At 73.2% G+C, this 54,237-nt stretch carries 57 protein-coding genes and 1 pseudogene (2 of these 58 running past the window's edge); 42 read left to right on the top strand and 16 right to left on the bottom strand.

The genetic code is table 11. The features are described from left to right. The 15 genes and pseudogenes from AC3RJ9_RS10380 to AC3RJ9_RS10310 all read left to right on the top strand — a co-directional run. Positions 1–899: the 3' portion of an acyl-CoA thioesterase gene (locus tag AC3RJ9_RS10380; RefSeq protein WP_036316197.1), read on the top strand. 76 nt of this gene lie to the left of the window's left edge; 899 of the gene's 975 nt are visible here — the last part of the coding sequence; the start codon falls outside the window, past its left edge; its stop codon occupies positions 897–899. Positions 900–923: 24 nt separating this feature from the next. Further along, complete coding sequence (locus AC3RJ9_RS10375; protein ID WP_036316196.1) at positions 924–2,192, top strand: phospholipase D-like domain-containing protein; 1,269 nt, start codon at positions 924–926, stop codon at positions 2,190–2,192. 301 nt (positions 2,193–2,493) lie between these two features. Continuing rightward, positions 2,494–3,897, top strand: coding sequence for an MBL fold metallo-hydrolase (locus tag AC3RJ9_RS10370; RefSeq protein WP_036384546.1), 1,404 nt, complete (start codon positions 2,494–2,496; stop codon positions 3,895–3,897). Between the two features lie 34 nt (positions 3,898–3,931). Beyond that, positions 3,932–4,525, top strand: coding sequence for a rhodanese-like domain-containing protein (locus tag AC3RJ9_RS10365; RefSeq protein ID WP_052007121.1), 594 nt, complete (start codon positions 3,932–3,934; stop codon positions 4,523–4,525). 6 nt (positions 4,526–4,531) lie between these two features. Beyond that, positions 4,532–5,314, top strand: a complete 783-nt coding sequence (locus AC3RJ9_RS10360) for a sulfite exporter TauE/SafE family protein (RefSeq protein ID WP_080696032.1) — start codon at positions 4,532–4,534, stop codon at positions 5,312–5,314. Between the two features lie 72 nt (positions 5,315–5,386). Continuing rightward, positions 5,387–5,662, top strand: a complete 276-nt coding sequence (locus AC3RJ9_RS10355) for a metal-sensitive transcriptional regulator (RefSeq protein ID WP_044659303.1) — start codon at positions 5,387–5,389, stop codon at positions 5,660–5,662. A gap of 74 nt (positions 5,663–5,736) precedes the next feature. Beyond that, positions 5,737–5,895 (top strand): annotated as a pseudogene (locus tag AC3RJ9_RS10350) (hypothetical protein); the annotation flags it as partial. Between the two features lie 283 nt (positions 5,896–6,178). After that, positions 6,179–7,936 carry an ABC transporter ATP-binding protein gene (locus tag AC3RJ9_RS10345; RefSeq protein WP_129866969.1) on the top strand — a complete coding sequence of 586 codons (1,758 nt, stop codon included), beginning with the start codon at positions 6,179–6,181 and terminating at the stop codon, positions 7,934–7,936. Further along, positions 7,933–10,038, top strand: coding sequence for an ABC transporter ATP-binding protein (locus AC3RJ9_RS10340; protein WP_489727659.1), 2,106 nt, complete (start codon positions 7,933–7,935; stop codon positions 10,036–10,038). The genes AC3RJ9_RS10345 and AC3RJ9_RS10340 overlap by 4 nt, the downstream gene beginning before the upstream one ends. Before the next feature lie 372 nt (positions 10,039–10,410). After that, a complete protein-coding gene (locus AC3RJ9_RS10335) occupies positions 10,411–10,581 on the top strand; it encodes a hypothetical protein (protein ID WP_020621742.1) in 171 nt (56 codons plus the stop codon). A 13-nt stretch (positions 10,582–10,594) separates the two neighbouring features. Then, a complete protein-coding gene (locus AC3RJ9_RS10330) occupies positions 10,595–11,341 on the top strand; it encodes a hypothetical protein (RefSeq protein WP_227717954.1) in 747 nt (248 codons plus the stop codon). Further along, complete coding sequence (locus tag AC3RJ9_RS10325; RefSeq protein WP_020621740.1) at positions 11,338–12,393, top strand: hypothetical protein; 1,056 nt, start codon at positions 11,338–11,340, stop codon at positions 12,391–12,393. Before AC3RJ9_RS10330 ends, AC3RJ9_RS10325 begins: the two co-directional genes overlap by 4 nt. Further along, a complete protein-coding gene (locus AC3RJ9_RS10320; RefSeq protein ID WP_020621739.1) occupies positions 12,390–13,076 on the top strand; it encodes an ABC transporter ATP-binding protein in 687 nt (228 codons plus the stop codon). The genes AC3RJ9_RS10325 and AC3RJ9_RS10320 overlap by 4 nt, the downstream gene beginning before the upstream one ends. Positions 13,077–13,092: 16 nt before the next feature. After that, a complete protein-coding gene (locus AC3RJ9_RS10315) occupies positions 13,093–14,187 on the top strand; it encodes a hypothetical protein (protein ID WP_049147055.1) in 1,095 nt (364 codons plus the stop codon). Between the two features lie 63 nt (positions 14,188–14,250). Beyond that, positions 14,251–15,762: a SulP family inorganic anion transporter gene (locus AC3RJ9_RS10310; RefSeq protein ID WP_020621737.1), complete on the top strand. Its 1,512-nt coding sequence runs from the start codon at positions 14,251–14,253 to the stop codon at positions 15,760–15,762. Positions 15,763–15,772: 10 nt separating this feature from the next. On the opposite strand, the gene AC3RJ9_RS10305 is transcribed toward AC3RJ9_RS10310, so the two are convergent. After that, positions 15,773–16,186, bottom strand: coding sequence for a VOC family protein (locus tag AC3RJ9_RS10305; RefSeq protein ID WP_020621736.1), 414 nt, complete (start codon positions 16,184–16,186; stop codon positions 15,773–15,775). A gap of 143 nt (positions 16,187–16,329) precedes the next feature. On the opposite strand from AC3RJ9_RS10305, the gene AC3RJ9_RS10300 reads away from it, so the two are divergent. The 4 genes from AC3RJ9_RS10300 to AC3RJ9_RS10285 all read left to right on the top strand — a co-directional run bounded on the left by AC3RJ9_RS10300 (position 16,330) and on the right by AC3RJ9_RS10285 (position 19,931). Then, positions 16,330–17,283, top strand: a complete 954-nt coding sequence (locus tag AC3RJ9_RS10300) for a CPBP family intramembrane glutamic endopeptidase (RefSeq protein WP_036317511.1) — start codon at positions 16,330–16,332, stop codon at positions 17,281–17,283. A 1-nt stretch (position 17,284) separates the two neighbouring features. Beyond that, positions 17,285–18,697, top strand: a complete 1,413-nt coding sequence (locus tag AC3RJ9_RS10295; RefSeq protein WP_036341608.1) for an MATE family efflux transporter — start codon at positions 17,285–17,287, stop codon at positions 18,695–18,697. Positions 18,698–18,757: 60 nt separating this feature from the next. Further along, positions 18,758–19,339, top strand: a complete 582-nt coding sequence (locus AC3RJ9_RS10290; RefSeq protein WP_095347681.1) for a hypothetical protein — start codon at positions 18,758–18,760, stop codon at positions 19,337–19,339. 190 nt (positions 19,340–19,529) lie between these two features. Next, complete coding sequence (locus tag AC3RJ9_RS10285) at positions 19,530–19,931, top strand: hypothetical protein (RefSeq protein ID WP_002856779.1); 402 nt, start codon at positions 19,530–19,532, stop codon at positions 19,929–19,931. A 10-nt stretch (positions 19,932–19,941) separates the two neighbouring features. On the opposite strand, the gene AC3RJ9_RS10280 is transcribed toward AC3RJ9_RS10285, so the two are convergent. Together AC3RJ9_RS10280 and AC3RJ9_RS10275 are read right to left on the bottom strand one after the other, a co-directional pair. Beyond that, a complete protein-coding gene (locus tag AC3RJ9_RS10280; protein WP_145950800.1) occupies positions 19,942–20,925 on the bottom strand; it encodes an L-lactate dehydrogenase in 984 nt (327 codons plus the stop codon). A 97-nt stretch (positions 20,926–21,022) separates the two neighbouring features. Next, positions 21,023–21,814 (bottom strand): CGNR zinc finger domain-containing protein, encoded by a 792-nt coding sequence (locus AC3RJ9_RS10275; protein WP_036341617.1) that lies wholly within the window; start codon positions 21,812–21,814, stop codon positions 21,023–21,025. 167 nt (positions 21,815–21,981) lie between these two features. Here AC3RJ9_RS10275 and AC3RJ9_RS10270 point away from each other — a divergent pair, with 167 nt between their 5' ends. Then, positions 21,982–23,637 (top strand): thiamine pyrophosphate-dependent enzyme, encoded by a 1,656-nt coding sequence (locus tag AC3RJ9_RS10270; protein ID WP_036341620.1) that lies wholly within the window; start codon positions 21,982–21,984, stop codon positions 23,635–23,637. 32 nt (positions 23,638–23,669) lie between these two features. Here AC3RJ9_RS10270 and AC3RJ9_RS10265 read toward each other — a convergent pair whose 3' ends face one another. Continuing rightward, positions 23,670–24,230: a GNAT family N-acetyltransferase gene (locus AC3RJ9_RS10265; RefSeq protein WP_036341622.1), complete on the bottom strand. Its 561-nt coding sequence runs from the start codon at positions 24,228–24,230 to the stop codon at positions 23,670–23,672. A gap of 340 nt (positions 24,231–24,570) precedes the next feature. Here AC3RJ9_RS10265 and AC3RJ9_RS10260 point away from each other — a divergent pair, with 340 nt between their 5' ends. From AC3RJ9_RS10260 to adhP, 5 genes are all read left to right on the top strand, one after another. Continuing rightward, positions 24,571–25,578 (top strand): IS481 family transposase, encoded by a 1,008-nt coding sequence (locus AC3RJ9_RS10260; protein ID WP_206495873.1) that lies wholly within the window; start codon positions 24,571–24,573, stop codon positions 25,576–25,578. Positions 25,579–25,618: 40 nt separating this feature from the next. Then, positions 25,619–26,056 carry a DUF779 domain-containing protein gene (locus AC3RJ9_RS10255; RefSeq protein WP_063189308.1) on the top strand — a complete coding sequence of 146 codons (438 nt, stop codon included), beginning with the start codon at positions 25,619–25,621 and terminating at the stop codon, positions 26,054–26,056. Further along, the gene (locus AC3RJ9_RS10250; protein WP_145950799.1) at positions 26,053–27,480 is read left to right on the top strand and encodes a helix-turn-helix domain-containing protein; all 1,428 of its coding nucleotides are present in this window, start codon (positions 26,053–26,055) and stop codon (positions 27,478–27,480) included. The genes AC3RJ9_RS10255 and AC3RJ9_RS10250 overlap by 4 nt, the downstream gene beginning before the upstream one ends. A 122-nt stretch (positions 27,481–27,602) precedes the next feature. Further along, entirely contained in the window at positions 27,603–29,126 is a 1,524-nt protein-coding gene (gene exaC / locus AC3RJ9_RS10245; RefSeq protein WP_041103406.1) for an acetaldehyde dehydrogenase ExaC, read from the top strand. A 53-nt stretch (positions 29,127–29,179) separates the two neighbouring features. After that, entirely contained in the window at positions 29,180–30,211 is a 1,032-nt protein-coding gene (gene adhP / locus AC3RJ9_RS10240; protein ID WP_073117416.1) for an alcohol dehydrogenase AdhP, read from the top strand. Between the two features lie 154 nt (positions 30,212–30,365). Here the strand turns inward: adhP and AC3RJ9_RS10235 are convergent, their stop codons facing one another. Next, positions 30,366–31,268 carry an alpha/beta hydrolase family protein gene (locus tag AC3RJ9_RS10235; RefSeq protein ID WP_145950798.1) on the bottom strand — a complete coding sequence of 301 codons (903 nt, stop codon included), beginning with the start codon at positions 31,266–31,268 and terminating at the stop codon, positions 30,366–30,368. A gap of 48 nt (positions 31,269–31,316) precedes the next feature. Between AC3RJ9_RS10235 and AC3RJ9_RS10230 the strand changes: the two genes are divergently transcribed. Together AC3RJ9_RS10230 and AC3RJ9_RS10225 are read left to right on the top strand one after the other, a co-directional pair. After that, a complete protein-coding gene (locus tag AC3RJ9_RS10230; protein ID WP_036316750.1) occupies positions 31,317–31,757 on the top strand; it encodes a hotdog fold thioesterase in 441 nt (146 codons plus the stop codon). Further along, positions 31,754–32,071 (top strand): putative quinol monooxygenase, encoded by a 318-nt coding sequence (locus tag AC3RJ9_RS10225; protein ID WP_036316747.1) that lies wholly within the window; start codon positions 31,754–31,756, stop codon positions 32,069–32,071. The genes AC3RJ9_RS10230 and AC3RJ9_RS10225 overlap by 4 nt, the downstream gene beginning before the upstream one ends. A 147-nt stretch (positions 32,072–32,218) precedes the next feature. Here AC3RJ9_RS10225 and AC3RJ9_RS10220 read toward each other — a convergent pair whose 3' ends face one another. Beyond that, positions 32,219–32,773 (bottom strand): SRPBCC family protein, encoded by a 555-nt coding sequence (locus tag AC3RJ9_RS10220; RefSeq protein WP_036339559.1) that lies wholly within the window; start codon positions 32,771–32,773, stop codon positions 32,219–32,221. Positions 32,774–32,988: 215 nt separating this feature from the next. On the opposite strand from AC3RJ9_RS10220, the gene AC3RJ9_RS10215 reads away from it, so the two are divergent. Together AC3RJ9_RS10215 and AC3RJ9_RS10210 are read left to right on the top strand one after the other, a co-directional pair. Continuing rightward, complete coding sequence (locus AC3RJ9_RS10215; RefSeq protein WP_136939979.1) at positions 32,989–33,996, top strand: IS481 family transposase; 1,008 nt, start codon at positions 32,989–32,991, stop codon at positions 33,994–33,996. 9 nt (positions 33,997–34,005) lie between these two features. Further along, on the top strand, positions 34,006–34,419 hold the full coding sequence (locus AC3RJ9_RS10210; RefSeq protein WP_036339561.1) for a DUF4259 domain-containing protein: 414 nt from the start codon (positions 34,006–34,008) through the stop codon (positions 34,417–34,419). Between the two features lie 52 nt (positions 34,420–34,471). On the opposite strand, the gene AC3RJ9_RS10205 is transcribed toward AC3RJ9_RS10210, so the two are convergent. Genes AC3RJ9_RS10205 through AC3RJ9_RS10190 form a run of 4 tightly spaced genes read right to left on the bottom strand, consistent with a single transcriptional unit; the run spans position 34,472 to position 38,398 of the window. Continuing rightward, positions 34,472–36,949, bottom strand: coding sequence for a heavy metal translocating P-type ATPase (locus tag AC3RJ9_RS10205; protein WP_206495874.1), 2,478 nt, complete (start codon positions 36,947–36,949; stop codon positions 34,472–34,474). Between the two features lie 3 nt (positions 36,950–36,952). Continuing rightward, the gene (locus AC3RJ9_RS10200; RefSeq protein ID WP_098094125.1) at positions 36,953–37,171 is read right to left on the bottom strand and encodes a heavy-metal-associated domain-containing protein; all 219 of its coding nucleotides are present in this window, start codon (positions 37,169–37,171) and stop codon (positions 36,953–36,955) included. A 41-nt stretch (positions 37,172–37,212) separates the two neighbouring features. Beyond that, positions 37,213–37,593 (bottom strand): metal-sensitive transcriptional regulator, encoded by a 381-nt coding sequence (locus tag AC3RJ9_RS10195; protein ID WP_002856860.1) that lies wholly within the window; start codon positions 37,591–37,593, stop codon positions 37,213–37,215. 10 nt (positions 37,594–37,603) lie between these two features. Next, positions 37,604–38,398, bottom strand: coding sequence for an arsenate-mycothiol transferase ArsC (locus AC3RJ9_RS10190; protein ID WP_127435491.1), 795 nt, complete (start codon positions 38,396–38,398; stop codon positions 37,604–37,606). Positions 38,399–38,596: 198 nt separating this feature from the next. Here AC3RJ9_RS10190 and AC3RJ9_RS10185 point away from each other — a divergent pair, with 198 nt between their 5' ends. Beyond that, the gene (locus AC3RJ9_RS10185) at positions 38,597–39,841 is read left to right on the top strand and encodes an isochorismate synthase (RefSeq protein ID WP_095347741.1); all 1,245 of its coding nucleotides are present in this window, start codon (positions 38,597–38,599) and stop codon (positions 39,839–39,841) included. A 274-nt stretch (positions 39,842–40,115) separates the two neighbouring features. On the opposite strand, the gene AC3RJ9_RS10180 is transcribed toward AC3RJ9_RS10185, so the two are convergent. After that, entirely contained in the window at positions 40,116–40,388 is a 273-nt protein-coding gene (locus tag AC3RJ9_RS10180) for a three-helix bundle dimerization domain-containing protein (RefSeq protein ID WP_227448856.1), read from the bottom strand. 345 nt (positions 40,389–40,733) lie between these two features. Between AC3RJ9_RS10180 and AC3RJ9_RS10175 the strand changes: the two genes are divergently transcribed. Then, complete coding sequence (locus AC3RJ9_RS10175; RefSeq protein ID WP_036339575.1) at positions 40,734–41,606, top strand: oxygenase MpaB family protein; 873 nt, start codon at positions 40,734–40,736, stop codon at positions 41,604–41,606. Between the two features lie 217 nt (positions 41,607–41,823). Continuing rightward, on the top strand, positions 41,824–42,996 hold the full coding sequence (rlmN, locus tag AC3RJ9_RS10170; protein WP_459536903.1) for a dual-specificity RNA methyltransferase RlmN: 1,173 nt from the start codon (positions 41,824–41,826) through the stop codon (positions 42,994–42,996). 75 nt (positions 42,997–43,071) lie between these two features. Here the strand turns inward: rlmN and AC3RJ9_RS10165 are convergent, their stop codons facing one another. The 3 genes from AC3RJ9_RS10165 to aroQ all read right to left on the bottom strand — a co-directional run bounded on the left by AC3RJ9_RS10165 (position 43,072) and on the right by aroQ (position 45,225). Further along, positions 43,072–43,554 (bottom strand): pyridoxamine 5'-phosphate oxidase family protein, encoded by a 483-nt coding sequence (locus AC3RJ9_RS10165; protein WP_044659290.1) that lies wholly within the window; start codon positions 43,552–43,554, stop codon positions 43,072–43,074. Positions 43,555–43,618: 64 nt separating this feature from the next. Beyond that, positions 43,619–44,626 carry an IS481 family transposase gene (locus AC3RJ9_RS10160; RefSeq protein ID WP_119217714.1) on the bottom strand — a complete coding sequence of 336 codons (1,008 nt, stop codon included), beginning with the start codon at positions 44,624–44,626 and terminating at the stop codon, positions 43,619–43,621. Between the two features lie 146 nt (positions 44,627–44,772). Further along, entirely contained in the window at positions 44,773–45,225 is a 453-nt protein-coding gene (gene aroQ, locus AC3RJ9_RS10155; RefSeq protein ID WP_206495876.1) for a type II 3-dehydroquinate dehydratase, read from the bottom strand. A 212-nt stretch (positions 45,226–45,437) separates the two neighbouring features. Here aroQ and trxA point away from each other — a divergent pair, with 212 nt between their 5' ends. Continuing rightward, positions 45,438–45,878, top strand: a complete 441-nt coding sequence (gene trxA, locus AC3RJ9_RS10150) for a thioredoxin (RefSeq protein WP_051995255.1) — start codon at positions 45,438–45,440, stop codon at positions 45,876–45,878. Positions 45,879–45,908: 30 nt separating this feature from the next. On the opposite strand, the gene idi is transcribed toward trxA, so the two are convergent. Beyond that, positions 45,909–46,538 carry an isopentenyl-diphosphate Delta-isomerase gene (gene idi, locus AC3RJ9_RS10145; protein ID WP_020626536.1) on the bottom strand — a complete coding sequence of 210 codons (630 nt, stop codon included), beginning with the start codon at positions 46,536–46,538 and terminating at the stop codon, positions 45,909–45,911. Between the two features lie 146 nt (positions 46,539–46,684). Here idi and AC3RJ9_RS10140 point away from each other — a divergent pair, with 146 nt between their 5' ends. From AC3RJ9_RS10140 to crtX, 9 genes are all read left to right on the top strand, one after another. After that, complete coding sequence (locus AC3RJ9_RS10140; RefSeq protein WP_020626537.1) at positions 46,685–47,233, top strand: hypothetical protein; 549 nt, start codon at positions 46,685–46,687, stop codon at positions 47,231–47,233. Positions 47,234–47,394: 161 nt separating this feature from the next. Then, positions 47,395–48,471, top strand: a complete 1,077-nt coding sequence (locus AC3RJ9_RS10135) for a polyprenyl synthetase family protein (protein WP_010079993.1) — start codon at positions 47,395–47,397, stop codon at positions 48,469–48,471. A 1-nt stretch (position 48,472) separates the two neighbouring features. Continuing rightward, on the top strand, positions 48,473–49,369 hold the full coding sequence (locus AC3RJ9_RS10130) for a phytoene/squalene synthase family protein (RefSeq protein WP_152744017.1): 897 nt from the start codon (positions 48,473–48,475) through the stop codon (positions 49,367–49,369). Beyond that, a complete protein-coding gene (gene crtI / locus AC3RJ9_RS10125; protein ID WP_101966188.1) occupies positions 49,366–51,066 on the top strand; it encodes a phytoene desaturase family protein in 1,701 nt (566 codons plus the stop codon). The genes AC3RJ9_RS10130 and crtI overlap by 4 nt, the downstream gene beginning before the upstream one ends. Beyond that, complete coding sequence (locus tag AC3RJ9_RS10120; protein ID WP_123243940.1) at positions 51,063–51,947, top strand: prenyltransferase; 885 nt, start codon at positions 51,063–51,065, stop codon at positions 51,945–51,947. Before crtI ends, AC3RJ9_RS10120 begins: the two co-directional genes overlap by 4 nt. Continuing rightward, entirely contained in the window at positions 51,917–52,306 is a 390-nt protein-coding gene (crtYg, locus tag AC3RJ9_RS10115; RefSeq protein ID WP_020626541.1) for a C50 carotenoid gamma-cyclase subunit alpha CrtYg, read from the top strand. Before AC3RJ9_RS10120 ends, crtYg begins: the two co-directional genes overlap by 31 nt. Continuing rightward, a complete protein-coding gene (crtYh, locus tag AC3RJ9_RS10110; protein WP_123243939.1) occupies positions 52,303–52,659 on the top strand; it encodes a C50 carotenoid gamma-cyclase subunit beta CrtYh in 357 nt (118 codons plus the stop codon). The genes crtYg and crtYh overlap by 4 nt, the downstream gene beginning before the upstream one ends. Position 52,660: 1 nt before the next feature. Then, positions 52,661–53,212: a DUF2238 domain-containing protein gene (locus AC3RJ9_RS10105; RefSeq protein ID WP_199727618.1), complete on the top strand. Its 552-nt coding sequence runs from the start codon at positions 52,661–52,663 to the stop codon at positions 53,210–53,212. Then, positions 53,191–54,000: a C50 carotenoid glucosyltransferase CrtX gene (crtX, locus tag AC3RJ9_RS10100; RefSeq protein WP_123243937.1), complete on the top strand. Its 810-nt coding sequence runs from the start codon at positions 53,191–53,193 to the stop codon at positions 53,998–54,000. The genes AC3RJ9_RS10105 and crtX overlap by 22 nt, the downstream gene beginning before the upstream one ends. Here crtX and AC3RJ9_RS10095 read toward each other — a convergent pair. Then, a protein-coding gene (locus AC3RJ9_RS10095; RefSeq protein ID WP_123243936.1) for an SDR family oxidoreductase crosses the window boundary here: on the bottom strand, positions 53,985–54,237 show its 3' portion. The gene runs 1,433 nt beyond the window's last position; only the last 253 of its 1,686 coding nucleotides appear in the window; its start codon lies off the right edge, out of view — the gene reads right to left on this strand; the stop codon is at positions 53,985–53,987. The two genes, crtX and AC3RJ9_RS10095, sit on opposite strands and share 16 nt — an antisense overlap.

Below are 54,237 nucleotides of genomic sequence, written 5' to 3'. Positions count from 1 at the left end.
GCACCGTCATCTCCTGGATCGAGAAGGCCGGCTACGCCGTCGCGGCGAGTTGGGCCGGGACGTTCGTGCGTGCCCGCTACATGGGGCACACCCAGTTCCGGCACCCCGTGCCGGTGGACCGCCGCGCTGTGGTGCAGGCGCGCGTGGTCCACACGGACGGCGCCGAGGTGCACGTCCAGACCCGCCTGCTGCTGCCGGAGATCCGCGACGACGACGGCGACCCCGTGGTCGCCACCTCGTCCCTCGTGGTCTACGCCGCGGAGGAGGGCGGGGTGCCCGTGACCGTGCCGGTCTGGGAGCCCTCGACCCCCGGCCAGATCGAGCGCGACGAACAGGCCCGCCGCTCCACCGTGGCCCGCCGCGCCGTCGAGCGCGGCATGGCCCGACTGCCGTTCCCCGCGCCCGGGGAGGCCCCCGAGGAGATGAGCACCCTCGCGTTCCTGGCCCCCAACGCGGAGGCCACCGTGGGCGGCACCATCAACGCGGGCGCGATCCTGCGCTGGGTGGACGAGGCGGCCGCCGTCTGCGCCGCCCGCTGGACCGGACATGAATCCGTGGTCGCGGTGTTCGGCGGCGGTGTGCGCTTCGTGCGGAACATCCACGTGGGCGACCTCGTGCGCGTGGAGGCCCTCCTGGTGAACACCACGGAGCGGTCCATGCATGTGGCGCTGCGCGTCTACGCGAGCCGACGCACCGGGGCGGAGTCCCGCCTGGTGGCGCACTCGATCGCCGTCATGGTGGACGTCTCCGCGGAGGACCAGGCCCAGCGGGTGCGGCAGTACATCCCCGAGAGCGAGAGCGCCCGGAGGCTGCAGGAGACGGCGATCGAACTCGTGCGCATGCGCTCCGAGGTGAGCGCGGCCTGGACCGAGATGCGCCGCTCGACCGATCCGCGCTGACGGGGCCCTGAGTAGACTGAGCGAATGCGTCGACCGTCCCTGCCGTCCCTGTCCCGCCTGCCGGTCCGTCGTCTCCTCCGGGGAGCGGCCGTGGCCGCGGGCGTCGGTCTCGTGGGACTGCCGCTGACGGTCGCCGCCGGGCTCACCGGCGTGGACATGGTCAAGCGCGGCGGCCGAGTGCGCCGACCCGCGCCGAACCCCGGCGTGTTTGACGCCCACGTGGAGGGCTCCGAGCTGCGCATCTTCACCTCGGGTGAGGACCTCTACAAGGAGATGATCGCCGCGATCGACGGAGCGCAGCGGATCATCAAGTTCGAGACCTTCATCTGGAAGGGCGACCCCACGGGCCAGCGGTTCATGGACGCCTTCAACCGGGCGGCCGCGCGCGGCGTGGAGGTCTACGTCTCCTACGACGGGTTCGGGAACCTCGTGGTCCCGCCCCGCTTCTACCGTCAGCTGGACCCGCGCATCCACGTGTTCCGGCTGCCGGCCTTCGCCCGCCCGATCTGGCGAGGCGTGGTCCGGCACAGCGGGTTCAACCACTCGAAGATCATGGTGGTGGACGACGAGGTCGGCTTCGCCGGCGGCTTCAACATCGGCGACGACTACGCCCGCCTGTGGCGGGACACCCACGTGCGTGAGCGCGGCCCGGCGGTGTGGGCGCTGGGCCAGTCGATCTCCATCAAGTGGAACGCCCACCACCGCGCGGGCGAGCAGATGTCCTGGCGCCCCCCGGACACGTGGGACCCGCGCGTCACCGTGGCCGCGAACCAGCCGCCGCTCCTGGTCTACCCGATCCGGCTGAGCTACCTCGACGCCATCCAGCGGGCGCAGCACCGCATCCTCATCAACACGCCGTACTTCATCCCGGACCAGCAGGTCCTCGAGGCGCTGCTGCACGCGGCCCGGCGCGGGGTGGACGTGCAGGTGATGGTGCCGGAGGACTCCAACCACATCGTGGCGGACTGGGCCTCGCGCGGCTTCTTCGGGAAGATGCTCGAGGCCGGCATCACGATCCTGCTGTACAGGGCCAGCATGATCCACGCGAAGACCGCCACCGTGGACGGCATCTGGTCCACCGTGGGCTCGGCCAACGTCGACCGCCTCTCCCTGGGCTTCAACTACGAGTCCAACGTGGTGGTCGTGGACCGCGACTTCGCCGCCCGGATGGAGGAGATCTTCGCTCTCGACGCCCAGCGGGCCGTCCGGATCGACACCCCGCGCTGGGAGGACCGTCACGGCCTCGCCCGCGTGGTCGAGGCCCTGCTGGTACCACTGCGTCCCCTGCTCTGAGGACCCCGGGCGCTGAGCCAGACGTTTCTGCAGTTCTGACGCCCGATCCGCAGCGGAATCATCTGGCTCACGCCCCCCGCCGCGTGAGCCAGACGTTTCTGCCGTTCTGACGCCCGATCCGCAGCGGAATCATCTGGCTCACGCCCCCTGGCGACGTCTCCCGACCGTGCCGTCCCTTCCCGTCGCCGCCCGGGCTCACCCTCTCTCTTGCATACCCCTGGGGGTATACCCTACGCTCGTTCTCGACATACCCCAGGGGGTATCGGATGGACATCGAGACCCCCCGACCCGGAGGAGAACCATGCTGCTCGAGCGCATCTACGACGAGGACCTCGCCCAGGCCAGCTACGTGATCGGCTGCCAGGCGAAGAACGAGGCGATGGTGGTGGACCCCCGCCGCGACATCCAGGTGTACCTGGACCTGGCCGCCAAGAACGGCATGACCATCACCCACGTGACCGAGACCCACATCCACGCGGACTACCTCTCCGGCACCCGCGAGCTGGCCCACGCCACCGGCGCCCAGATCCACCTGTCCGGCGAGGGCGGCGAGGACTGGGCCTACGGCTTCGAGGGCAACCTCCTCAAGGACGGCGACACGGTGACGCTCGGCAACATCACCGTCGAGGCCGTGCACACCCCGGGCCACACCCCCGAGCACCTGTCCTTCCTCGTCACCGACGGCGCCTTCGCGGACGCCCCGGGCTACATGCTCACCGGCGACTTCGTGTTCTCCGGCGACCTCGGCCGCCCGGACCTGCTGGACGAGGCCGCCGGCGGCGTCGACACCCGCTTCGAGGGCGCCCAGCAGCTCTTCGCCTCCCTCAAGGCGAAGTTCCTGACCCTCCCGGACCACGTGCAGGTGTTCCCGGCCCACGGCGCCGGCTCCGCCTGCGGCAAGGCACTCGGCGCGCTGCCCTCCACCACGGTCGGCTACGAGCGCAAGTACGCGTGGTGGTCCGACTACCTGAAGAACGACGACGAGCAGGGCTTCATCGACGAGCTGCTCGACGGCCAGCCCGACGCCCACGCCTACTTCGCCCGCATGAAGCGCCAGAACAAGCAGGGGCCAGCCATCCTGGGCGAGCTGCCCGAGCTCGAGGAGCTGGACGCCGGGGGCGTGCAGGCGACGCTCGCCGAGGGCGCCGTGTTCGCGGACACCCGCGGTGTGGACGAGATCCTCGCCGGCACCGTGCCGGGCGCGCTGGCCTTTCCGTCCCGCGGCAAGGTCGCCACGCACGCCGGCTGGGCCTACGACCCGGAGAGCGACGACGCCGCCCTCGTCCTGCTCGCCGAGGACCGCGAGGACGCGCACACGATGCGCGACCACATGATCCGCGTGGGCGTCGACGCCGCCGCCGCGTTCACCACCTCCGTGGACGGCCTCACGTTGGAGCCGGTGCCCACCGTGCAGGCCGACGAGCTGCGGTCCCGCATCGAGGCCGGCGAGGTCGGCGCGGAGCAGGACACCGTGCTGGTGGACGTGCGCAACAAGACCGAGTTCTCCCACGGCACCGTGGCGGACGCCCGGCAGCTGAACGCCGGCAAGGTGCTCTTCCACCAGGAGGAGCTGCCGAAGGACAAGACCCTGGTGACCTTCTGCCAGTCCGGCCTGCGCAACATCGTGGCCGCCCAGGCGCTGCGCCGCGCCGGGTTCGACGTGATCGAGCTCGAGGGCAGCTACGCCGCCTGGCAGCAGTCCTGACACACCCCCAGACCAACCCCGAGGAGCCCCTCCCATGAGCGTCACCCTGTCCCCCGTCGCCCCGCGCGACCTGAAGGCCGAGCTGGCCGCCCGCCCCGACGCCGTCGTGCTGGACGTGCGCACCCCCGGCGAGTTCGAGACCGAGCACATCGCCGGCTCCTACAACGTGCCGCTGGACCTGCTCCAGGAGCACGCGGACGAGGTCGCCGCCCGCCTGGACGGCACCGCGGTGCTCGTCTGCCAGTCCGGCAGCCGGGCCGGCACCGCCCAGGACCGTCTGGCCCAGGCCGGCTTCACCTCCGCGCGCGTCCTGCAGGGCGGCATCTCCGCCTACGCCGAGGCCGGCGGCGAGGTCGTCCGCAGCGGCAACCGCTGGTCCATGGACCGTCAGGTCCGCATGACCGCCGGGTCCATCGCGCTGGTCGGGGCCGTGGCCTCCCAGGTCGGCTCGAAGCGGTTCGGCCTCATCCCCGCCGCGATCGGCGCGGGCCTGTCCTTCTCCGCCGTGTCCAACACGTGCGCCATGGCGTCCGTGCTGGCCAAGATGCCGTGGAACCGCCCCGCGCAGGAGCGCTCCGCGGGCGACGTGATCGGCCGCATCCCCACCGGCGCGGGGAAGCGGAGCTGACCCGTGATGTGGATCGTCCTCGCCCTGGCCCTCGTGGTCGGCCTGCTGCTCGGCCTCATGGGTGGCGGCGGGTCGATCCTGATGGTGCCCCTGCTGACGTACGTGGCCGGCCTCGAGCCGAAGCAGGCCATCGCGGGCTCCCTGTTCGTGGTGGGTGTGACCTCGCTGGTCTCAGTGCTGCTGCACTCGCGGCACGGCACCGTCCGGTGGCGCACCGGCCTGATCTTCGGCGCGGCCTCGATGGTGGGTGCCCTCCTGGGCGGCGTCGTCGGCGGCTTCCTGCCGGGGACCCTGCTGCTGATCGCCTTCGCGGTGATGATGCTCTTCACGGCGTGGGCCATGATCCGGCCCAAGAAGACGCAGCCGGCGGCCGCCCCCTCAGTGGAGGCCTCGGCTGACGTCGAGCCCCGCCGCCACCCGCTCGGGAAGATCCTGCTGGAGGGCGTCGTCGTCGGCTTCGTCACGGGCATCGTCGGCGCCGGCGGCGGGTTCCTCGTGGTCCCTGCGCTGGTCCTGCTCGGCGGCCTGCCGATGTCCGCTGCGGTGGGCACGTCCCTGCTGGTGATCGCCATGAAGTCCTTCGCGGGCCTCGGCGGCTACCTGACCAGCGTGACGCTGCCGTGGGACCTGCTGCTGTGGGTCACCGGTGTGGCCGTGGTCGGTGCGCTGATCGGCGTTCCGCTCATGAAGCGGGTCCCGGAGAAGGCGCTGAAGAAGGGCTTCGGCTGGTTCGTGCTGGCCATGGGCCTGGTGATCCTCGTCCGGGAGCTCATCGGTCTCCTCGTGTGACATCCGGCGACGTCGCCGGATACCCCTGGGGATATGATTCCCCTCCCCGCCACCGTGACAAAGGAGGTCGCCGTGCGCACCGCCGACGCCGAGACCCAGCGCAAGATCCTCAACCGCCTCAAGCGGGCCCGCGGCCAGCTGGACGCCGTCATCCGCGAGGTCGAGGGCGAGGGTCGCTGCAAGGACGTGGTCACGCAGCTCTCCGCCGTCTCCACCGCGCTGGATCGCGCCGGCTTCGCGGTCGTCTCATCCGCCATGCAGTATTGCCTCGCCGACCCCGAGAAGGCGGAGGACGAGGAGAAGCTCACCGTCGCCGAGCTCGAGAAGCTCTTCATGACCCTGGCCTGACCGGCCACCCCGAAGCCCCCTCGCCGAAAGGATCCCTCATGTGCCGTCCGGCGCGCTGACCCGTCTGCCGCAGGGCCACCTGGGCCGGATGCGGCCGGCACGTCGAGTCCCTCAAGGCCGTCGTCCCCGCGGCGCAGTGGTGCGATGGCCGTCACCCTGATGCCGAGCGCGACGCAGCCCGCGCGGGCCGTGCCGGGGCCGCAAGGTTCTTCGCGAGGCTCTTCGGGCGCTGAGCCAGGCGTTCCGGGGGCGTGAGCCAGATGTTCGTGCTGTTCTGAGGGACCCTCAGCCGCGGAAACGTCTGGCTCACGCCCCCCGTCTGGCGTCGCTCAGTCCTCGTACGGGTCCGCCAGCGGGTGGTTCGGCAGCCGGCTGTCCGGGGTGCGCCCGCGTCCCCTCGACGACGGCTGCTGCCCGCGCCCTCCCGCGGCTGGGGCACAATGAGCCCGGCCCCCTTCGGCCCACCTCACTGCAGCCCACGCGGCCGCGCGCCCATCCCGACTCCCTGGGAGCCCCATGCTCTGGACCCTGCTCCGCCGTCACGGCCGGCGCTATCGCGGCGCCGTCGCGGCCGTCGTCGTGCTGCAGCTGATCAGCACGCTGGCCATGCTGTACCTGCCCAGCCTCAATGCCCGCATCATCGACGAGGGCGTAGCCCGCGGCGACACCGCCCGCATCTGGGACATCGGCCTCGTGATGCTCGGCGTCGCGCTGGTGCAGGTGGTCGCCGCGATCGCCGCCGTGTGGTTCGGGGCGAAGGCCTCGATGGGCGTCGGCCGGGACCTGCGCCGCGCCGTCTACACCCGCGTGGACGCGTTCTCCGCGGAGGAGCTCGGCCGCTTCGGCGCCGCGACCCTCATCACGCGCGGCACCAACGACGTCAACCAGGTCCAGATGCTCACCCTCATGGCCCTGAACTTCATGGTGGCCGTGCCGATCATGGCGGTCGGCGGCATCATCATGGCCATCCGCGAGGACCCGGGCCTGTCCTGGCTCGTGTGGGTCTCCGTGCCGGTGCTGCTGGTGATCGTGGCGTGGATCGTCGCCCGTCTCATGCCGCTGTTCCAGCGGATGCAGGACAACATCGACGACGTCAACGGCGTGCTGCGCGAGCAGATCCAGGGCATCCGCGTGGTCCGCGCGTTCGTGCGCGAGCGCCACGAGACACGCCGGTTCACGGACGCCAACGCCGCCCTGACGGAGACCTCCGTGCGGATCGGCCGGCTGTTCGTGCTGCTCGGCCCGGTCATCACGATGATCCTCCACCTCGCCACCGCCGCCGTCCTGTGGTTCGGCGGCGAGCGCGTGGACGCGGGGCTCGTGCAGGTCGGCGCGCTCACCGCGTTCATGCAGTACCTGCTGCAGATCCTCATGGCGGTGATGATGGGCACCTTCATGATGATGATGCTCCCGCGCGCCGTGATCTCCGCGGGCCGCATCGGCGAGGTCCTGGACACCGTCCCCACGCTCGGTGAGCCGGTCCGCCCGGTGACCCCCGCGCGTCGCGACGGCGCCGTGGAGCTGCGCCACGTCACCTTCCAGTACCCCGGCGCCGAGGCGCCGGTGCTCGACGACGTGAGCTTCGCCGTCGCCCCCGGCACCACGACGGCGATCATCGGCTCGACCGGCTCCGGCAAGTCCACGCTGATCAGTCTGCTGCCGCGGCTGTACGACGCGACGTCCGGCGAGGTGCTCGTGGACGGCGTGCCGGTGACCGACCTGGCCCGGGCCGAGCTGACCGAGGCCGTGGCCCTCGTGCCGCAGAAGCCGTACCTGTTCTCCGGCACCGTGCGGGAGAACATGCAGTTCGGGGCCCCGGACGCCTCGGACGAGCGCATCTGGGCGGCCCTCGAGACGGCCCAGGCCGCCGACTTCGTGCGCGCCCGCACCACCGGCAAGGGAGAGGCGGCGGCCTCCGGTCTGGACTCGCGGCTGTCTCAGGGCGGCACGGACGTCTCGGGCGGCCAGCGCCAGCGCCTGTCCATCGCGCGTGCCCTCGTGGCCGAGCCGCGGGTCCTCGTGTTCGACGACTCATTCTCCGCCCTGGACGTCACCACCGACGCGCGGCTGCGGGCGGCGCTCGACCGCGCGGCGGCCGGGGTGACCCGGATCGTCGTCGCCCAGCGGGTGGCCACCATCACCGACGCCGACCAGATCATCGTGCTGGACGAGGGCCGCGTGGTCGGCCGCGGCACCCACGCCGAGCTGCTGGCGGACAACCAGACCTACCGGGAGATCGTGGACTCCCAGCTGACCGCGGAGGACGTGGCATGAGCGAGCACCTGACGGACGAGGAGATCCTCGAGATCCAGGAGCAGGGCGCCACCGACGACTGGGGCGGCGGGCCGGCCCGCAAGGCCAAGGCGTTCTGGCCGTCCGCGAAGCGGCTCATGAGCCTGTTCCGCACGGAGAAGCTGGGCCTGGTGGTGGTCGCGCTGATGGTGCTGGTCGCCGTCGTGCTCAACGTGTGGGCCCCGCACGTCCTGGGCCGGGCGATGGACGTGATCTTCGGCGGCGTGGTCTCCGCGCAGATGCCCGGCGGGCTGAGCCGCGAGCAGGTCATCGACGGGCTGCGCGCCCAGGGCGAGGACCAGGCCGCAGAGATGCTCTCCGGCATGGCGTTCACGCCGGGCGAGGGGATCGACTTCACCGAGCTGGGCCGGCTGATCCTCATCGTCCTGGGCATGTACCTCGTGGCCCAGCTGTTCATGTGGCTGCAGGGCCGCGTGCTCAATGACATCGTCATGCGCATCGTCTTCCGCCTGCGCGAGGACATCGAGGCCAAGATCAACCGGCTGCCGCTGAGTTACTTCGACCGCGGGCAGCGCGGCGACCTGCTCTCCCGCGCCACCAACGACGTGGACAACGTCCAGCAGGCCCTCCAACAGGCGTTCGCCTCGCTCGTGTATTCGGCGCTGACCGTGATCGGCATCGTCGGCATGATGTTCTGGCTGTCCTGGCAGCTGGCGCTCATCGCCCTGATCGCGCTGCCGGTGGCCGGCGTGGTGGTGGGCGTGATCGGCAAGAAGTCCCAGGCGCTCTTCTCCGCGCAGTGGCGGGAGACGGGCCGGCTCAACGGGCACATCGAGGAGTCGTTCACGGGGCATGAGCTGGTGACCGTGTTCGGCCGTCAGCGGGACATGGCCGCGCGCTTCGACGAGCGCAACGAGGAGCTGTACGAGGCCGCGTTCACGGCGCAGTTCTACTCGGGGATGATCATGCCGATCATGCAGTGGGTGAACTGGCTGGGCTACGTGGGCATCGCGGTGGTCGGCGGCCTGCGCGTGGCCAACGGGCAGATGACCCTCGGCGCCGTCACCGCGTTCATCCAGTACTCGCGCGAGTTCAACCAGCCGCTCGGGCAGATCGCCGGCATGTCCAACATGCTGATCTCCGGCGTGGCGTCGGCTGAGCGCACCTTCGAGCTCCTCGACGAGCCGGAGGAGACCCCTGATGGCACCCCCGCCCGCACCCCCGACGGCACTTTCGTTTGGGAAACGGCGCCCTCCGAGAGCGCTTTCGTTCGGGAAACGGCGCCCTCCGCCATCCCCGGGCCCGACGGCGTCGCCCACCTCCCGCGCCCGCTGCGCGGTCGCGTGGAGTTCGAGCATGTGCGCTTCTCCTACACGCCGGAGAAGCCGCTCATCACGGACCTGAACTTCGTGGCGGAGCCGGGGCAGACGGTCGCGATCGTCGGGCCGACCGGTGCCGGCAAGACCACCCTGGTCAACCTGATCATGCGGTTCTACGAGGTGGACGGCGGGCGGATCCTGCTGGACGGCGTGGACACCCGCACGGTCAGCCGCGGCGAGCTGCGCGCCGCCACCGGCATGGTGCTCCAGGACGCCGTGCTCTTCGGCGGGACCATCCGGGAGAACATCCGCTACGGCCGACTCGACGCCACGGACGAGGAGGTCGTCGCGGCGGCGAAGGCCACCTACGTGGACCGTTTCGTGCACACCCTGCCCGACGGCTACGACACCGTGATCGAGCAGGACGCCGCCAACGTGTCCGCGGGCGAGCGGCAGCTCATCACCATCGCCCGTGCGTTCCTGGCCCAGCCCTCGCTCCTGATCCTGGACGAGGCCACCTCCTCCGTGGACACCCGCACCGAGGTGCTGGTCCAGGGCGCGATGGCGGCGCTGCGCTCGGACCGCACGAGCTTCGTGATCGCCCACCGCCTCTCCACCATCCGGGACGCGGACGTCATCCTCGTGATGGAGGACGGCGACATCGTGGAGCAGGGCTCGCACGATCAGCTGCTGGCCGCTCGCGGCGCGTACTTCCGGCTGTACAGGAGCCAGTTCCAGGGCGGGGAACAGGCGGAGGAGCAGGACGACGACGGCGCGCCCGCCGCGCGCGAGGACGCCCGCTGAGGCCGGGGCTGGATGGCGCCGGCGCCCAGCCACTGGCCGCTGGCGTCGCTGCGACACGGGACCACCCGATGACCTTCTCGATCCAGGTGCCGGTGAGTTTCACGAGCCCGCACCTCTCCGGAGCCGGAGGTGTACGGGGCTAGGGCGCGCGGCGGTGACGGGAGTATCGAAACCCGATCGTCGGGCCACCCCTGCCGGTGTGGCCGCGCTCATTCGTCCCCTGAGATTGCGCATCCGTCACGCGCAGGACCCTCTTGACTCCCTGGTGGGGCACGTCTGTGGACCGACCGAGAATTCTCTGGACACAGGGCGAGCACCTTCATAGAGTGTGATGTAGATCACGACTGAGCGTGAACCATAAAGAGGAGCGACATGGGTATGAAGCAGCGGATTTCTAAGGTCGGTGCCGGCGTGGCCGTCGCTGGACCGTTGGCCGTCTCCGGTGCGGTGCCAGCGCAGGCGCTGACGGACTCCGGTCGGCAGGACTGCAGCGCAGGACTCCTCCTGTCGGGCACCTACGGCTACTGCTACTACCCGTACTGACTCGCCGGCACCGATGACTTCATTACGCATTCCTGCGACGGCCGCCCTGGTGGCGGCCGTCGCCCTGACCCTCACCGGCTGCGTCGGTCGGGAGTCTGCGGGCCTCGGCGGTTCATCCACGGTCGCCGCTCCCCCCACCGCGACGGCCGAGAAGACCTGGGACGCCTCGCAGTGGGTTCCCACCGAGAGGATCGAACCCCTCCTGACGACGGAGGCGGAGAAGGAGCGCGCCTACCGTGAGCAAGTCGCGCGGCACGCTCAGGGGGCGGGAATGCCCGCGCCGCCTCAGGTGGAGCGCTCCGGGTGGTACGCCACGTCCCTCGAGTCGGACCGCATGGTGTCCACATGCCTGGCCGAGGCCGGGTGGCCGAACTCGGTCGGTCCGACCGGGGGAATTCAGATCGACACCCCACCTGAGTCCCAGAGGTCTGCTTTCGAGGCGGCCTACGTGACCTGCTACGCACAGCACCCGGTGGATCCGAGCTACACCCAGGACTGGACCGATCCGCAGCTCCGCCTCGTCTATGACTACTGGGACCAATACCTCATCCCGTGTCTCGAGGCCTACGGCTACACGGTCGACACCTCCGCGCGCCCCTCCAAAGAGGCATTCGTCTCCGCGTTCTACACTCCAGGCCGCCACCAGTGGTGGCCCTTCGCGGACAGCATGAGGGGCGTGTCGGCAGAACGCCAGGCCGAGGTCGCGCAGACATGCCCGGAGCTTCCGCCGCAGGATGTCTTCTGGGGGTCATCCGGATGAATCGCCCCGCCCGCTGGGCCGCCCTCGTCCTTGCGCTCGTGGCCGTCGCCGCGCTCGCCTTCTGGGCCGGCCGGGTCACGCTCACCCCTCCGGCTCAGGCCGAGCAGCGTCCGGCCGCGAGCGCCCTCGTCACCGTCGCCGAGCAGGAGCTCGGCCGCGTCATCACCCTCGGCGTCTCCGTGTCGCGCGAGCAGACGCCGGCGGCGGTGAACGCGCTGACCGGCGTCGTCACCCGGGCCGGAGAGTCCGGCGAGGTGGCTGCCGGGGAGGTGCTGTACGCCGTCGCCCAGAAGCCCGTGCTCGTCCTCCAGGGCGAGCTTCCCCAGTGGCGCCCTCTCGGGGAGGGCACTTCCGGCGACGACGTCGCCGCGTTCCAGCGCATGCTCGCCGCCACCGGCGCGAAGGTGGAGGCCACCGGCACGTGGGACGAGGCCACCGCGGACGCCTGGGACGACTGGCTCACCGAACGCGGCTACCCCGCCGCGGACACCGTGGAGCTCGGCCAGCTCGTGGTCCTCGACGCCCTCCCCGCGCCCCTCAGCGTGGACGCGAAGACCACCGCCGTCGGCACCACCCTCGCCGGCGGCGAGAACGTGGTGGCCCGCCCCGGCGACCAACCGGACTTCGCCCTCGAGGTCAACCAGGAGCAGGCCGCCCTCATCCCGGCCGGCACCCAGGTCACCGTGCCCCACGGCGAACACGAATGGAAGGCCGTCGCCGGCGAGTCCACCTCCGACGAGCAGGGCCTGATCCGCATCACCCTCACCGCCCCGGACGGCGGCGTGGTCTGCGGCGAGGACTGCGACACCCTGCCCGCCGACGCCACCACCTCCCTGCTCTCCCAGGTCAGCGTGGTCCCGCCCGTCTCCGGGCCCGTGGTCCCCGTGTCCGCCCTGCGCACCCAGCCAGACGGCGCCGCGACGGTCACGGTGGTCCGGGACGGCGCCGCGGAGGACCGCACCGTCACCGTCCTCGGCTCCGCCGACGGCCTCGCCGTCGTGGACGGCGTGGACGCCGGCGAGCAGGTGCGCGTGCTGAACGGCACCCGATGACGGGGCCCGCCACCCCGGGCACGCCCGCCGCCCCCGTCGTCCCCGCCGCCCTCGCCGTCGAGGACCTGCGCTTCGCCTATACCCGCGCCGCCGAGGAGCTGTTCGACGGCCTCACCCACGCGTTCACGCCGGGCGCCGTCACCGCCCTCACCGGGCCCTCCGGGCGCGGCAAGTCCACCCTCCTGTACGTGCTCGGGCTCATGCTCACGCCCACCTCCGGAGTGGTGCGCCTCGGCGACGTCGACGCCTCCACCCGCCCGGACCGGGAGCGCTCCCGCCTGCGCGCCACCTCCGTGGGATTCGTGTTCCAGGACTCGGAGCTGGACCCGTCCCGCCCCATCCTGGACTCCGTGGTGGAGCCCGGCCTCTACGCCGGGTTGGAGCGCCAGACGCTCGAGGACCGGGCACGGGCGCTGCTCGAGCGCTTCGGCCTCGCCCACCGCGCCGACCACCGGCCCGGGCAGGTCTCCGGCGGGCAGGCGCAGCGGGTGGCCGTGTGCCGCGCCCTCGTGAACGCGCCCGTCGTCGTCCTCGCGGACGAGCCCACGGGCAACCTCGACCCGGACAACGCCGGCCTCGTCATGGACGCCCTCGCCGATGCCGCCGCCGAGGGGCGCACCGTGGTGGTCGCCACCCACGACCCCGCCGTCGTCGCCCGCGCCGACGAGGTGGTGCGGCTGTGAACCGGGAGGACCGCCCATGAACCTGCGCACCCTGCTGCGTGAAGCCGTCACCGCCGCACGCACCTCTCCCGTGCCCTCCGCCCTCGTGCTGCTCGTGGTGGCCGCCATGTGCTTCGCCGCCGTGGCCACCGTGGGCAGGCAGGCCGCCACCGAGGCGGCCGTCGCCGCAGAGCTCTCCGGCCCCGGCGCCCGCGTGCTCACCGTCACCGACACCGGCGGCACCGGTTTCCTCACCGGCGCCACCGCGGCCACCCTCGCCGGACTCGACACCGCCGAGGCCGCCCTCGCCCGGGACTCGCCCATGGACGCCGTGAACACCGGGATCGGCCGGGGCGGCGCCCGCGTGGCCGTGACGAACGTGGTCGGCACCCTGGACCGTGGCATCGTGCTGACCCGCGGCCGCCTGCCCGCCCCCGGCGAGGTGGTGGTCCCCGAGGCCAAGCTCGCCGAGCTCGGCCTCGCCCAGCCCTCCGGAGCGATCGAGGCCACGGACGGCGGCCAGTGGGCCGTCGTCGGGGCGTTCCAGGCCCAGGACCCCTTCCAGGACCTCGACGGCTACGCCCTCACCGTCCCCGCCGCCCCGGACGCCCTCGTGATGCAGCAGGTCCGCGTCCTCGCCGCCGACACCGCCGGCACCCGCGCCATGCAGGAGGCCGCGCTCGCCGTGATCGACCCCGACCCGCGCGCCTCCTCCATCCAGACCGCCCGTGCCCTCTCCGCCGGCAACCAGGTGATCACCGGCGAGCTCGCCGGGCTCGGACGCTCCCTGCTGCTGCTGATCCTCGGAGCCGGCGCGTTCTTCGTGTCCATCGTGGTGCTCGCCGACGTCCTCATCCGCCGCCGCGACCTCGGCCGCCGCCGCACCCTCGGCATCGGCCGCGGAGACCTGATCCTGCTCGTGGCCGTGCGCACCGCCGTGCCTGCGCTGCTGGGCGCCGTGCTGGGCTCCGGAGCCGGGTACGCCGTCGTCGCCGGCCAGGGCGGGACGCTGGGGGTGGACTTCGTGGCGGCGGTGGCCGTGCTGGCCGCCCTCACCGCGCTGCTGGCCAGCCTCGCCCCGGCGGCGTTCGCCGCGTTCCGCGACCCCGTGCGGGTGATGCGGACGGCGTGAGGGGTGGCGGGCGGGCCCGCTCACCGGCGGGCACCCCGCCCGCGCACCGCTACCCTCGGGAGCATGCCCGCCTTACCCGCCGCGCCCCCGCCTGCCCTCACGCCGCTCCAGCGGCAGTCCGTCCTGCGCACCCTGCGCAGCCCTCGGCTGCTGGGCACCGAGGTGTTGGCCGCGGTCGTGGTGGCGCTCGCCCTGATCCCGGAGGCCATCGCGTTCTCGATCATCGCGGGCGTGGATCCGCGCGTCGGGCTGTTCGCGTCCTTCACCATGGCCGTCACCACGGCGATCGTGGGCGGCCGGCCCGCCATGATCTCCGCGGCCACGGGGGCGGTGGCGCTGGTCGTCGCACCGCTGTCCCACGCGTACGGGGTGGGGCACCTGCTTGCCGCGATCATCCTCGGCGGCGTCATCCAGATCCTGCTCGGCGTGTTCGGTGTGGCCCGGCTCATGCGGTTCGTCCCGCGCTCGGTGATGGTGGGGTTCGTCAACGCGTTGGCCATCCTCGTGTTCACCTCGCAGCTGCCCGAGCTGATCGGCGTCCCGTGGCTCGTGTACCCGCTCACGGCGTTGGCCCTGGCGATCGTGGTGCTGTTGCCGCGGCTCACCACGGCGGTGCCGGCGACGCTCGTGGCCGTCGTCGTGGTCACCGCCCTGGTGATGGCCGCCGGCCTGGCCGTGCCGCGCGTGGGGGACCGGGGCGCGCTGCCGGATGCGCTGCCCGTGCTCGGCCTGCCGGACGTCCCGCTGACGTGGGAGACCCTCCGGTTGATCCTGCCGTTCAGCGTCGGCATCGCGTTCGTGGGGTTGCTCGAGTCCCTGCTCACCGCGAAGCTCGTGGACGACATCACCGACACCCGCTCGGACAAGACGCGCGAGTCCTGGGGGCAGGGTGTCGCGAACGTGGTCTCGGGGTTGTTCGGCGGCATGGGCGGCTGCGCCGTGGTGGGGCAGACCATGATGAACGTCAAGGCGAACGGCGCCCGCACCCGGATCTCCACGTTCCTCGCGGGCGTGTTCCTGCTGGTGCTCGTGGTGGCCTTCGGCGGCTTCGTGGCGCAGATCCCCATGGCCGCGCTCGTGGGCGTGATGATGTTCGTGGCCGCCGCCACCTTCGATTGGCATTCGGTGCGCCCCGCCACCCTGCGCGCGATGCCGCGCTCGGAGACCGCCGTCATGGTCGTGACCGTGGCGGCCACGGTGCTCACTCACAACCTCGCGATCGGCGTGGGTGTGGGCGTGCTCGCTGCGCTGGTGCTCTTCGCTCAGCGCGTCTCGCGTCTGGTCACGGTGGTCCGCGAGGTCCACGACGACGGCGACGCCGTCACGTATCGCGTGCACGGCGCCCTGTTCTTCGCGTCCTCGAACGACCTCTACTCGCAGTTCGAGTACGCCCTCGACCCGCCGCGCGTCGTGATCGACATGAGTGCCGCGCACGTGTGGGACGCCTCCACTGTGGCCGCGCTCGACTCGGTGCTGACCAAGTACGCCCGGCACGGGATCCACGCCGAGGTGACGGGGCTGAACGAGGCCTCCGCGGCGATGCACGCGCGCCTCACCGGGCGACTCGGCGCCTGAGCCGGCGGGCTCAGGCGGTGACGAACTCCCACTGGTGCCCGTCCGGGTCGACGATCTCGCGGGAGTGCATGCCGGAGTCGGCCATCTCCTCGCGCAGGTCCTCGGGCAGGGGCACCTCGGCGGCGCCGAGCTCGATCGCCCGGTCCGCCAGGGCGTCCACCGCCGCGGCGTCGCCGACGGTCAGCGCCATGAGGGCGGAGTTGGTGGTGAGGCAGTCGGCGATCTCACGGTTGCCGATGAAGTCGGTGTAGTAGCCGGGGCTGAGGTACATCGCGTACGTCGACTCGGTGAGCTCGATGCACACCGAGTGCTCGTCCGAGTAGTCGTCCATTGCGGTGGCGCCCAGGGTCGTCCAGAACTCACGGATCCGCTCGGTGTCCGTCGTCGGGAGGTTGATGAACACCGGCTGGGAGAACAAGGCCATGGGGAGCACCGTAGACGAGGCGTTCGGCCCGCCGCCACCGCGCGCGTGTCGCGGGCGCGCGGGCGTGGCGTGGGCCACGGAGCCGCTCCCGACGACGGCGCCCGCGGCCTGGCGCGTCCGCCCCCGTTGGTAGCGTGGCCGCCATGAGCGTTCCTCCCTCTGGCCCGCCGGCCGGTCCGCCCGCCGGCTGGCCGCCGTCGGGCCGGCCGTCCGCCCGCCGCGCCGCCGTCGCCCCGAGCCTGCACGGGCACCCCGGCGCCCCCGGTGGCGTCCCCGCCGGCTGGCCCGGCCGCCGGCCCGCGGCCCGCCCCGCGCCGGACTGGACCCCGGGTCGGTTCCACTGGGGCGACGCCGTCGTGGTGCTCGTGTACGTGGCGCTCATGGTGCTCGGGCTGGGGCTGTGGCTGGCGGTGTCGCTCGGCCTGGTCCCCGGTGACCTCGAGGCGTTCGACCTGGTCCGCGACGGGTTCACGGTGAACATCGTCAGCTACGCGATCCTCGTGGTGCTCGTGCTGGCCGTGGCCTGGCGCCCGCTCGTGACGTCGCTGCGGGTGTTCCGCACGGGGACGTGGTGGAAGCTGTTGCTGCTGCCCGCCACGTGGCTGGCGTGCATCGTCGTGAACGTGATCGTGCTGAGCCTCATCGGGGAGGCGCAGACCAGCGCCAACCAGGCCGCGCTCGAGGAGATGACCACGCAGGCCCCGCCCGTGCTCATGATCCTCATGACCGTGGTGGCCGCCCCGCTCGTGGAGGAGTACCTGTTCCGCCACCTGCTGATCGGCAAGCTCTCCCGCTGGATCAACGTGTGGGTGTGCGCCGTGGTCTCCGTGCTCGCGTTCACACTCCTGCACTTCCTCGGCACCGGCGGCGACTTCCGGCTCGTGGAGACCGTCCCGTACCTGACCCTCGCGGTGGCGATCACGGTGTCCTACATCCTGATGGGCCGCTCGTTCGGGTACGCGGTGCTGCTGCACATGGTGAACAACGGCATCGCCATCGCGATGCTCTACCTCGTGGCCCCCCTGCTGCCGGACACGCTGCCCGGCCCCACTGCCCCGACCACGGCGCTGGCCCCGCTGCTGGCCCTGCTGGGCTGAGATGGCGGGACCCTCCGGCTCGACGGCGGCGCCCGCCCCGCAGGACGCGCGCGCCCTCACGCGGCGCATCCTCGCGCTCGCGGTCCCCGCGTTCGGCGCGCTCATCGCGGAGCCGCTGTTCCTGCTGGCCGACACCGCGATCATCGGGCACCTGGGCACGGCCCAGCTGGCCGGCGTCGGGATCGGCACCACCATCCTGCACACGCTCACCGGCCTCATGATCTTCCTGGCCTACGCCACCACCCCGGCGGTGGCCCGGCTGATCGGGGCGGGGAACCTGGCCGCCGCGATGGACCGCGGCCGCGACGGCATCTGGCTGGGCCTGCTGCTCGGCGCGGTGCTGGCCGTCCTCGGCTGGCTCGCGGCCCCCGCGCTGACGGCGGCCCTCGGCGCGACGGGCGAGGTGCAGGCCCACGCCGTCGCCTACCTGCGCTGGTCCATGCCGGGGCTGCCGGCCCTGCTGGCCGTGCTCGCCGCCACCGGGGTGCTCCGCGGCCTCCAGGACACCGTGACGCCGCTCGTGGTGGCGGGTGTGGGCTTCGGCGCGAACATCGGGCTGAACGTGGCCCTGGTGTACGGGCTGGGCTGGGGCGTGGCCGGCTCGGCCATCGGCACGTCCGTGGTGCAGTGGGCGATGCTCGTGACGTACCTGTTCGTGCTGGCCCCGCGCTTCCGCCGCTCGGGCACGGCGTGGGCGCCCCGTGCCTCGGGCATGCGCGCCACGGCCCAGGTGGGGTCGTGGCTGCTGCTGCGCACCGCGAGCCTGCGCGCGGCCATCCTCATCACCGTCATGGCCGCCGCCGGCGCGGGCGACCTCACCCTCGCCGCGCACCAGCTCGTCTTCACGCTGTTCTCCACGCTGGCGTTCGCCCTCGACGCCCTCGCGATCGCCGCGCAGGCCCTGATCGGCGCCGAGCTCGGGGCCGCCCGGCCGGACGCCGCCCGTCGCCTCACCCGGACGATGGTGCACTGGGGGCTGGGCTTCGGCGTCGTGACTGGGGCCGTCCTGGCCCTCGCGGCGCCGGTGCTGCCGGGGCTGTTCACCACGGACCCGACCGTGCAGGCCGCCGCCACCGTGGGCCTGTGGGTGCTGGCCGCCGGGCAGCCGGTGGCCGGGTACGTGTTCGTGCTGGACGGCGTGCTGATCGGCGCCGGCGACGCCCGCTACCTCGCCCTCGCCGGCCTCGTGAACCTCGTGGTCTACGCGCCGGCGCTCTGGGTGCTCGCGCAGCTCGCCACGGGCGGGTTCGGCTGGACCGCGGTCTGGCCCGGACCGAACGCCGCCGTGCCCGACGCCGGCGTGCAGCTGGGCCTGCTCTGGCTCGGCTTCGCGGGGGTCTACATGGGGATGCGGGCGCTCACCCTCGGCTGGCGGGCCCGGCGCGACGACTGGATGCGGCTCGGCGTCGTGTGAGCGCGTCCGGGCGGTGACGCGCGGGCCGGGCCGCGGCCGCACGGCTCCTAGACTGGGGCGGTGGCTACCGTGCAGACCCCCCTCGAGATCTCGTCCGTGGTGTTCAAGCCGATCCTGATCCGCGCCGTGGTGGCGCTGGCGTTCGGTCTGACCACCGTGTTCGTCGCCGAGCCGGGCCTGACGTGGATGAAGGTCATGTTCGCGCTGTATCTGGCATTTTCCGGCTCGGCGATGTGGGAGTACCTGCGCCGCGACCCGGTGCCCGTGGCCATGCGCTCCCCGCTGTCCCTGGCGGCGGCCGCGTGGATGCTCGGCGTGATCGTGCTGCTGTTCCTGGGGTCCCCGGCCGCGGTGGGCGTGGCGGCCGGCGCCGCCCTCGTGCTCGGCGGCGTCGCCGAGCTCGTGGCGTGGGCCCGCCACCGCCACGAGTTCATCCCCGCGCGGGACCAGCTGTGGACCGGTCTCGTGGGCTTGCTCTCCGGGGGCGGCGTGGTCGTGGCCGCCCTGCAGGGCTTCGGCCCGCACGCCCTGCTCGGCATCGCCGGCGGCGGGGCGATCCTGATCGGGGTGCTCCTGATGGTCTCCGGGCTCGGCTTCCACCACGAGGTGCGCCGGGACCGCGGCACGGCCAGGGGCCTCTGAACCGGGCCGACGTCGCCGCTCCGACCCGCGGGGCGGACGTTCGCCGGGGGAGGACCTCGGGGCCCCGAGGGGCCACCCGTCGGCCGGACGCGTAGACTGGCTCCGGTCCGCCGCGCCCCGAGGGCCTCAGCCCCGGGCGCCTGCGTGGGCCGTGTCGCCCCAGCCGCCCCCAGCCGTCAGGAGTCCCGCCGTGAGCGCACCGTCCCCCCGCCCGTCCGCCGATCGCGCCGGATCCGGCCGCCCGGCACGCGGCGGTCTGCGCACCACGGTCAAGGGCCCGCTCGTCTTCTCCGCCGTGCTCGGCCTGATCGGTGGGGTGATCGCCGGCATCACGGCCTCCGGCGGCACGCAGAATCCGCTGCGCATCGACATCGCGCTGATCGCCTTCGGCGTCTTCTTCATGACGTCGCTCGTGGTGGTGGCCATGCTGCAGCTCGCCGCGCGCGAGAACCCGGACCACCTCTCCCAGGGCTCCGGCGTGAACCGGTCCTCCGAGGAGATGTTCCGCAAGGCCGCCGCCGACCGCCGCGCCCAGGCCGCCCGGGAGCGCCGCGAGCAGGGCGGCACCGGAGGCGACGCCCCGCGCGCCTGAGGCCGGCGCCTCAGAACCCGAGGCTGCGTGCCTCCCGCCGCAGCGCGTCCGCCGAGGCGTGCAGCGCCCGCATCTCCGCGGCGTCCAGCTCGGGCTGGATCACGCGTGTGACGCCGTCGCGCCCCACCACGGACGGCATGGACAGGGCGACGTCGGAGAGCCCGTGGACGCCGTCGAGCACGGTGGAGACCGGCAGGATGGCGTGCTGGTCGCGCAGGATCGCCTCGAGCAGGCGGGTCGTGGCCACGCCGACCGCGTACGTGGTGGCGCCCTTGCCCTGGATCACCTCGTAGGCCGCGTTGACCACGGTGTCCGCGACTTCGTCCAGGTCGGCGCGGGTGAACAGCGGGTCGGCCGGCGTCGGCCACTCGAGGAGGGGCGTCGGGCCGATGCGCGCCGAGCTCCACGCGGGGAACTCCGTGTCCCCGTGCTCGCCGAGGATGGCCGCGTGCACCGACGACGCGTGGACCTGCGCCCGCGACGCCAGCAGCCACCGCAGGCGGGACGTGTCCAGCAGGGTGCCCGAGCCGATCACCCGGCCGGCCGGCAGACCGGTGAGGCGCTGGGCCACCAGCGTGAGGACGTCCACGGGATTGGTGACGAGCACGATCAGCGCGTCCGGCGCGTGCGCCTGCACCTGGGGCAGCAGGCCGCGCAGGATCTCCACGTTGTGCGCGCCGAGGTCGAGGCGGGTCTGCCCCGGCTTCTGGTTGGCGCCGGCCGTGATCACGACGACCTCGCAGCCGGCCAGGACGTCCGGGTCCGCGCCGCCGGTCATCGCGGATGCAGAGGTGAACGGGGTGCCGTGGGCCAGGTCGAGGACCTCGGCGCGGACCTTGGGCTCGTCGATGTCGTAGAGGGCGACCTCGCGGGCGACGCCGCGGATCAGCGCCGCGTAGCAGATCGCGGTGCCGACGCCGCCGGCCCCCACGACGCCGACCTTGCGGTGGGCGGGTCCGAGGGACGCGGGGGCGGCGGGGGTGTGCTCGCTCATGCCTCGCAGACTAGGGGTGTCCGGTCGGCCGACGGAACCACGAGGCCGCCCCGTCCCCCGATGTTCAGCGCCGGGTCACCTGGCGGGTGGGGCCGGGTCAGTCCTTCTTCTTGTCCGACTTCTTCTTGCGGGCCTTCTTCTCCGCCTTCTTGCGGGCCTTCTTCTCCGCCTTCCTGCGCTCCTTCTTCTCCTTCTTGGTCTCCCGGCGGGGCTCGTCGGCGGCGGCCTCGGAGTCCACGGCGGCCTCGGGCGCCTCGGAGTCCACGACGGCCTCCGGCGCCTCCGCCTCCTCCGGCCCGGCCGGATCCGCCGCGGGGGCGGACTCCGCCGCCTCGGCCAGCCGTGCCCGGTAGGAGCGCACGTGGGTGCGGTTGGCGCAGTTGGCCTCGTCGCAGAACCGCTTGGACCGGTTCCGGCTGGCGTCCACGAGCGCGTTCTCGCAGTCCTCGCCCTCGCACACGCGCAGGCGGGTCAGCTCGCCGTCCATCGCGGTCTCCGCCAGCGCGAGGGCGGCCATCGCGGCCAGCCGCTCCACCGCGTCGGCGGGGACCTGCGCCGGTGCCAGCCCGACGACGTCGCCCCCGGCCGTCAGCCGCAGCGGCCCGGCCGCGGCGAGGAGGGCGTTCACGCGCTCCACGGCGGCCGCCTCGTCCACGGCGGCGAGGGCCCAGACCTCGGCCAGACGGCCGCGGAGTTCGCGGCCACGCACGGCCGCGGCGGCGGCCAGGCGGAGGCGGACCTCGTCCTCCTGGAGTTCAGGGACGAGGGAGGGCAGCTGCGTGGCGGCGGTGAACCGCTCGTCGGCCGGCTGACCGCCCCGCAGTCCGGGGGCGGTGTTCAGGAACGCGGCCAGGGAGGCGAGGCGGGAGAGCGTCGGCGCGGAGAGCATGGGGAAATCGTACGGCGGGCCCGCCCTCCCGTCACCGGCTTCACGCCGCGTATCGGGTCGCCTCCGGCGCCGTCCCGTCCAGTACCCTGACCCCCACGGACCCCGTCTGCACGGCGGGGTGCACCCACGGGGCCGGAGGGGCCCCCGAACCAGCACAGGAGACCTCCATGTCCCAGACCTCCCAGGCGACCGGTCGCCTCTCCGCCGGGCACGTCATCGTCAAGACCCTCGAGTCCCACGGCGTGAAGCGCGTCTACTCCGTGCCGGGCGAGTCCTACCTGGACGTCCTGGACGGCCTGCACGACTCGGGCATCGAGAACGTGGTGTGCCGCCACGAGGGCGGCGCCACGTACATGGCCGAGGCCGACGGCAAGATGAACGTGGTCCCTGGCGTCGCCATGGTGACGCGCGGCCCGGGCGCCGCGAACGCCCACGTCGGCCTGCACACCGCGTGGCAGGACTCGACGGCGCTCGTCCTGTTCGTCGGCCTGATCCCGTTCGAGCACCGCGACCGCGAGGCCTTCCAGGAGTTCGACCCGCACGCCTGGTTCGGCACCGGTGCGAAGCGCGTGATGGTCCTGGACCACCCGGAGCGCGCCTCCGAGATCGTGGCCGAGGCCATGTTCGCCGCCAGCTCGGGCCGGCCCGGGCCCGTCGTCGTCGGCCTGCCGGAGGACGTGATCCGTGAGGAGATCGATGCGCACCTGCACCCGCAGATCCCCGTGGCCTCAGGCGGCATGACCGTGGGGGACTGGAAGTCCCTGCACGCCGCGCTCAAGGAGTCCCGCAAGCCGCTGTTCATCACCGGTGGCAACGACTGGACGGACGAGGGTGCGCAGACCCTGACGACGTGGCTGGAGGAGCACAAGATCCCCGCCGCCGCCGAGTGGCGCACCGAGGGCACCGTGCCGTTCTCCTCGCCGTCCTACGTGGGCCCGATCGGCTACGGCCGCCCGAAGCCGACCTACGACATGCTCGAGGAGACCGACCTCATCGTGTTCGTCGGCACCGTGCCGGGCGACGTCGTGACCAATGGCTTCACCATCCGCCAGAACTGGGACAAGAAGAACTTCCTGGTCACCATCGACCCGTCCCTGCGCGGCCGCTCCGGCCCCGTGTCCCACCAGATCGTGGCCAAGCCGGACGGGTTCATCCGCGACCTCGTCCGCATGGAGCTCGAGGTCAAGCCGGAGTGGGAGGAGTGGACCTCCCGCATGCGCGGCGAGCAGGAGAAGTTCGCGGCCCTGCCCCCGGCCGAGCCGTCCGAGGGCCAGGCGAAGATGGCCACGCTCATGGCCAACCTGGTGCCGAAGCTGCCGAAGGACTCGATGATCTCCCTCGGCGCGGGCGAGCACACCAACTGGGCGCACCGGTACTTCCCGACCGAGGGCTATCGCTCCATGATCTCGGCCCGCAACGGCTCCATGGGCTACTCGGTGCCGGGTGCCGTGGCCGCGTCCCTGAACTTCCCGGACCGCACCGTGGTGACCATCGCCGGCGACGGCGAGTTCCTCATGAACGGCCAGGAGCTGGCGACCGCCGCGCAGTACGGCGCCACGCCCCTCGTGATCGTCATGGACAACCAGGAGTACGGCACCATCCGCACCCACCAGGAGCGCCAGTACCCCGGGCGCGTCTCCGGCACCCAGCTGAAGAACCCCGACTTCGCCGCCATGGCCCAGGCGTTCGGCGGCTTCGGGGTGCGCGTGGAGCGGGACGCGGACGTGCCGGCGGCCGTGGACGCGGCGCTCAAGGCGGTCCAGGAGGAGGGCCGGTTCGCGCTCATCCACCTGATCGTGGAGCAGCGCGTCAAGGCCTACTGAGGCCGGCGGCGCGGTCCCCGCCGTCCCTCCGGTCAGGCCGCCGTCGTGGGGACGTCGAAGCGCAGCTGGGGCACGGGGAAGGGCGCACCGTCGAGGTCCGCCTCGACCCGGTCCCGCAGCACGCCCCCGCACGCACGGATCGTGGCCACGGAGGCGGTGTTCGTCTCGTCGCACGTGAGCAGGGCGGCGGGCACCCCGCGTGCGGCCAGCAGCGTCAGGGCGCCGCGCAGCAGCCGCGCGGCGTGGCCCCGCCGCCGGAACGCGGGGCGCACCGCATAGCCCACGTGTCCGTTGACGTGCCGCAGCGCCTCGTTCAGCTCCCACCGCACGGACACCCGGCCCACCAGCTCACCGTTCTCGTCCACGCCCACGTAGAAGGAGGCGGGCGCGCGGCCGGGCTCGACGTCGCCGCGCGCCTCGGCGGCGAACGCGCGGCGGACCGCGGGGAAGGAGCGGGTGCCGGCCATCAGGAAGTCGAACCCCTCCCGATGCAGCTCGGCGTCCGCCTCGCGCGCCGCGATCTCGTCCGCGGCGCGCAGCGGGCGCAGCAGGAGGCCGTCCACGGTGACGGTGGGGCTGGGGTCCGGGAGCATGTGCCGAGTGTACGAGGGGGACGCCGGGCGTGGCCGCGTGAGCCGCCCGCCGCCCCAGCCCTCGTGCTTTCCCCACTCCCTCCCCACCCCCGCGCCGTGAGCCAGACGTTTCGGTCGTGATCAGCCCCTGATTGCAGCCAAAACGTCTGGCTCGCGGCACAGCCCCCGGTCCGCCGCGCCCCCCCACGACGCCGACTGGGGTGACGTGGATCACGTTGCAGGCTAGGTGTTGTGGGTCATGAGGTTCTTGCCACGAGGCGCCGGCTGAGATGAGACGAGTGGGCCCCGCCCCGCAGGATGGAAGTTCCTCAACAACCCACCTGCCCGAAAAGACCCACTCATGACTCACGCTAACGCACCCCTGACCCCGACCGGCCGTCTCAGGATGGTCCACCGCCACCTGCACGACGGGATCCCGCAGGCACACGTGGCCGCCGAGTTCCGGGTGAGCCGGCCCACGGTGGCCACCTGGGTCGCCCGCTACCGCGCCCAGGGAGAAGCCGGCCTTCAGGACCTGCCCAGCCGGCCGCACCGTTCACCTGCCCAGCTCGATCCGGTCCTGGTCGCCCAGATCCACGCCCTGCGGCGGGAGCGCAAGTGGTCCGCACGGCGCATCCATCACCACCTCGTCTCCGAGGGCCACCGGGTGTGTCTTCGTACCGTGGGACGGTGGCTGCACCGGGCCGGGATCTCCCGCCTACGGGACCTGACCCCGGCCGGAGAAGACCTGCGCCAACGACCCCAGAAGATCACCGCGAGAGGGCCGGGGCACATGGTGCACCTGGACGTGAAGAAGATCGGGAAGATCCCTGACGGGGGCGGCTGGCGTGCTCACGGCCGGGACTCCGAGAACGCGCGAGCGGCCAAACGCGGGCCTGGCCGACGGGTCGGGTACACCTACCTGCACTCGGCGATCGACGGGTACACCCGCCTGGCCTACACCGAGGCGTTGGAGGACGAGAAGGCGGTGACCACGATCGGGTTCTTCTGCCGGGCGAGGGCGTTCTTCGCCGCGCACGGCATCACCGTGGACCGGGTGATCACGGACAACGGGAACAACTACCGGGCCGTGGACTTCACCGCGAAGGTGGTCTCGCTCGGAGGCCGGCACCACCGGATCCGGCCCTACACGCCCCGCCATAACGGGAAGGTCGAACGGTACAACCGGCTGATGGTCGATGAGGTCCTCTACGCCCGCCCGTACTCCTCAGAGCAAGCTCGGCGTGAGGCCCTGCAGGTGTGGGTGAACCACTACAACTACCATCGGCCTCATACCTCCTGCGGGGACGCCCCGCCAACCTCGTTGGCCCCGGCACGAGTCAACAACGTCATGACCTCTTACAGCTAGGGTGGGGGGACCGACGATCGCCCATCCCCAGGAGGCCGCGATGACCGTGCCGTCCTCGTCGGCGGAGCATGCGCCCGCGCTCGAGGCTCGCCCCGAGATGCCGGGCGAGACCGTGTCCCGCGTCGCCATGACGCCCGCGGCGCTCGAGCTGATCCGCCGACTCCTCCCGATCCATGGCCCGCTCATGTTCCACCAGTCCGGCGGCTGCTGCGACGGCTCCGCGCCCATGTGCTATCCCGCCGGCGACTTCACGACCGGCGCCGCCGACGTCCTGCTGGGCACCTTCGCGCTGCCGGCCGAGGGGGACCAGGCCGCCGTGGAGATCCCGTTCTGGATGTCCGCCGCCCAGTTCGAGTACTGGAAGCACACCCACCTCACCCTGGACGTGGTGGACGGGCGCGGCTCCGGCTTCTCCGTCGAGGCGCCCGAGGGCAAGCGGTTCCTGATCCGTTCGCGGTTGATGGCCGGCTCGGGATGAGCTCGACCCTCGCCACCGGTGCCTACCGGCGCGCCGTGGACCGGGCCCACGAGTCCCTCGCCGCGGTCCGCCTGTCGCTCGCGCCGTCGTCGCCCACTGCTCCGGCCGGGGCGGACCAGGGCCTGCGCGCCGCCCTTCAGGGACTGCGCCGGGAGGTCCGCGAATCCTGGCTGCGCTCCCTCGGCGCCCTCACCCCCGTGGTGCCCGGCCAGACCGACCCGGCCACCCTCGCCGACGACGACCTCGCCGCCGCCCGCCGCGAGCAGCGTCTCGCCGTGGCCCTGCCGGTGGTCCGCCGCATGCTCATCCAGCCCGCGGCCGAGGCCGGGATGCTCGCCGCGATCGGCAACGCGCGCGGCCACCTGCTGTGGGTCGAGGGCGACCGGACTGCGGTGCGCCACGCCGAGACCATGGGCTTCGTGGCCGGCGCCGACTGGTCCGAGGCGTCCATGGGCACCTCCGCCCCCGGCATCGTCCTCGCGACCGGCGCCCCCACGCAGGTCAGCCGCGGCGAGCACCTGAGCCCGCGCGTGCACCCGTGGAGCTGTTCGGCCGTCCCGCTCACGGACCCGGCCACCGGGCGGCTCGTCGGGGTCCTGGACCTCACGGGTGGCGAGGACGCCGTCAGCCACCTCGCCCTGCCTCTGCTCCTGTCCACCGTGGACGCCGTGCACGCCGCCTGGCGGGACCTGCCCGCCCCGTCCCGGGGCCGTCCCCGCGGCACCGTCCCGACGCCGGGCCCCTCGGCTCCGCCGTCCGCCTCGCCGGGGCCGAGCCCCGCCGGCGCGCCGCACCGCCACGACGAGGCCGCGGGCCTGCTGCGCGTCACCGGCCACCTGCCGCCCACGCTGGACGGGGTCGAGCTCACCGGCCGGCACGCCGAGATCCTCACCCTCCTCGCGTGGCACGGCCCGGGCCTGACCGGCGCCGAGCTCGAGGTCGCGCTGTATCCGGAGGAGACGGCCGGGCCCCGGTCCGCGCCGGGCGACGCCCCCGCCCGCGCCATCTCGCTGCGCGCCGAGGTGCATCGACTCCGCCGGGCGCTGCGGGACGTGGGGGCGCCGGTGGAGCTACTGTCCCGGCCGTACCGGCTCGTGGGGGAGGTGCACGCGGACCTGCTGTGCGCGCGGGAGGCGCTGCGCGCCGGGGATCTGGACCGTGCGCTGCACGCGGCGGTTGGGCCGGTGCTGCCGCGGTCGGCGTCCCCCGGTGTCGCCTCGATCCGCGCGGAGCTGGGGGAGGCGCTGCGCGAGGCCGTCGCCCAGGACGCCGATGTCGACCAGCTCTGGGCTTACCTGGGCCGCCCCGAGGCCCGCGACGACGTCGAGCTCTGGGGCGCCGCCCTGCGTCTGCTGCCGACGGACTCGCCGCGGCGCGCGCTCGCCGTGGCCACGCTCGAGCGGATCGAGCGGGACCTGGCCTGAGCCGGCCCGCCCCTCACCCGCGCCCGGCTGCAACCTTCGTGCAACCTCCCTGTGACTAGGGTCACAGCCACGGCAGGGCGCCACCCGGCGCCGAGGCAACCGCAGGCAAAGGAGCCAGCACCATGACCGTCTACGCATTCCCGGGCACCGAGGGAGCCAAGGTCGAGTTCAAGTCCCGCTACGAGCACTTCATCGGCGGAGAGTGGACACCCCCGGTCAAGGGCCAGTACTTCGAGAACGTCACGCCCGTGACGGGCAAGGTGTTCTGCGAGGTCGCCCGCGGCACGGCCGAGGACATCGACGCCGCCCTCGACGCCGCCTGGAAGGCCGCCCCGGCCTGGGGCGCCACCTCGCCGGCCGAGCGGGCGCTCGTGCTGCACCGCATCGCGGACCGCATGGAGGAGAACCTCGAGATGCTGGCGGTCGCGGAGACGTGGGACAACGGCAAGGCCGTCCGGGAGACCCTCAACGCGGACGTCCCGCTGGCCATCGACCACTTCCGGTACTTCGCCGGCGCGATCCGCGCGCAGGAGGGCCGCCTGTCCCAGGTGGATGAGGACACCGTCGCCTACCACTTCCACGAGCCGCTCGGCGTGGTCGGCCAGATCATCCCGTGGAACTTCCCGCTGCTGATGGGGGTGTGGAAGCTGGCGCCCGCGCTGGCCGCGGGCAACGCCGTCGTGATCAAGCCCGCCGAGCAGACCCCGGCCTCGATCATGGTGTTCATCGAGCTGATCGCGGACCTGCTGCCGGCCGGCGTCGTCAACGTGGTCAACGGCTTCGGCCTCGAGGCCGGCAAGCCGCTCGCGCAGTCGCCGCGCATCCGCAAGATCGCGTTCACGGGCGAGACGACGACGGGCCGGCTGATCATGCAGTACGCCTCGGAGAACATCATCCCGGTGACCCTGGAGCTGGGCGGCAAGTCGCCCAACGTGTTCTTCGAGGACGTCATGGCGAACGACGACGCCTACTGGGACAAGGCACAGGAGGGCTTCACCCTGTTCGCGCTGAACCAGGGCGAGGTCTGCACGTGCCCGTCGCGTGCGCTTGTGCAGGAGTCGATCGCGGAGAAGTTCCTCGACGCCGTCGTGGAGCGGACCTCGCGCATCGTCACCGGCAACCCCCTCGACACGGACGTGATGATGGGCGCCCAGGCCTCCAACGACCAGCTCGAGAAGATCACGTCCTACCTGGACATCGGCCGTCAGGAGGGCGCCGAGGTGCTCATCGGCGGCGCTCGCGCCGAGATGGAGGGCGAGCTGGCCGGCGGCTACTACGTGCAGCCCACGATCTTCCGCGGGGACAACTCGATGCGCATCTTCCAGGAGGAGATCTTCGGGCCGGTGGTCTCGACGACCACGTTCACCGACTTCGACGACGCCATGCGGATCGCCAACGACACGCTCTACGGTCTCGGCGCCGGCGTGTGGTCCCGGAACGGCAACACCGCCTACCGCGCGGGCCGGGCGATCCAGGCCGGCCGCGTGTGGGTGAACAACTACCACGCCTACCCGGCCCACGCCGCGTTCGGTGGGTACAAGTCCTCCGGCATCGGCCGTGAGAACCACCTGATGATGCTCGACCACTACCAGCAGACCAAGAACCTGCTCGTCTCCTACTCCGAGGACAAGCTCGGGTTCTTCTGAGCCGACGCCGGCACGGCACGACCCCCTCCCCACTCCACGAAAGGTGATCCCCCATGACCACGATGAAGGCAGCCGTCGTCACCCAGTTCGGCACAGAGGCCGACGTCACGGAGGTCGAGCGTCCGACGCCCGGCCAGCACGAAGCGCTCGTGAAGCTCATCTCCTCGGGCGTCTGTCACACGGACCTGCACGCGATGGAGGGCGACTGGCCGGTGAAGCCGACCCCGCCGTTCATCCCGGGCCACGAGGGCGTGGGCATCGTCGAGGAGGTCGGACCCGACGTCGAGAACCTCAAGGTCGGGGACATGGTCGGCAACGCGTGGCTGTGGCGAGCGTGCGGCCACTGCCAGTACTGCCGCACCGGGTGGGAGACCCTGTGCGAGGAGCAGGTCAACGGCGGCTACTCCGTGGACGGTTCGTTCGGTGAGTACATGCTCGTGGATGCCCGCTACGCGCCCGTGATCCCCGAGGGCGCGGACCCGATGGAGGTCGGCCCGATCCTGTGCGCCGGCGTCACGGTGTACAAGGGGCTGAAGCAGACCGAGGTGCGGCCCGGGCAGTGGGTCGTGATCTCCGGCATCGGCGGCCTGGGGCACATCGCGGTGCAGTACGCCGTGGCGATGGGCATGCGCGTGGTGGCCGTGGACGTCGCGGACGACAAGCTGGCGCTCGCCTCTCGGCACGGCGCGGAGCTGACCGTGAACGCGAACGTCGCGGACCCCTCCGTGGAGATCCAGGAGAAGATCGGCGGCGCCCACGGTGTGCTCGTCACGGCCGTGCACCCCCAGGCGTTCGGCCAGGCCATCGCGATGACCCGCCGCGGCGGCACCATCGTGTTCAACGGCCTGCCCCCGGGCGACTTCCCCGCGCCGATCTTCGACATCGTCCTCAAGGGCCTGACCATCCGCGGTTCGATCGTGGGCACCCGGCAGGACATGGTCGAGGCACTCGAGTTCTACGCGGCCGGGAAGATCCACCCGACGTTCCACACCCGTCCGCTCACCGAGATCAACGACGTGTTCGACGAGATGCGCCACGGCAAGATCGAGGGCCGCGTCGTGATCGACTACGCGATGCAGGACTGACGTGTCGCCTGGGCGTCGGCTGGGCGCGGGGTAGTATCGGCACATCACGCGCACCAGTGCGACGGCGGTCGTCCCACCCGGAGATCCGGGCCGGGGCGGCCGCCGTCGTCGTCGCGGGGACGGGGCGGGCCGCAGCGCGCCCGACGCCCGAGCCTCAGCGGGCCGCGTCCGGGGCGACCCCGTCGCGCAGCCACTCCAGCGTGGCCGGCCAGAAGGTCGGCGCGAACCGCGCGTGGAGCAGTCCGAAGTGCCCGATCTCCGTGACACCGAGCTCCTCCGGCCGCACCCGCCAGCGCACCGTCCGCCGGCCCGGCGAGTAGGCGTCCGCGCGGTCGAGGGCGGCGTCGGTGCCGAAGTCGTCGTCGACGGGCGCCACGATCAGCGCGTCCGCCGTGAACGCGGCCAGACGACGGCGCAGCTCGTCCCGGCCGGCGGCGGTGCGGGCGCTCGCGGTGAAGTCGCGGCGGCTGCGCGCCCAGTCCAGGGCGACCCCGCGCGGCAGGTCCTCGAGCCAGCCGAGCCGCCGCCCCGGGAAGTGACCGCGGGCCAGCGTGATCGCCGGCATCGCCGCGTGCCACCGCGCCCACATCCGCACGCGCCCCGGCCGCGCCCGGTAGTCCCGCCAGTGGGCGTGCTGACCGCCGACGGCCACATGGCGGGCCACGTGACGCGCCTCGTCCGCGAGCCCGATGCCGAACCCGCCGTAGCTGTGGCCCACCGTCAGGAGGGGGCCGGGCAGGTGCGTCCGGGCCCAGCCGAGCACGGCGTCCGCGTCGAGGGCGCCCCAGTCCGCCCACCGCGCCTGCCGGGCCACGGCGAACGGCTCGCGGGACTCCCCGACACCCCGGTAGTCGAACGTGACCGCGTGGAACCCGTGGCCGGCGAGGAACTCGGCGTAGCGCCGGTAGTACGTGGCCTTCACCCCGGTCGCGGGGGCGATCACCACCGCGCCGGCGGGCCGGGCCTGGGGCGCCGTCGTGGGGGCGAAGTGGCGGGCCGCGAGCACGAAGCCGTCGCGGGCGCGGAGGCGCGCGGGGGTGGAGGTGGTCTGCGTCACGCCGCCACCCTAGGCGCGGGGCGGCGCGACCTGCGACACAATGGGCCCATGACTGAGACCCCCCAGAGCTCGTCCGGCCAGAGCCGGGACGAGATCCTCGCCCGCCTCGAGGAGATCTACGCGAACGACCCCGCGGTGCGCGAGCACGGCGTCACCCTCGGCGAGGTGGCCGAGGGCCGCGTGGTGCTGCACCGCGACGTCACCGCGGACATGGTGAACTCCCACGAGATCTGCCACGGCGGCTTCCTGTTCCACCTCGCGGACTCGGCGCTGGCGTACTGCGTGGCGACCTTCGGCGCCGCCCCCGTCACCCGGCGCGCCGAGATCACCTACGTGGCGCCCGCCAGGCTCGGCGCGCACCTCGTGGCGACCGCCCGCCAGTCGGTGGAGTTCGGTCGCGACCGCATGATCGAGGTCGGCATCGAGGCGGACGGCCAGCTCGCAGCCTGGTTCACCGGCCACTCCACGAGCCCGCGGGTGCACGCGTGAGCGCCGGGCAGGGCGCGACGACGGCCGGTCCGGTCATCGAGTCGGTGGAGCTGCACGTGGCGGCGGGGGCGGAGGCGGCGTTCGAGGCCGCCGTCGCCGAGGCCGAGCCGCTGTTCCGGGACGGGGGCGCGACGTCCTTCGCGCTGTCCCGGCAGGTGGAGGACCCGGCGCGCTACCGGCTGCTGATCGGCTGGCGCACGCTCGAGGACCACACCGTGGCCTTCCGCGAGTCCGACTCGTTCCTCGCGTGGCGTGCGCTCGTCACCCCGCACCTGGCGCAGCTGCCGGCCGCGACCCACTGGTCCGCCGTCTGACCCCCGCACCCCCCCGCTTTCGTTCGGGAAACGGCGGTCGTCAGCGCGTTTTCGTTCGGGAAACGGCGCGAGGGCTGACCTTTTCCCGCACGAAAGTGCGCCGACACGCCGCCGTTTCCCGAACGAAAGTGCGGAGACGCGGTCGGTTCAGAGGTGGCGGCCCGCCAGCCGCGTGAGGCTCGACTGGATGCCCCGCCCGTTGTCCGCCGGCACGCGCAGCAGCTCGTACGCGCGGCGCACGGCCGGCCGGGCCCACGAGTAGTCGAAGGTCTCGGTGACCTCGGTGGTGCCGTCCCCGTTGTCCTGGAACGCCCAGCGCCACCGGTGTCCGCCCGGGTGGGCCCACTCCACGAGCTCGTCCTCGTCCACGGCGGTGGCGGTCAGCGTCATCGTGTACGGCACCCCGTACTTCCGCATGGCCACGCGGAACCGGTCGCCCACGGCCAGCCGGTGCGGCCCGCTCACCTTCGGCCGCACGGTCCCGGACCCGTCCGCCTCGTGATGGCGGTGCGGGTCCGCGAGCATCGCCCACAGCTCGTGCGCCGGCGCGGCCACGGTGGCCCGGTAGGACACCTGGTGCTCGCCGGTCTCCACGCGCTCGGGCCACGCCGCCTGCGGGGCGGCCTGCGGCAGCCCGGACGACGACGGCGCGGCGGACTCGGTCTCGGGGGTGGCGGACGAGGGGGTCGGCTCGGTGCTCATGTCGCCCATTCTAGGAACTGCCGCGGACACCGGAAGCGGAGGCGACGGCACCCCTCGGCGGGACACCACAGCACTCTTGCCGGGGCCCACCCCGGGCCTAGGTGTTGTGGGTCATGAGGTTCTTGACATCCGTACCGGGCTGAGATGAGACGAGTGGGCCCCGCCCCGCAGGATGGAAGTTCCTCAACAACCCACCTGCCAGAAGAGACCCACTCATGACTCACGCTAACGCACCCCTGACCCCCACTGGCCGTCTCAGGATGGTCCACCGCCACCTGCACGACGGGATCCCGCAGGCACACGTGGCCGCCGAGTTCCGGGTGAGCCGGCCCACGGTGGCCACCTGGGTCGCCCGCTACCGCGCCCAGGGAGAAGCCGGCCTTCAGGACCTGCCCAGCCGGCCGCACCGTTCACCTGCCCAGCTCGATCCGGTCCTGGTCGCCCAGATCCACGCCCTGCGGCGGGAGCGCAAGTGGTCCGCACGGCGCATCCATCACCACCTCGTCTCCGAGGGCCACCGGGTGTGTCTTCGTACCGTGGGACGGTGGCTGCACCGGGCCGGGATCTCCCGGTTACGGGACCTGACCCCGGCCGGAGAAGACCTGCGCCAACGACCCCAGAAGATCACCGCGAGAGGGCCGGGGCACATGGTGCACCTGGACGTGAAGAAGATCGGGAAGATCCCTGACGGGGGCGGCTGGCGTGCTCACGGACGTGACAGTGAAGCAGGCCGTGCTTCCAAGCGTGGTGCAGGCCGGCGGGTCGGCTACACCTATCTGCACTCGGCGATCGACGGGTTCACCCGGCTGGCCTACACCGAAGCGTTGGAGGACGAGCGGGCGGCCACGACCGTGAGCTTCTACTGCCGGGCGAGGGCGTTCTTCGCCGCCCACGGCATCACCGTGGACCGGGTGATCACGGACAACGGGAACAACTACCGGGCCGTGGACTTCACCGCGAAGGTGGTCTCACTCGGGGGCCGGCACCACCGGATCCGCCCCTACACCCCGCGCCATAACGGGAAGGTCGAACGGTACAACCGGCTGATGGTCGATGAGGTCCTCTACGCCCGCCCGTACTCCTCAGAGCAAGCTCGGCGTGAGGCCCTGCAGGTGTGGGTGAACCACTACAACTACCATCGGCCTCATACCTCCTGCGGAGACGCTCCTCCGGCCTCACTGGCACCGACCCGAGTCAACAACGTCATGCCCTCCTACACCTAGGGTCAGGTCATGGGCGCATGGGGCAGAAACGTCTTCCAGAACGACACGGCGCTGGACATCGTGGACGAGGTCCTCGACGGTACCTTCGACCTCGACGAGTTCCGCAGGAACTTCCGTCGCGACGAGGACGAGGGCTACCTGACCGCGAGCCAGGGCGCCGCACTCCTCACCCTCGGGGCGCTCGTGCGGATCGCTCGGAACGAGGACCACGCGGACCTCGAGGCCCTGCTCGAGCACGCGGAGGCGGACGAGGTGGACCTCACCGCCTTCATCGGCCAGTTCTCGGACGAGGACATCGAGACCCTGCGCGAGCTGATCGGCGTGGTCATCCGCGAGCCCTCCTGCTCCGAGCTCTACCAGCTCTGGGAGGAGTCCGGGGAGCTCGAGCAGTGGCTCGAGTACTCCCGCGAATGCCTGCCCTGACCGGCCGGCCGGCCGGCCGGGGTGGACCCGGCTCGGCCGGCCCCGCCCCGGCTCACCGCGCGTAGCGGGTGAGCCGCAGCGAGTTCAGCACCACGAGCACGCTCGAGGCCGCCATCGCGCCGCCGGCGATCATCGGGTTGAGCAGGCCCAGGGCCGCGACCGGGATGCCGAGCACGTTGTAGGCGAACGCCCAGAACAGGTTCATCCGGATGATCCCCAGCGTGCGGCGGCTCAGGTCGAGCGCCTGGACCACCTGGTGCAGGTCGTCGCCCATCACGGTGATCTGCGCGGCCTCGCGGGCCACGTCCGTGCCGGAGCCCATCGCGATGCCCATGTCCGCGGCAGCCAGGGCCGGGGCGTCGTTGACGCCGTCGCCGACCATGGCCACCACGTGACCCTCGGACTGGAGCCGGCGGACCACGTCCACCTTGTCCTCGGGGCGCACGCCGGCCACCACGTCCTCGGCCGGGATCCCGACGGCGGCCGCCACCTGGGTGGCGACGGCGGCGTTGTCCCCGGTCACCAGCAGCGGGCGCAGGCCGAGCTCCTTGAGCCGGGCGATGGCGTCCGCCGAGGTCTCCTTCACGGTGTCCCGCACGGACAGGACGCCCGCCACGCGGCCGCCGACCGCGACCCACACGGCCGTGGCGCCGGCCTGCTCCGCCGCCTCGAACGCGGCACGGTGCTCGGCGGGGATGCCGCCGTCGAGGGCGGTCTCGAGGACGGAGCCGCGGCCGACGGCCACGCGGACCGGATCCGGGCCGGCGGCGCCGTGCGCGCCGGAGCCGAGGGCGCCGTCGTCGTGGGGGAGGGCGACCAGCCCGGACACGCCGCCGCCGGCCGTGGAGGCGAAGTCCGCCACGCCGGGCACGGTCAGGCCGCGCTCCTCGGCGCCGGCCACGATCGCGCGGGCGATCGGGTGCTCGGACCCGCGCTCGACGGCGGCCGCCAGGGTCAGCAGGACGTCGGCGGCCTGGTCCGGCGCCGTTTCGTCAACGAAAGCGCTCCGGGAGGCGCCCGTTTCGGCCACGAAAGCGGGGTCGAGGACGAGCACGTCCGCCAGCGCCATGCGGCCCTCGGTCACGGTGCCGGTCTTGTCCAGCACGATCGTGTCCACGGTGCGCGAGTCCTCGAGCACCTCGGGGCCGCGGATGAGGATGCCCAGCTGCGCGGCGCGGCCGGTGCCGGCCAGCAGGCCGACCGGGGTCGCCAGGCCGAGGGCGCACGGGCACGCGATCACGAGCACGGCCACGCCGGCGCGCAGCGCGGACGGCAGGTCGCCGGTCACGATCATCCACACCGCGAAGGTCAGCACGGCGATCCCGAGCACGATCGGCACGAACACGGCGGAGATGCGGTCGGCCAACCGGGCCACGCGCGCCTTGCCGGTCTGCGCCTCGGAGACGAGCCGCCCCATCTGGGCGAGCGTCGTGTCCGAGCCGACCCGCGTCGCGCGGGCCACGAGCCGGCCCGAGGTGTTCAGGGTGGCGCCGGTGAGGGCGTCCCCGGGGCCGACCTCCACGGGCACGGACTCGCCGGTGAGCAGGGAAGCGTCCACGGCCGAGGTGCCCTCGAGCACCTCGGCGTCCGTGGGCACCTTCTCGCCGGGGCGGATCAGCACGACGTCGCCCGGCGCGAGGGACTCGGCGGGCACCGTGCGCTCGGCGTGGGTCTCGGGGTCGTAGAGGGTGGCCTGGGCCGCGCCCAGGTCCAGGAGGGCGCGCAGCGCGGCGCCGGCCTCACGCTTGGCGCGGGCCTCGAGCCAGCGGCCCAGCAGCAGGAACGTGGTGATGACCGCGGCCGTCTCGAAGTACAGGCTGTGGTGGGCCATCTCCGCCATGGTCCCGCCCACGTGGGCGGTCATGTCCGGCGCCAGGATCAGCTCCACGGCCGAGTACACGAAGGAGACGAGCACGCCCACGGACACGAGGGTGTCCATCGTGGACGAGCCGTGCCGGGCCGCGCGGAACGCCGCCGAGTGGAACGGCCACGCCGCCCACAGCGCCACGGGCGCCGCCAGGGCGAACGCGACCCAGCCCCAGTGCGGGAACTGCAGCGCCGGGACCATGGAGATCAACACGAGCGGCACCGTCAGCACCGCCGCGCCGATCAGGCGCGGCGTGAGCACGTCCTCACTCGGACCGTGGGCCATGTGGTCGTGGTGGTCCACGCCGTCATGGTCCGCGGCGTGGCCCTCGCCGTGGTCGGAGGTGTGCGCGTGCCCGGCGTGTCCCGCGTGTCCCGCGTGCCCGGCCTGGCCGGCCGGCGGGGCGGGACGGCGCACCGTGGCGCCGTACCCGGCCTTCTCGACGGCGGCCACGAGCTCCTCGTCCGACACGCCGGCGGGCGCGGTGACGGTGGCCTGTTCGAGCGGCAGGTTCACGGACGCCGTGACGCCCTCGAGCTTGCCCAGCTTGCGCTCGACGCGACCCACGCACGAGGCGCAGGTCATGCCGGTGACGTCCAGGTCGACGCGGCGGGTGGTCTCGGTTTGCGGGCCGGCCGGGGTGGAGGAGGCGGGGTGGGTCATGGGTCAGGCCCCCACCAGCGTGTAGCCGGCCTCCTCGACGGCGGCGCGCGCGGCGGCGGGGTCGAGGGGGGCCTCGGAGGTGACGGTGGCGGTGGAGACGCCACCGGAGTTCAGGTCCACGTCCACGGCGGAGACGCCGGCGATCTCGCCGAGCTCCTCCTGGACGGAGGCGACGCAGTGGCCGCAAGTCATGCCGGTGATCTTCAGGTCGGTGGTGGTCATCTCGTGCTCCTCGTGCGGTGGTGGGTGGGCGACGGCGCCGGTCAGCGCAGCAGGCGGCCGAGGGCGGCCGTCGCCTCGGCGACCTTCTCGTCGATGAGCTCGGTGCGGCCTTCCGCCTCGGCCTGCACCGCGGCCTCCGCCACGCAGTGACGCAGGTGCTCCGAGGTGAGGTTCAGGCTGAGGGACTGCAGCGCCTTCGTGACGGCGGCGACCTGCGTGAGGACGTCGATGCAGTACACGTCCTCGTCCACCATGCGGTGGAGGCCGCGCACCTGCCCCTCGATGCGGCGCAGTCGAGCGAGGTGCTTCGCCTTGTCCCGGTGCACCTCGTGCGGGGGCCGGTGGCCGTCGCAGGCGTCCGCCGCGGCGGACGGAAGGGGCGAGGCGGCGGCGGGCGCCGTCGTCGTGCTGTCCGTGCTCATACCCCCTGTTCTATACCCCAGGGGGGTATAGGTCAAGGGGTCGGCCGACGCGGGTGCCCTCCTCCGGCAGCGGGGTGGCGGCTTCGCCCAGATCGGCGATCAGGCCGCGGACCTCCAGGTCCAGGGCGTCGCGCACGCCGCGCACCTGCTCGAGGCTCATGCCGCGGATCGACGGCACGGACCACTTCTGCACCTGCGCGCCCTCGGGGATCTCGAACGGATCCGCGCCGTCGAAGAGCACCACGATCTCGGCGGCCCGGAGCACGTCCGGGTCCAGGCCCTTGGTGTACGTGTGGTGCAGCGGGATGCCGATCTCGTTCATCGCCTCGAACGCGGTGGAGATGACCTCGCCGGCGGGCTCCGTGCCGGCCGAGCGGGCCCTGACCTCGCCGTGGGTGCGGTTCTCGAGCAGGGCCGCGGCCATCTGCGAGCGGCCGGCGTTGCCGTGGCAGACGAACAGCACACGCGGGTGGCGGGACTCGATGCTGCCCTGGTTGATCGCCCTGGCGCGCAGGCGCGAGGCGGCATGCTGCACCGAGATGGTCGGCAGCATCTCCGGGTGGCGGCTCGTCGCGGCGAGCTCGGCGTAGGAGTCGAACAGGACCTGACGCGCCGTCGCCTCGTCGGCCACGCCGGGGAAGCGCGCCATCAGCGGCCGGACCTCGCGCTCCAGCACGTGCGCGGCCATCCCGTGCGGCACGGGGTCCACCGGGGCGAGGGTGTCCGGCGCGGCCGTCGTGTCCAGCGGCATGTCGTCCACCGCCGGTGCGTGATCGGCGTGGGGGTCCGGGGGGATGGGGGCCATGATGCGAGTCCTCCGGGGAAGGCGGTCGGCTGAACGCGAGGTGAACGGGTGCCCCCACCCTGCGACGTCGGGTGTGCCGGCGCAAGCCTTGACGGGATCCCTCCGCGCCCGACGACGCTGCTCGCCGCCGTCGTCGGGGCGGTGGCCGACGCCCGGGCCCGGAGCGGGGGTCCGCCGAGGTGGGAGAGAATGGGGGCCATGTCTGTCCGCTCCCTGCTCCCGGACCTCGGCACCCCCGCGACCGGGACCCCCGAGGCCGCCGTCCCCCCGTTCGCCCGGGCGGTGCTGTGGGCGCACGGGGACGACGCGTGGCGGGGCGAGGGCGGCTGGACCGTGCTCCTGGACGGCACCGACCGGCTCCGCCGGCTCTCCGCGCTGTGGCAGGCCGCCGTCGCCGGGCGACCGGACCCGACGGCCCCGCTGCGGGGCTGGATCTCCTCGACCTTCGCCGACGACTCGCCCGAGCCCGCGGTCCTGCGCATCCCCGCGGATCTGCGCCGCGCCACGCCGTCCGGCGTGCGGGACGTGGCCCAGCACATGGACGCGGACGCGCTCGCAGCCGCCGTCGCCGCGGACCGTGGAGCCCGGCTGCTGGCCGACGGCGCGGTGCCCCTGCCCGCCGACGTCGCCGACCGTGCCTGGGACGACGCCGGCTACGCGGCCGGGGTGCGCGAGCTGCTGACGCGGATGGCCGACTCGGGCGGGGAGCTGGCGAAGGTCGTGATCAGCCGCACGATGACCGTCCCCGCGGACGACGCCGACCTGTGGCGGGCGATCGGGGCCCTGCGCCGCGAGTACCCGCAGACCTGGGTGTTCGCCGTCGGCGGGCTGCTGGGCGCTACGCCCGAGGTCCTCGCCACGCGGCACGCGGGGCTCGTGGGCTCGCGGGTGCTGGCGGGGTCCATGCCGCGCGGCGCGGACGAGGAGGAGGACGCCGCGCTGCGGGAGCGTCTGGCCTGTGATCCGCGGCTGGCGGAGGAGCATCGCTGGGCGGCGCGGTCGGTGCTGGACGCGCTGGCGCCCGTCGTCGACCTCGCCGATGACGACCCCGCGCCCACCGTCCTGACCCTGCCGAACGTGCACCACCTGGCCACGTCCGTGCGCGGCCGGCTGCGGGATGGGCGGGGGACCGTGCTGGACGTGGTGGCCGCGCTGCATCCGACGGCGGCCGTCGGCGGGACCCCCACGCCGGACGCGGTGAGGGTGATCGCGGAGGTCGAGCCCGTGGACCGCGGCCGCTATGCGGGCCCGGTCGGGTGGCTCGACCAGGACGGCGACGGCGAGATCGCCCTGGCGCTGCGCTGTGGCCAGCAGGTGCCCGGCGGGGTGCGGCTGCAGGCCGGGGGCGGGATGGTCCCGGGAGCGGTGCCCGAGGAGGAGGTCACGGAGATCCGGGCCAAGTTCCTGCCGATGCGCCGAGCGCTGGGCGTCGCCGAGGACTGAGGCCTCCCGTGCCGGGCCCCCCGTCCGCGTCACCCACGCTTTCGTGTAGGAAACGGCGGCGTGTCGCGGTGCTTTTGTGTGAGAAACGGCGCCGCACCTCGGAGTCGCGTGGGCGTCGATGGAACGGCGCCCCGGAGCGTTCACGCCGTTTCCCGAACGAAAGCGTTCTGGCACCCGCCGTTTCCCGAACGAAAGCGTCCGGGGAGGCGAGAAGACCCGCCGGCCACGGCCCCTCGCGGGGCGGGCCGACGGGTCGTCGCGTCGGTATGGGGGATCAGGCGGCGACGGCCATGGCCTCGTGGGCCGGCGTCGCGGCCTGGAGGCGGCGGGTGGCCTCGCGCTCGGCGAGGGCCGGCAGGAAGGTGGTGATGCGGGCGCCGCGCTTGAGGTCGGCGACGACCTCGCGGACGACCGAGCGGACGGTCTCGGCGGTGACGGTGCCCTCGAAGCGGCGGAGGAGGGTCTCCTCGACGCGCTGGAGCACGTGGCGTTGCATGAGGGGGCTCGGGGCGGTGGGCAGGTGGTGGCTGGTCGTGTTGATGCTCACGGTGAGCACCTCCTTCGGTTGCCGGACCATGAGTCCGGCGGATCGTCGCGGCGGGGCCGCGGGTGATGGGTTCGGTGGAGTCCCAACCTCGCGTTCCGTAAACGCTAGGTGAACTGCTTGTGAACAAGTTTACAGATTTCCTCCCGGAGTGCAACTCCGTGTTCACCAACATGACCTGTGACACCCTGTTGCGCCCGCCTGTATGGCGCGAAATCGGCGCAATCATGCGGTTTTCGGATCGAGGCGTCACGAGCGGCAGGCGAACAGCAAGATGAACAGAAGGTGAACGGCACTGTTCATCTTGGCCCCCTGCCCCTCTGCCCGGCCCGGTGCGAGGCTGGGACCATGCGCCCCGACCGCCGCTCCGCCCCGACCTCTGCGGCCGCCCTCGCCCGCGAGGCCGTGATCCTCGCCGGCGCCGGCGCGGCGATCCTGCTCCAGGTGGCGCACCGGCCGGTGGGGGCCGGCGTCGCCGTCCACTCCCGGTTCACCGAGGACCCGATGCGCCGGCTCCGCCACACGCTCGCCTACATCTACGCGGTCACCCTCCCCGAGGCCGCGTCGTTGCGAGACGCGGTCGTCGACCGGGTGCGGGCGGCGCACCGCCCGGTCCGCGGGGTCGACGCCGGAGGCCACCCCTACGACGCCGCCGACCCGGACGCCCAGCTGTGGGTGGCCGCCACCCTCTACGCGATGGGGGAGCAGGTGCGCCGCCGGATGTGGGGCGCCCTCGACGCCGAGGACGCCGACCGCCTCTACCGCGGGTACGCTCCGCTCGCCACGAGCCTCGAGGTCCCCGCCTCCGCCTGGCCGGTCGACCGCGCGGCGTTCGCGGACTACTGGGACGACCGGGTGGCCCGGCTCGAGGTCACGGACGACGCGCGGCGGGTCGCCGCCGACCTGTTCTCCGGCCATGGCGTCCCCGCGCCGCTGCGGGCGGCTATGCCCCTGGCCCGGTTCGTCACCGCCGGTCTCCTCCCAGGCCGCGTGCGCGCCGGCCTCGGCTGGTCCTGGACTGGGCGGGACTCCGTCCGGGAGGCACGCCTCTGGGGGCTGGCGCGCACCCTGTACCGGCCGCTGCCGGCGACGGTGCGCGGCGTCGTCGTCCGCTGGGTCCTGCGGGGGCTGCCCCGGACGCGAAAGCCGCGCGGTGCCGTCGACGTGGAGGCGACCCGCCGCGAAGTCCGCCCCGTCTGGGAGAATGGTGCCGATGTCTGACTACCAGCCCCGCCGCCCCGGATCGAAGCCCACCCCGAACCGCCAGAGGGACCGCGCCGGCAAGCCGGCCCTCGGCCGCCCCGAGCGCGGCCTGATCGACGAGTCCGAGGCGCGCCAGCTCGCCGAGGACCGAGAGCGCATGCGCCGCGCCGGCGTCGGCCACCAGCTCTCCGCGCCCAAGCGCCGCGAGGCCGCCACCGCCGAGCGCCCCCAGGTGATGCCGAAGACCGAGGGCTGGACCCAGCCGATGGGCCCGGACGGCCGACCGCAGCTGCAGTTCAAGCAGCCGCGCGTCTCTCAGCCGCCCACGCACCTGGCCGACCTCACGCTGAAGGAACGGCAGGAGAAGGCCAAGGAGATCGGGCTGCCGGCGTTCCGCGCCAAGCAGCTCTCGGTGCACTACTTCGAGCACTACACCACCGATCCGGAGCAGATGACGGACCTGCCCAAGGACAAGCGGGAGGCGATCGCGGAGGCGTTCTTCCCGCCGCTGCTCACCGAGGTCCGGCGCATGGAGACCGACCGCGGGGACACCGTCAAGTTCCTGTGGCGGCTGTTCGACGGCGCTCTCGTGGAGTCCGTGCTGATGCGGTACCCCGGCCGCGTGACGCTGTGCGTGTCCAGCCAGGCCGGCTGCGGGATGAACTGCCCGTTCTGCGCCACGGGCCAGGCCGGGCTGACCCGCAACATGTCCACGGCGGAGATCGTGGAGCAGATCGTGCTGGCCAACCAGGTGATCGCCCAGGGCGGACTGGGCGGCAAGCGCAAGGATGGCGGGCACGACGCCGACCGCGTCACCAACGTCGTGTTCATGGGCATGGGTGAGCCCCTGGCCAACTACAAGCGCGTGATGGCCGCCGTGCACCGCATGGTGGACCCCTCGCCTGAGGGCCTGGGCATGTCCGCGCGGAACATCACGCTGTCCACCGTCGGCCTGGTGCCGGCCATCCGGAAGCTGGCCGAGGAGGGCGTGCCGCTGACGTTCGCGCTGTCCCTGCACGCGCCGGACGACGAGCTGCGCGACGAGCTGATCCCCGTGAACTCACGCTGGAAGGCGGACGAGGCGATCGACGCCGCGTACGACTACTTCGTGGCCACCGGGCGCAGGGTGTCCATCGAGTACGCGCTCATCAAGGACATGAACGACCACGCGTGGCGCGCCGACCTGCTGGCCAAGAAGCTCAACGCCCGGGGCAAGGGCTGGGTGCACGTGAACCCGATCCCGCTGAACCCGACGCCGGGCTCCATCTGGACCGCCTCGGAGAAGGACGTGACGCGCGAGTTCGTGGACCGGCTCAACGCCGCCGGCATCCCCACCACCCTGCGCGACACCCGCGGCAAGGAGATCGACGGCGCGTGCGGCCAGCTGGCGGCCGAGGACGTCGACTGACCTGCCGAGGCCCCGCGCGCGGCGCCCACCGGCCCGTCCTCGGGCAAGCCGCGGGGCCGGCGTCGGGGAGCGCCGTCAGAAGCGGACGGTCTCGCTGTCGCCCGGCTCGGCGGTCCCGCCGGTGACCTTGGCCTTGACCAGCTCGACGGCGGTGGCCACCGCGCCCGGGGACTCCCAGAACTGGGCGGTCTGCACGTCCACGCGCACGAGCACGATCTGCGGATCCTCGGGGCTCGAGCCCTCACCGAAGAAGGCCTCGGTGGCCGGGTTCCAGAACTCCTTCTTGCGCGCGTCGTCGCGGACGAGCTGACCGTGGCCCGCGAGGGAGGCCCAGAAGTCCTTGTCCTGCACGGCGACGTTGACCGGGCGCTGCGGAGCGTCCGCGGCGACGTCGGAGGTGGCGCGCGTGAGGAACCAGAGCGTGCCGCCGTCCTCGGCCTGTTGCAGGCCCATCGGGCGGGTGACGAGCGTGCCGTCCCGCTCAGCGGTGGTCAGCATGCAGACGTTCACCTTCGCGAGCTTCTCGAGCAGACGGGCGCGGGGATCCTGGGTGCCCATGGCGTGACTCCTTCGTCGTCGGGTGCCGGCGCCCTGATGTGGCCACCGGCTCGTACCACCGACCCTAGGTGTAGGAGGGCATGACGTTGTTGACTCGGGTCGGTGCCAGTGAGGCCGGAGGAGCGTTCCCGCAGGAGGTATGAGGCCGATGGTAGTTGTAGTGGTTCACCCACACCTGCAGGGCCTCACGCCGAGCTTGCTCTGAGGAGTACGGGCGGGCGTAGAGGACCTCATCGACCATCAGCCGGTTGTACCTCTCCACCTTCCCGTTATGGCGCGGGGTGTAGGGGCGGATCCGGTGGTGCCGGCCCCCGAGCGAGACCACCTTCGCGGTGAAGTCCACGGCCCGGTAGTTGTTTCCGTTGTCCGTGATCACCCGGTCCACGGTGATGCCGTGGGCGGCGAAGAACGCCCGCGCCCGGCAGTAGAAGCTCACGGTCGTGGCCGCCCGCTCGTCCTCCAACGCTTCGGTGTAGGCCAGGCGGGTGTACCCGTCGATCGCCGAGTGCAGGTAGGTGTAGCCGACCCGCCGGCCAGGCCCGCGCTTGGAAGCACGGCCTGCTTCACTTTCACGTCCGTGGGTGCGCCAGCCGCCCCCGTCTGGGATCTTCCCGATCTTCTTCACGTCCAGGTGCACCATGTGCCCCGGCCCTCTCGCGGTGATCTTCTGGGGTCGTTGGCGCAGGTCCTCACCTGTGGGCGCGAGGTCTGGCAACCGGGAGATGCCCAGCCGGTGCAGCCACCTGCCCACCGTTCGGAGGCACACCCGGTGGCCCTCGGAGACGAGGTGGTGATGGATGCGCCGTGCGGACCACTTGCGCTCCCGCCGCAGGGCGTGGATCTGGGCGACCAAGACCGGATCGAGCTGGGCAGGTGAACGGTGCGGCCGGCTGGGCAGGTCCTGAAGGCCGGCTTCTCCCTGGGCGCGGTAGCGGGCGACCCAGGTGGCCACCGTGGGCCGGCTCACCCGGAACTCGGCGGCCACGTGGGACTGCGGGATCCCGTCGTGCAGGTGGCGGTGGACCATCCTGAGACGGCCAGTGGGGGTCAGGGGTGCGTTAGCGTGAGTCATGAGTGGGTCTCTTCTGGCAGGTGGGTTGTTGAGGAACTTCCATCCTGCGGGAGAGGCCCACTCGTCTCATCTCAGCCGGCGCCCTGATGTGGCCACCGGCTCGTACCACCGACCCTAGGCACGGCCAGGCGGGGCCTGACCAGCGCTCAGCGGCGCACAGCCGCGGCGAGCCAGTCGACGGCGAGGGCGTAGCCCTGGACTCCCGCCCCGGCGATCACGACGTCGGCGACGGCGGAGACGTGCGAGTGGTGCCGGAACGCCTCGCGCCGGTGGACGTTGGAGATGTGCACCTCGGCGATCGGCCGGTCGACGGCGGCGAGGGCGTCCCGGATGGCGATGGAGGTGTGCGAGTACGCGGCGGGGTTGATGAGGACGCCCGCGTGGGAGGTGCGGGCCTCCTGGATCCAGTCGATGAGCTCGCCCTCGTGGTTGGACTGTCGGAAGTCCACGGTCAGCCCGTGCTCGGCCGCGCGGGCCTCGGTGAGCGCACGGACCTCGTCGAGGGTGGCCGTGCCGTAGACCTCGGGCTCGCGGGTGCCGAGCAGGTTCAGGTTGGGGCCGTTGAGCACGAGCAGGGGCAGGGCGGGAGTGGCGGTCATGCGGTCAGTCTAGGAAGCGACGACGACGGCTCCCGTCTCGGCCGCGACAGTGCGTGGAAGGCGCCCGTTTCTCGAACGAAAGTGCCGGGACACGCCGCCGTTTCCCGAACGAAAGTGGGGTGGGGCGGAATAGGTGCGGCGGGGTGTCCGTTGTGGTCGGCAGGACGATCGCCGGCGTGAGCGCGTCGGCCCCGCTGACGAAAGGACCCACCGTGGCCACCAAGGACCTGACCCTCGAGGAGTTCGGCTCCACCGTCGCCGAGAACGACACCGTGCTCGTGGACTTCTGGGCCGGCTGGTGCGGCCCGTGCCGCCAGTTCGCCCCCGTGTTCGAGGCCGCCTCGGAGAAGCACGACGACGTCGTGTTCGCCAAGGTCGACACGGAGGACCAGCAGCAGCTGGCGGCGATGGCCGGCATCACCTCCATCCCCACGCTCATGGCCTTCCGCGGCGGCGTGCTCGTGTTCTCCCAGGCCGGCGCCCTGCCGGGCACCGCGCTCGAGCAGCTGCTCGACCAGGTCAAGGGCCTCGACATCGCAGAGGTCCGCCGCCTGGCCGAGGAGCAGCAGGGCCAGCAGGGCGACGCCGAGCCGGGGCAGGACGAGGCCGTGCAGTCCACCGCCGCCCACCTCGACGACGTCAACGGCCGCTGACGGCCCGCGCGGCGTCGCCGCGCCGGCCGCTCACCGCGGGTCGAACGCCCCCTGCTGCCACTGCTCCACGAGCCACGGGCTGAACGCCCGGGGGACGGCGGCCAGGGCGGCGGCCAGATCGGCCGGCTCCACCCAGCACCACTCCGCGACCTCGTCCCGCTCCGGGGCGGGGTCGCCGTGCATCCGGGCCCGGAACACCGGGCAGATCTCGTGCTCCTCCATGCCGGAGGCGTCCGCGGCCCGGTAGCGGAAGTCGGGGAGCACCTCGACGACGTCGGACACCTCCACGCCCAGCTCCTGCGGGGCGCGGCGCAGCACGGCCTCCGCGGGGGACTCGCCGGGGCCGGGGTGCCCGCAGAACCCGTTGGTCCACACCCCGGGGAACGCCGCCTTGCCCAGCGCCCGGCGGGTGAGCAGGAACCGGTCGGCCTCGTCGTACACGTGACAGGAGAAGGCCAGGTGCAGGGGCGTGCCGCCGTCCTCGGTGCGGCGGTGGACCGTGGCCTTGGCCTCCGTGCCCACGGCCTCGCCCGCCGGGGACAGCAGGACCACGCGCTCGACGTCGTCGGGGCCTGCGACCGGGACGTCCGAGGCCGCCATCCACGGTCGGGCGACGGGGGAGGGGTGGTCGTGCGGGGAGGGCGTGGCCGGGGTCTGCATGCCTCTCAGTGTGGCAGGCGAGCCGGGCCGCCCATCAGATGTGGGCCATGTCACCCCGGCCCGATCCTGATGGCCGGGCGTGGCTAGAGTGCTGAGGTCGGCGCCACACCCCGGCGCGTCCCACGTCACTCGAGGAGAGCACCCCCATGGCCTTCGCCGCCCTGTCCCGTTCCGCCCGTCTTGCCGGCCTGTCCGCTGCCGCGCTGCTGGCCCTCACCGCGTGCGGCGGTCAGGACTCGTCCGACGCCGACGCGTCCGCCTCGACGACGGCGCCCGCCTCCGCGTCCGCGCAGGGTGCGGAGTCGTCGTCCGCCTCGGCGTCGTCGCTGTCCGCGGCCCCGGCCGACTACGAGGCCGGCACGTGCTTCACCGCCCCGCTCGGCGCCCGTGACCTGTCCTCCTTCGAGACCACCGACTGCGAGGGCGCCCACACCGCGGAGTACCTGTGGGCCGTGCCGGCCGTGGCCGAGGGCGAGGAGGCCGACCCGGCCGCCGCCCAGACCTGCACCGCCCAGGCCCAGCGCCTGAGCGAGGAGAAGGAGGACCAGCTGAACGGGGCCGTCCTGACCTCCTCCGAGCTGGGCAACTACGGCACCGACGAGAAGCACTGCGTCGTGTACGGGGTCTCCGGTGAGTGGGAGGGTCAGATCGTGGACCCGGAGATCACCCTGGAGACGGCGTCCGCCGACGCCTGATCCCGACGGCGGCCCCGTGCGTCGTGAGATCGCGCCGCCCGGGACCGCCGCGCATGGACGCGGGACCGGCGAGGCCCGTAGTGTCTTCTGCGTCCAGAAGTTAGACGGTCGAACAGATGCGGCGGTCGGTGCCGCGTCGTGTCCGCCACCGAGGAGGCGCCATGGGTGAAGCGAGGACGGGCGGCGAGGCCGCGCTCTCCGGGGTGACCGCCGAGCTGGACGCCGCGCTCCGACATGCCGCGGCCCAGGCACCCGGATCCGCCGCCTTCGCCGAGCTGCTCGACTCGCTCCACGTCCATGTGGGCGCCGGCAAGCTCATCCGCCCCCGTCTCGTCGAGCTCGGCTGGCGCCTGGCGACCGCCGACCCGGTCCCTCCGTCCGGCCGCGCTGCCGTCGACCGACTCGGGGCCGCCTTCGAACTGCTGCACACCGCGCTGCTCGTCCACGACGACGTCATCGATCGGGACGTGCTGCGGCGCGGCCAGCCCGCCGTGCACGCCTCCGCCCGGCACCGCCTCGAGGCCCGCGGGGTGCCCGCCGCGGACGCCGCCCACGCCGGGGTCGCCGTCGCCCTCATCGCGGGGGACGTCCTGCTCACCCAGGCGTTCCGGCTCGCCGCCACCTGTGCCGCCGACACCGCCCGGGCCGCCGAGGCCGCCGCCGTCGTCTTCGACGCCGCCGCCGTGACCGCGGCCGGCGAGCTCGAAGACGTGCTCCTGGGGCTGTCCCGCCACACCGGTGAGGAGCCCGATCCCGACCGCATCCTCGCCATGCAACGGCTCAAGACGGCGCACTACACGGTCGGCGCGCCCCTGCGCGCCGGCGCCCTCCTGGCCGGGGCGGATCCCGACCTCGCCCGGGCGATGGGCGAGGCCGGCGCCGACCTCGGCGCCGCCTACCAGGTGATCGACGACGTCCTCGGCGTGTTCGGCGATCCCGGGGAGACCGGCAAGTCCGCCGACGGCGACCTGCGCGAGGGCAAGGCCACCGTGCTCACCGCCCACGGCCGCCGCATCCCCGCCGTCCGCGCCCTGCTCGACGCGGGCCCGGCCACCCCCGCGGACATCGAGGCCGCCCGCCGCGCCCTCGAGGCGGCCGGTGCCCGGGAGCACGCCCTCGACGTCGCCGCCGAGCTCACCGTCCGCGCCCGCGAGCGCATCGCGGCCCTGCCCCTGGACGAGACGGTCCGGGCGGAGTTCGCCGACGCCTGCCACGCCGTGCTGACCCGGAGGTCCTGAGATGGCCGCGCCCACCCCGAGCCCTGCCGCGCTGTACACGCGGACGGCCCACGCCGCAGCGGCCCAGGTGATCCGCCGCTACTCCACGTCCTTCTCCTGGGCCTGCCGCACCCTGCCCCGGCAGGCACGCCAGGACGTGGCCACGATCTACGCCATGGTCCGCGTCGCCGACGAGGTGGTCGACGGCGTCGCGGTGGCCGCCGGGCTCGACGAGGCCGGGGTCCGCGCCGCCCTGGACGACTACGAGCGGGCGTGTGAGGCCGCGATGGCGTCGGGCTTCGCCACCGACCCGGTCCTGCACGCCTTCGCCGACGTGGCCCGTCGCCACGGCATCACCCCGGAGCTGACCCGTCCCTTCTTCGCCTCCATGCGCGCGGACCTGGGGATCCGCGAGCACGGCGCCGAGTCGCTGGACGCCTACATCCACGGCTCGGCCGAGGTGGTGGGGCTGATGTGCCTGCAGGTCTTCCTCTCCCTCCCCGGCACGCGGGCCCGGACCCCGGGCCAGCGGCAGGAGCTGCGCGCGCAGGCCTCCCGGCTGGGGGCGGCGTTCCAGAAGGTCAACTTCCTCAGGGACCTGGCCGCGGACCACCACGAGCTGGGCCGCACCTACCTGCCCGGTGCCGCACCGGGCGTGTTCACCGAGGCCCGCAAGGCCGAGCTCGTGGCCGAGGTCCGCGCCGACCTCGACGCCGCCCTGCCCGGCATCCGTGTCCTGGACCCCGGGGCCGGGCGCGCCGTGGCCCTGGCGCACGGACTGTTCGCGGCCCTGGTGGACCGGATCGAGGCGACCCCGGCGGCCGAGCTGGCCCACCGCCGTGTCCGGGTGCCGGACCATCAGAAGGCCCGGATCGCCGCCCGCGTCCTGGCACGGGGCCGCCGGGGAGGCCGCCGATGAGCGCCCGGGACACCGCTCTCGGCCCGCGCACCGTGGTGGTGGGCGGCGGGTTCGCCGGACTGGCCACGGCGGGCCTGTTGGCCCGCGACGGGCACCGGGTGACGCTGCTGGAGCGCGGCGCCGTCTTGGGCGGCCGTGCCGGACGCTGGTCTGAGGCGGGGTTCACCTTCGATACCGGGCCCTCCTGGTACCTGATGCCCGAGGTGATCGACCGCTGGTTCCGCCTCATGGGGACCTCCGCCGCCGAACGGCTGGACCTGCGCCGTCTGGACCCCGGCTACCGGGTGTACTTCGAGGGGCACCTCCACGAGCCCCCCGTGGACGTGCGCACCGGCCACGCGGAGACGCTGTTCGAGTCCCTCGAGCCCGGCGCCGGGCGCCGGCTGCGGGCCTACCTCGACTCCGCGTCCCGGATCTACGGGCTCGCCAAGGAGCACTTCCTCTACACGGACTTCCGCCGGCCGGCCGCCCTGGCCCACCCGGACGTCCTGCGCGCCCTGCCGGCCCTCGGGCCCCAGCTGCTGGGGGGCCTGCGCTCCCACGTGGCGGCCCGCTTCCAGGATCCCCGGCTGCGCCAGATCCTGGGCTACCCGGCGGTCTTCCTCGGCACGTCCCCCGACCGTGCCCCCGCCATGTACCACCTGATGTCCCATCTGGACCTCGCCGACGGCGTGCAGTACCCCCTCGGCGGGTTCGCGGCCCTCGTGGACGCCATGGCGGAGGTCGTGCGCGAGGCCGGCGTGGAGATCCGCACCGGGGTCGAGGCGACCGCCGTCGAGGTGGTGGACCGTCCCGCCCCCGCCGGCCGCCTCGGACGCCTGGCCGCCCGCCTGCCCAGGCCGGGAGCAGCCCGCGGGGACGAGGGCCGACGTCGCCGCCCGGGCCAGGTGACCGGCGTCGCCTGGCGGTCCGACGACGGCGCCGCGGGACGCCTCGACGCCGATGTGGTGGTGGCCGCCGCGGACCTGCACCACGTGCAGACCCGTCTGCTGCCTCCCGGCCGGCGCGTCGCGGAGTCCACGTGGGACCGGCGCGACCCCGGCCCCTCCGGCGTGCTCGTGTGCGTGGGGGTGCGCGGATCCCTGCCCCAGCTGGCCCATCACACCCTGCTGTTCACGGCGGACTGGGAGGACAACTTCGGGCGCATCGAGCGGGGAGAGGACCTCGCCGCGGACACGTCGATCTACGTCTCGCGCACCTCCGCCACGGACCCGGGCGTGGCCCCGGAGGGCGACGAGAACCTCTTCATCCTCGTCCCGGCCCCCGCCGAGCCGGGGTGGGGGCGCGGCGGCATCCGGGTCCGTGACGGCGAGGGCTGGCGGGTGGACCGCGCCGGGGACGCCCAGGTGGAGGCCGTGGCGGACCGGGCCCTCGACCAGCTGGCCCGCTGGGCCGGGATCCCGGACCTGGCCGAGCGCATCGTGGTGCGGCGCACCTACGGGCCCGGTGACTTCGCCGCGGACGTGCACGCCTGGCGGGGTTCGCTGCTGGGCCCCGGGCACACGCTGGCGCAGTCGGCCATGTTCCGTCCCTCGGTGCGGGACGCGGACGTGGCCGGCCTGATGTACGCGGGCTCCTCGGTGCGCCCGGGCATCGGGGTGCCCATGTGTCTGATCTCCGCCGAAGTGGTCCGGGACGAACTGCGCCACGACGCGCGCAGGGCCCGGCCCGCGGGCCCCGGGGGGAGCGGCGCATGATCCGCACCCTCTTCTGGGCGTCCCGGCCGGTCAGCTGGGTGAACACGGCGTACCCGTTCGCCGCCGCCGCGATCCTGACCGGGGGGCTGCCCGCGTGGCTGGTGGTCCTGGGCGTCGTGTTCTTCCTCGTGCCCTACAACCTGGCCATGTACGGCATCAATGACGTGTTCGACTTCGCCTCGGACCTGCGCAACCCCCGCAAGGGGGGCGTGGAGGGCTCCGTGCTGGGCGACCCCGCGGTGCGCCGCCGGGTGCTGGTGTGGTCGGTGCTGCTGCCCGTCCCGTTCGTGGCCGTGCTCGCGGGCTGGTCCGCCGTGCGGGGCGAGTGGGCCGCCGTGCTGGTGCTGGCGGTGAGCCTGTTCGCGGTGGTGGCGTACTCCTGGGCGGGGCTGCGGTTCAAGGAGCGGCCCTTCCTGGACGCCGCGACCTCCGCCACCCACTTCGTCTCCCCCGCGGTCTACGGCCTCGTGCTGGCCGGGGCGACCCCCACGCCCGCCCTGGCGGCACTGCTGGGGGCCTTCTTCCTGTGGGGCATGGCCTCGCAGATGTTCGGGGCGGTGCAGGACGTGGTGCCGGACCGGGAGGGGGGCCTGGCCTCGGTGGCCACCGTGCTGGGCGCTCGGCGCACCGTCCTGCTCGCCGCCGGCCTGTACGCGGCGGCGGGCCTGCTGCTGCTGGCCACCGACCCGCCGGGCCCCCTTGCGGCGCTGCTGGCCGTGCCCTACGTGGTGAACACCCTGCGCTTCCGCCGCATCACGGACGCCACCTCGGGCGCGGCCCACCGCGGCTGGCAGCTGTTCCTCCCCCTGAACTACGTGACCGGCTTCCTCGTGACCCTGCTGCTGATCGGGTGGGCGCTGACCCGGGGGGCGGCGGCATGATCTACCTGCTGGCCCTGCTGGGTGTCATCGGCTGCATGCTGCTGGTGGACCGGCGCTTCGAGCTGTTCCTGTGGCATCGCCCGCTCCCGGCGCTGCTGGTGCTGGCCGCCGGGGTGGCCTACTTCGTCGCCTGGGACCTGTGGGGGATCGCCGAAGGCGTGTTCCTGCACCGGCAGTCGCCCTACATGACCGGGGTGATGCTCGCCCCCCAGCTGCCCCTGGAGGAGGGGTTCTTCCTGCTCTTCCTCAGCCAGATCACGATGGTGCTGTTCACCGGGGCGCTGCGCCTGCTGCGCGGCCGGGGACGCGACGCCCGTGCCGCGACGCCGGCCGATCCGACCGACGGGGGGAGCCGGTGACCTTCCTCGACCTCGTCCTCGTCTTCGTGGGCTTCGCCCTGGCCGTGCTCGTGGGCGCCGCCCTCGTCGGCCGCGTGCGGGGCGAGCACCTGCGGGCCGTGACGGCCACCCTGGTGGCCCTGTGGGCCCTCACGGCGGTCTTTGACAACGTGATGATCGCCGCGGGGCTCTTCGACTACGGCCATGAGCTGCTGGTGGGTGCCTACGTGGGCCAGGCGCCCGTGGAGGACTTCGCCTACCCGCTCGGCTCCGCCCTGCTGCTGCCGGCGCTCTGGCTGCTGCTGACGAGCCGTGGTCGTGCCGGTCGGCGCGGCTGGCGGCCGGGACGCCGCCCCCACCCGGGCGATCGCTGACATGCTGCCGCTGATCCCCGCAGACCTGTTGCGCGCGCTCGGCCTGATCCTCGTCCCGGTCGCGGCGGTGCACGCCGGATGGCCGTCCGCGGCGGCGATGCTGCTCGTGTTCGGCTCCCAGTGGCTCACCCGCTGGCTCGCCCCGGGCGGCGCCCTGGACTGGGCCGCGCAGGCGGTCCTGCTGCTGGCCGGGTGGCTGAGCGTCATCGGCCTCTACCCACGGGTGCCGTGGCTGGACCTGCTCGTGCACGCCGCCGCCTCCGCCGGGGTCGCCTGTCTGACGGCACTGGTGGTGGGGGCGTGGCTCCGGCGTCGGGGGACCGAGGCCGGGCAGGCCGTGGCGCTGCTCGGCCCGGGCCTGGCCGGGCTGGGGATCGCGGCCGCCGCCGTGGCCCTGGGCGTGGTGTGGGAGCTGGCCGAATGGTGGGGGCACACGGCGGTGACCCCCGAGATCGGTGTGGGCTACACGGACACCATCGGCGACCTCGCCGCCGATCTCGTCGGCGCCGGGGTCGGCGCCGCCCTCGCCGTGTGCCGGGAGCGCATCCGGTGACCCCGGCCCGCCCCACGGTCTCCGTGGTCGTCCCGGTGCTCGACGACGCCGAGCACCTGCGCGTGTGCCTCGCCCTGCTGGCCGCCCAGAGCCGGCCGGCGCTGGAGGTGGTGGTGGTGGACAACGGCTGCGTGGACGACTCGGCGGTGCTCGCCCGCGCCGCCGGCGCGCGGGTGGTGCACGAGCCGCGCCGCGGGGTCCCGGCCGCGGCGGCCGCCGGCCTGGACGCCGCGGTCGGGGAGCTGCTGGTGCGCTGCGACGCCGACACGCGGATGCCCGCGGACTGGCTCGAACGGATCGTGGCCCGGTTCGACGCCGACCCCGGGCTCGACGCCCTCACCGGGCCGGGGACCTTCCACGACCAGCCCGGCCTCCGGGGACAGGTGCGGGCGGCGCTCTACACCGGCGCGTACCGCTGGGGGGCGGGCGCCGCGGTGGCGGCCACCCCCGTCTGGGGCTCCAACTGCGCCCTGCGCGCCGAGGCGTGGCAGGCTGTGCGGACCCGCGTCCACCGCGAGCGCGGGGACGTGCACGATGACCTGGACCTGTCCTTCCAGCTGGCCTTGGCCGGCCGCCGGATCCGGTTCGATCCGGACCTGCGGGTGGAGGTCGCCGGGCGCATCTTCCACTCCCTGCGCCAGCGGGTGCGGCAGGGCCGGATGGCGGTCACCACCCTGCAGGTCAACTGGGCCCGGCTGTCCCCCGGGCGGCGGTGGCTGCGCCGGGCGGCCCGGTCACGCCCCCGGCCCCACTGGGGGCGTGGCCCCGACGGTCAGTCCCGGGACTGAGCGCCGCCGGCGCCGCGGGCTCGCCTGTCCAACGGGTTGCGACGCAGGGGCAGCCGGTCCACCAGCGGCCGCAGCAGGCCGCGGGTGCGGGGACGCTCGCCGCCGTCGTGCCGGCGCCTGGCCTCGGCCAGGATGTTCGCGGCCATCTCCGGGAACACCACGGCGTGGAAGGGCAGGATGGCGGTCCAGTAGGCGCGTCCGAGCAGGCCGTCCGGCATGAAGACCGCCCGCTGGCGG

The organism is Micrococcus sp. 63XJN7_6_ISO-PGPR-S23-444 (assembly GCF_058072765.1).
This window is presented reverse-complemented; position numbering and strand designations above follow the sequence as displayed.

Coding starts and splice junctions, on each gene's coding strand:
- AC3RJ9_RS10250 (WP_145950799.1), top strand. CDS start 26,053: ATGAGCTCGACCCTCGCCACCGGTGCCTACCGGCGCGCCGTGGACCGG.
- AC3RJ9_RS10175 (WP_036339575.1), top strand. CDS start 40,734: ATGCGCCCCGACCGCCGCTCCGCCCCGACCTCTGCGGCCGCCCTCGCC.
- AC3RJ9_RS10185 (WP_095347741.1), top strand. CDS start 38,597: ATGTCTGTCCGCTCCCTGCTCCCGGACCTCGGCACCCCCGCGACCGGG.
- AC3RJ9_RS10140 (WP_020626537.1), top strand. CDS start 46,685: ATGGCCTTCGCCGCCCTGTCCCGTTCCGCCCGTCTTGCCGGCCTGTCC.
- AC3RJ9_RS10260 (WP_206495873.1), top strand. CDS start 24,571: ATGACTCACGCTAACGCACCCCTGACCCCGACCGGCCGTCTCAGGATG.
- AC3RJ9_RS10325 (WP_020621740.1), top strand. CDS start 11,338: ATGAATCGCCCCGCCCGCTGGGCCGCCCTCGTCCTTGCGCTCGTGGCC.
- AC3RJ9_RS10195 (WP_002856860.1), bottom strand. CDS start 37,593: ATGAGCACGGACAGCACGACGACGGCGCCCGCCGCCGCCTCGCCCCTT.
- AC3RJ9_RS10160 (WP_119217714.1), bottom strand. CDS start 44,626: ATGACTCACGCTAACGCACCCCTGACCCCCACTGGCCGTCTCAGGATG.
- aroQ (WP_206495876.1), bottom strand. CDS start 45,225: ATGACCGCCACTCCCGCCCTGCCCCTGCTCGTGCTCAACGGCCCCAAC.
- AC3RJ9_RS10205 (WP_206495874.1), bottom strand. CDS start 36,949: ATGACCCACCCCGCCTCCTCCACCCCGGCCGGCCCGCAAACCGAGACC.
- AC3RJ9_RS10270 (WP_036341620.1), top strand. CDS start 21,982: ATGTCCCAGACCTCCCAGGCGACCGGTCGCCTCTCCGCCGGGCACGTC.
- AC3RJ9_RS10265 (WP_036341622.1), bottom strand. CDS start 24,230: ATGCTCCCGGACCCCAGCCCCACCGTCACCGTGGACGGCCTCCTGCTG.
- adhP (WP_073117416.1), top strand. CDS start 29,180: ATGACCACGATGAAGGCAGCCGTCGTCACCCAGTTCGGCACAGAGGCC.
- AC3RJ9_RS10370 (WP_036384546.1), top strand. CDS start 2,494: ATGCTGCTCGAGCGCATCTACGACGAGGACCTCGCCCAGGCCAGCTAC.
- AC3RJ9_RS10345 (WP_129866969.1), top strand. CDS start 6,179: ATGCTCTGGACCCTGCTCCGCCGTCACGGCCGGCGCTATCGCGGCGCC.
- exaC (WP_041103406.1), top strand. CDS start 27,603: ATGACCGTCTACGCATTCCCGGGCACCGAGGGAGCCAAGGTCGAGTTC.
- AC3RJ9_RS10230 (WP_036316750.1), top strand. CDS start 31,317: ATGACTGAGACCCCCCAGAGCTCGTCCGGCCAGAGCCGGGACGAGATC.
- AC3RJ9_RS10335 (WP_020621742.1), top strand. CDS start 10,411: ATGGGTATGAAGCAGCGGATTTCTAAGGTCGGTGCCGGCGTGGCCGTC.
- AC3RJ9_RS10295 (WP_036341608.1), top strand. CDS start 17,285: ATGGCGGGACCCTCCGGCTCGACGGCGGCGCCCGCCCCGCAGGACGCG.
- AC3RJ9_RS10315 (WP_049147055.1), top strand. CDS start 13,093: ATGAACCTGCGCACCCTGCTGCGTGAAGCCGTCACCGCCGCACGCACC.
- AC3RJ9_RS10255 (WP_063189308.1), top strand. CDS start 25,619: ATGACCGTGCCGTCCTCGTCGGCGGAGCATGCGCCCGCGCTCGAGGCT.
- AC3RJ9_RS10275 (WP_036341617.1), bottom strand. CDS start 21,814: ATGCTCTCCGCGCCGACGCTCTCCCGCCTCGCCTCCCTGGCCGCGTTC.
- AC3RJ9_RS10215 (WP_136939979.1), top strand. CDS start 32,989: ATGACTCACGCTAACGCACCCCTGACCCCCACTGGCCGTCTCAGGATG.
- AC3RJ9_RS10300 (WP_036317511.1), top strand. CDS start 16,330: ATGAGCGTTCCTCCCTCTGGCCCGCCGGCCGGTCCGCCCGCCGGCTGG.
- AC3RJ9_RS10210 (WP_036339561.1), top strand. CDS start 34,006: ATGGGCGCATGGGGCAGAAACGTCTTCCAGAACGACACGGCGCTGGAC.
- AC3RJ9_RS10340 (WP_489727659.1), top strand. CDS start 7,933: ATGAGCGAGCACCTGACGGACGAGGAGATCCTCGAGATCCAGGAGCAG.
- AC3RJ9_RS10130 (WP_152744017.1), top strand. CDS start 48,473: ATGGCCGCGCCCACCCCGAGCCCTGCCGCGCTGTACACGCGGACGGCC.
- AC3RJ9_RS10135 (WP_010079993.1), top strand. CDS start 47,395: ATGGGTGAAGCGAGGACGGGCGGCGAGGCCGCGCTCTCCGGGGTGACC.
- AC3RJ9_RS10165 (WP_044659290.1), bottom strand. CDS start 43,554: ATGGGCACCCAGGATCCCCGCGCCCGTCTGCTCGAGAAGCTCGCGAAG.
- AC3RJ9_RS10120 (WP_123243940.1), top strand. CDS start 51,063: ATGATCCGCACCCTCTTCTGGGCGTCCCGGCCGGTCAGCTGGGTGAAC.
- AC3RJ9_RS10360 (WP_080696032.1), top strand. CDS start 4,532: ATGTGGATCGTCCTCGCCCTGGCCCTCGTGGTCGGCCTGCTGCTCGGC.
- AC3RJ9_RS10280 (WP_145950800.1), bottom strand. CDS start 20,925: ATGAGCGAGCACACCCCCGCCGCCCCCGCGTCCCTCGGACCCGCCCAC.
- AC3RJ9_RS10310 (WP_020621737.1), top strand. CDS start 14,251: ATGCCCGCCTTACCCGCCGCGCCCCCGCCTGCCCTCACGCCGCTCCAG.
- AC3RJ9_RS10190 (WP_127435491.1), bottom strand. CDS start 38,398: ATGGCCCCCATCCCCCCGGACCCCCACGCCGATCACGCACCGGCGGTG.
- AC3RJ9_RS10105 (WP_199727618.1), top strand. CDS start 52,661: ATGCTGCCGCTGATCCCCGCAGACCTGTTGCGCGCGCTCGGCCTGATC.
- AC3RJ9_RS10320 (WP_020621739.1), top strand. CDS start 12,390: ATGACGGGGCCCGCCACCCCGGGCACGCCCGCCGCCCCCGTCGTCCCC.
- crtI (WP_101966188.1), top strand. CDS start 49,366: ATGAGCGCCCGGGACACCGCTCTCGGCCCGCGCACCGTGGTGGTGGGC.
- AC3RJ9_RS10330 (WP_227717954.1), top strand. CDS start 10,595: ATGACTTCATTACGCATTCCTGCGACGGCCGCCCTGGTGGCGGCCGTC.
- rlmN (WP_459536903.1), top strand. CDS start 41,824: ATGCCGAAGACCGAGGGCTGGACCCAGCCGATGGGCCCGGACGGCCGA.
- AC3RJ9_RS10375 (WP_036316196.1), top strand. CDS start 924: ATGCGTCGACCGTCCCTGCCGTCCCTGTCCCGCCTGCCGGTCCGTCGT.
- AC3RJ9_RS10365 (WP_052007121.1), top strand. CDS start 3,932: ATGAGCGTCACCCTGTCCCCCGTCGCCCCGCGCGACCTGAAGGCCGAG.
- AC3RJ9_RS10200 (WP_098094125.1), bottom strand. CDS start 37,171: ATGACCACCACCGACCTGAAGATCACCGGCATGACTTGCGGCCACTGC.
- idi (WP_020626536.1), bottom strand. CDS start 46,538: ATGCAGACCCCGGCCACGCCCTCCCCGCACGACCACCCCTCCCCCGTC.
- AC3RJ9_RS10305 (WP_020621736.1), bottom strand. CDS start 16,186: ATGGCCTTGTTCTCCCAGCCGGTGTTCATCAACCTCCCGACGACGGAC.
- AC3RJ9_RS10220 (WP_036339559.1), bottom strand. CDS start 32,773: ATGAGCACCGAGCCGACCCCCTCGTCCGCCACCCCCGAGACCGAGTCC.